Annotated in this window: 58 protein-coding genes, 1 tRNA gene and 2 pseudogenes (2 of these 61 cut by a window edge); 22 read left to right on the forward strand and 39 right to left on the reverse strand. The window is 62.1% G+C overall.

The genetic code is table 11. The annotated features are described in order from the left end of the window. Together MHK09_RS05445 and MHK09_RS05450 are read right to left on the reverse strand one after the other, a co-directional pair. A protein-coding gene (locus MHK09_RS05445) for a carbon starvation CstA family protein (protein WP_250412913.1) crosses the window boundary here: on the reverse strand, window positions 1–1013 show its 5' portion. Its footprint begins 700 nt before the window's first position; the window shows 1013 of its 1713 coding nt (coding positions 1–1013); the start codon lies at window positions 1011–1013; the stop codon falls past the left edge of the window. 226 nt (window positions 1014–1239) lie between these two features. Next, complete coding sequence (locus tag MHK09_RS05450) at window positions 1240–3342, reverse strand: PhoX family protein (protein WP_250412914.1); 2103 nt, start codon at window positions 3340–3342, stop codon at window positions 1240–1242. Between the two features lie 189 nt (window positions 3343–3531). On the opposite strand from MHK09_RS05450, the gene lysS reads away from it, so the two are divergent. Beyond that, complete coding sequence (gene lysS, locus MHK09_RS05455; protein ID WP_250412915.1) at window positions 3532–5112, forward strand: lysine--tRNA ligase; 1581 nt, start codon at window positions 3532–3534, stop codon at window positions 5110–5112. Here the strand turns inward: lysS and MHK09_RS05460 are convergent. After that, entirely contained in the window at window positions 5109–5675 is a 567-nt protein-coding gene (locus MHK09_RS05460; protein WP_049360194.1) for a TetR/AcrR family transcriptional regulator, read from the reverse strand. The genes lysS and MHK09_RS05460 overlap by 4 nt on opposite strands. A 105-nt stretch (window positions 5676–5780) precedes the next feature. Between MHK09_RS05460 and MHK09_RS05465 the strand changes: the two genes are divergently transcribed. After that, window positions 5781–6461: a GAP family protein gene (locus MHK09_RS05465; RefSeq protein WP_250412916.1), complete on the forward strand. Its 681-nt coding sequence runs from the start codon at window positions 5781–5783 to the stop codon at window positions 6459–6461. 204 nt (window positions 6462–6665) lie between these two features. Here MHK09_RS05465 and MHK09_RS11795 read toward each other — a convergent pair. Then, window positions 6666–6737 (reverse strand): annotated as a pseudogene (locus MHK09_RS11795) (hypothetical protein); the annotation flags it as partial. On the opposite strand from MHK09_RS11795, the pseudogene MHK09_RS05470 reads away from it, so the two are divergent. After that, window positions 6715–7229: pseudogene (locus MHK09_RS05470) on the forward strand (amino acid--tRNA ligase-related protein); the annotation flags it as partial. The pseudogenes MHK09_RS11795 and MHK09_RS05470 overlap by 23 nt on opposite strands. 53 nt (window positions 7230–7282) lie before the next feature. Here the strand turns inward: MHK09_RS05470 and crtI are convergent. The 3 genes from crtI to MHK09_RS05485 are packed head-to-tail and all read right to left on the reverse strand — an operon-like array spanning window position 7283 to window position 11169. Continuing rightward, window positions 7283–8821 (reverse strand): phytoene desaturase family protein, encoded by a 1539-nt coding sequence (gene crtI, locus MHK09_RS05475; RefSeq protein ID WP_250412917.1) that lies wholly within the window; start codon window positions 8819–8821, stop codon window positions 7283–7285. A gap of 10 nt (window positions 8822–8831) precedes the next feature. Continuing rightward, on the reverse strand, window positions 8832–9707 hold the full coding sequence (locus MHK09_RS05480) for a phytoene/squalene synthase family protein (protein ID WP_250412918.1): 876 nt from the start codon (window positions 9705–9707) through the stop codon (window positions 8832–8834). Between the two features lie 25 nt (window positions 9708–9732). Then, window positions 9733–11169 (reverse strand): GuaB1 family IMP dehydrogenase-related protein, encoded by a 1437-nt coding sequence (locus tag MHK09_RS05485; RefSeq protein ID WP_250412919.1) that lies wholly within the window; start codon window positions 11167–11169, stop codon window positions 9733–9735. A gap of 112 nt (window positions 11170–11281) precedes the next feature. Between MHK09_RS05485 and MHK09_RS05490 the strand changes: the two genes are divergently transcribed. After that, a complete protein-coding gene (locus MHK09_RS05490) occupies window positions 11282–12703 on the forward strand; it encodes an MDR family MFS transporter (RefSeq protein WP_250412920.1) in 1422 nt (473 codons plus the stop codon). Window positions 12704–12716: 13 nt separating this feature from the next. Here MHK09_RS05490 and MHK09_RS05495 read toward each other — a convergent pair whose 3' ends face one another. Further along, on the reverse strand, window positions 12717–13916 hold the full coding sequence (locus tag MHK09_RS05495) for a serine/threonine protein kinase (RefSeq protein ID WP_250412921.1): 1200 nt from the start codon (window positions 13914–13916) through the stop codon (window positions 12717–12719). A 219-nt stretch (window positions 13917–14135) separates the two neighbouring features. Between MHK09_RS05495 and MHK09_RS05500 the strand changes: the two genes are divergently transcribed. Then, entirely contained in the window at window positions 14136–16904 is a 2769-nt protein-coding gene (locus MHK09_RS05500) for an ATP-dependent Clp protease ATP-binding subunit (protein ID WP_005329940.1), read from the forward strand. 90 nt (window positions 16905–16994) lie between these two features. Here the strand turns inward: MHK09_RS05500 and MHK09_RS05505 are convergent, their stop codons facing one another. Beyond that, a complete protein-coding gene (locus tag MHK09_RS05505) occupies window positions 16995–18191 on the reverse strand; it encodes a lipase family protein (protein WP_250412922.1) in 1197 nt (398 codons plus the stop codon). 73 nt (window positions 18192–18264) lie between these two features. Between MHK09_RS05505 and MHK09_RS05510 the strand changes: the two genes are divergently transcribed. Beyond that, on the forward strand, window positions 18265–18435 hold the full coding sequence (locus MHK09_RS05510) for a DUF4236 domain-containing protein (RefSeq protein WP_080970400.1): 171 nt from the start codon (window positions 18265–18267) through the stop codon (window positions 18433–18435). Window positions 18436–18491: 56 nt separating this feature from the next. Here MHK09_RS05510 and MHK09_RS05515 read toward each other — a convergent pair whose 3' ends face one another. After that, on the reverse strand, window positions 18492–19352 hold the full coding sequence (locus MHK09_RS05515; protein WP_250412923.1) for an HhH-GPD family protein: 861 nt from the start codon (window positions 19350–19352) through the stop codon (window positions 18492–18494). Window positions 19353–19387: 35 nt separating this feature from the next. Here MHK09_RS05515 and MHK09_RS05520 point away from each other — a divergent pair, with 35 nt between their 5' ends. Beyond that, a complete protein-coding gene (locus tag MHK09_RS05520; protein WP_250412924.1) occupies window positions 19388–20002 on the forward strand; it encodes a carbonic anhydrase in 615 nt (204 codons plus the stop codon). A gap of 64 nt (window positions 20003–20066) precedes the next feature. Further along, a complete protein-coding gene (locus MHK09_RS05525) occupies window positions 20067–20771 on the forward strand; it encodes a hypothetical protein (RefSeq protein ID WP_250412925.1) in 705 nt (234 codons plus the stop codon). Between the two features lie 3 nt (window positions 20772–20774). Here MHK09_RS05525 and radA read toward each other — a convergent pair whose 3' ends face one another. Both radA and MHK09_RS05535 read right to left on the reverse strand, forming a co-directional pair. Then, the gene (radA, locus tag MHK09_RS05530; protein ID WP_250412926.1) at window positions 20775–22145 is read right to left on the reverse strand and encodes a DNA repair protein RadA; all 1371 of its coding nucleotides are present in this window, start codon (window positions 22143–22145) and stop codon (window positions 20775–20777) included. Between the two features lie 74 nt (window positions 22146–22219). Beyond that, on the reverse strand, window positions 22220–22807 hold the full coding sequence (locus MHK09_RS05535; protein WP_250412927.1) for a hypothetical protein: 588 nt from the start codon (window positions 22805–22807) through the stop codon (window positions 22220–22222). A 192-nt stretch (window positions 22808–22999) separates the two neighbouring features. Between MHK09_RS05535 and MHK09_RS05540 the strand changes: the two genes are divergently transcribed. From MHK09_RS05540 to rlmB, 5 genes are read left to right on the forward strand one after another with little or no spacing between them, the layout of a single operon-like run. Further along, a complete protein-coding gene (locus tag MHK09_RS05540) occupies window positions 23000–23584 on the forward strand; it encodes a CarD family transcriptional regulator (RefSeq protein ID WP_005325718.1) in 585 nt (194 codons plus the stop codon). Next, complete coding sequence (gene ispD / locus MHK09_RS05545) at window positions 23556–24287, forward strand: 2-C-methyl-D-erythritol 4-phosphate cytidylyltransferase (protein WP_250412928.1); 732 nt, start codon at window positions 23556–23558, stop codon at window positions 24285–24287. Before MHK09_RS05540 ends, ispD begins: the two co-directional genes overlap by 29 nt. After that, window positions 24280–24762: a 2-C-methyl-D-erythritol 2,4-cyclodiphosphate synthase gene (gene ispF / locus MHK09_RS05550; RefSeq protein WP_250412929.1), complete on the forward strand. Its 483-nt coding sequence runs from the start codon at window positions 24280–24282 to the stop codon at window positions 24760–24762. The genes ispD and ispF overlap by 8 nt, the downstream gene beginning before the upstream one ends. A gap of 44 nt (window positions 24763–24806) precedes the next feature. Continuing rightward, the gene (gene cysS / locus MHK09_RS05555) at window positions 24807–26195 is read left to right on the forward strand and encodes a cysteine--tRNA ligase (protein ID WP_250412930.1); all 1389 of its coding nucleotides are present in this window, start codon (window positions 24807–24809) and stop codon (window positions 26193–26195) included. A 22-nt stretch (window positions 26196–26217) separates the two neighbouring features. Continuing rightward, entirely contained in the window at window positions 26218–27165 is a 948-nt protein-coding gene (gene rlmB / locus MHK09_RS05560; protein ID WP_005325725.1) for a 23S rRNA (guanosine(2251)-2'-O)-methyltransferase RlmB, read from the forward strand. A 15-nt stretch (window positions 27166–27180) separates the two neighbouring features. On the opposite strand, the gene MHK09_RS05565 is transcribed toward rlmB, so the two are convergent. The 5 genes from MHK09_RS05565 to MHK09_RS05585 form a co-directional block, all read right to left on the reverse strand. Then, window positions 27181–28191: an HNH endonuclease signature motif containing protein gene (locus tag MHK09_RS05565; protein WP_250412931.1), complete on the reverse strand. Its 1011-nt coding sequence runs from the start codon at window positions 28189–28191 to the stop codon at window positions 27181–27183. 63 nt (window positions 28192–28254) lie between these two features. Then, window positions 28255–29091 carry a CE1 family esterase gene (locus MHK09_RS05570; RefSeq protein WP_250412932.1) on the reverse strand — a complete coding sequence of 279 codons (837 nt, stop codon included), beginning with the start codon at window positions 29089–29091 and terminating at the stop codon, window positions 28255–28257. Between the two features lie 11 nt (window positions 29092–29102). Further along, window positions 29103–30017 (reverse strand): metal ABC transporter permease, encoded by a 915-nt coding sequence (locus MHK09_RS05575; protein WP_250412933.1) that lies wholly within the window; start codon window positions 30015–30017, stop codon window positions 29103–29105. Beyond that, on the reverse strand, window positions 29995–30696 hold the full coding sequence (locus MHK09_RS05580) for a metal ABC transporter ATP-binding protein (RefSeq protein WP_150850867.1): 702 nt from the start codon (window positions 30694–30696) through the stop codon (window positions 29995–29997). The genes MHK09_RS05575 and MHK09_RS05580 overlap by 23 nt, the downstream gene beginning before the upstream one ends. Then, a complete protein-coding gene (locus MHK09_RS05585) occupies window positions 30696–31661 on the reverse strand; it encodes a metal ABC transporter solute-binding protein, Zn/Mn family (protein WP_236587115.1) in 966 nt (321 codons plus the stop codon). The genes MHK09_RS05580 and MHK09_RS05585 overlap by 1 nt, the downstream gene beginning before the upstream one ends. A gap of 80 nt (window positions 31662–31741) precedes the next feature. On the opposite strand from MHK09_RS05585, the gene MHK09_RS05590 reads away from it, so the two are divergent. Then, the gene (locus MHK09_RS05590; RefSeq protein WP_250412934.1) at window positions 31742–32839 is read left to right on the forward strand and encodes a LacI family DNA-binding transcriptional regulator; all 1098 of its coding nucleotides are present in this window, start codon (window positions 31742–31744) and stop codon (window positions 32837–32839) included. Window positions 32840–32879: 40 nt separating this feature from the next. Here the strand turns inward: MHK09_RS05590 and otsB are convergent, their stop codons facing one another. The 5 genes from otsB to thrE all read right to left on the reverse strand — a co-directional run bounded on the left by otsB (window position 32880) and on the right by thrE (window position 37838). Next, on the reverse strand, window positions 32880–33662 hold the full coding sequence (gene otsB / locus MHK09_RS05595; RefSeq protein WP_250412935.1) for a trehalose-phosphatase: 783 nt from the start codon (window positions 33660–33662) through the stop codon (window positions 32880–32882). Window positions 33663–33680: 18 nt separating this feature from the next. Continuing rightward, window positions 33681–34202, reverse strand: a complete 522-nt coding sequence (locus tag MHK09_RS05600; protein ID WP_250412936.1) for an META domain-containing protein — start codon at window positions 34200–34202, stop codon at window positions 33681–33683. Then, the gene (locus MHK09_RS05605) at window positions 34199–35641 is read right to left on the reverse strand and encodes an alpha,alpha-trehalose-phosphate synthase (UDP-forming) (protein ID WP_250412937.1); all 1443 of its coding nucleotides are present in this window, start codon (window positions 35639–35641) and stop codon (window positions 34199–34201) included. Before MHK09_RS05605 ends, MHK09_RS05600 begins: the two co-directional genes overlap by 4 nt. 14 nt (window positions 35642–35655) lie before the next feature. Beyond that, window positions 35656–36015: a hypothetical protein gene (locus MHK09_RS05610; protein WP_250412938.1), complete on the reverse strand. Its 360-nt coding sequence runs from the start codon at window positions 36013–36015 to the stop codon at window positions 35656–35658. Window positions 36016–36134: 119 nt separating this feature from the next. After that, a complete protein-coding gene (gene thrE / locus MHK09_RS05615) occupies window positions 36135–37838 on the reverse strand; it encodes a threonine/serine exporter ThrE (RefSeq protein ID WP_250412939.1) in 1704 nt (567 codons plus the stop codon). Between the two features lie 151 nt (window positions 37839–37989). On the opposite strand from thrE, the gene MHK09_RS05620 reads away from it, so the two are divergent. Beyond that, window positions 37990–38062, forward strand: a tRNA-Thr gene (locus MHK09_RS05620). A gap of 123 nt (window positions 38063–38185) precedes the next feature. Further along, window positions 38186–38962: a DUF3800 domain-containing protein gene (locus tag MHK09_RS05625; protein ID WP_250412940.1), complete on the forward strand. Its 777-nt coding sequence runs from the start codon at window positions 38186–38188 to the stop codon at window positions 38960–38962. Between the two features lie 810 nt (window positions 38963–39772). On the opposite strand, the gene MHK09_RS05630 is transcribed toward MHK09_RS05625, so the two are convergent. The 14 genes from MHK09_RS05630 to MHK09_RS05695 all read right to left on the reverse strand — a co-directional run bounded on the left by MHK09_RS05630 (window position 39773) and on the right by MHK09_RS05695 (window position 45961). Continuing rightward, on the reverse strand, window positions 39773–40012 hold the full coding sequence (locus MHK09_RS05630) for a hypothetical protein (RefSeq protein ID WP_250412941.1): 240 nt from the start codon (window positions 40010–40012) through the stop codon (window positions 39773–39775). Window positions 40013–40024: 12 nt separating this feature from the next. Beyond that, the gene (locus tag MHK09_RS05635) at window positions 40025–40405 is read right to left on the reverse strand and encodes a DUF2190 domain-containing protein (RefSeq protein WP_250412942.1); all 381 of its coding nucleotides are present in this window, start codon (window positions 40403–40405) and stop codon (window positions 40025–40027) included. A gap of 3 nt (window positions 40406–40408) precedes the next feature. Then, window positions 40409–41311 carry a major capsid protein gene (locus tag MHK09_RS05640; protein WP_250412943.1) on the reverse strand — a complete coding sequence of 301 codons (903 nt, stop codon included), beginning with the start codon at window positions 41309–41311 and terminating at the stop codon, window positions 40409–40411. Next, window positions 41312–41584 (reverse strand): hypothetical protein, encoded by a 273-nt coding sequence (locus tag MHK09_RS05645; protein WP_250412944.1) that lies wholly within the window; start codon window positions 41582–41584, stop codon window positions 41312–41314. A gap of 96 nt (window positions 41585–41680) precedes the next feature. Next, window positions 41681–41878 (reverse strand): hypothetical protein, encoded by a 198-nt coding sequence (locus tag MHK09_RS05650; RefSeq protein ID WP_250412945.1) that lies wholly within the window; start codon window positions 41876–41878, stop codon window positions 41681–41683. Further along, a complete protein-coding gene (locus MHK09_RS05655; RefSeq protein WP_250412946.1) occupies window positions 41875–42078 on the reverse strand; it encodes a hypothetical protein in 204 nt (67 codons plus the stop codon). Before MHK09_RS05655 ends, MHK09_RS05650 begins: the two co-directional genes overlap by 4 nt. A gap of 243 nt (window positions 42079–42321) precedes the next feature. Then, window positions 42322–43977: an AAA family ATPase gene (locus MHK09_RS05660; protein WP_250412947.1), complete on the reverse strand. Its 1656-nt coding sequence runs from the start codon at window positions 43975–43977 to the stop codon at window positions 42322–42324. Between the two features lie 217 nt (window positions 43978–44194). After that, window positions 44195–44446 (reverse strand): hypothetical protein, encoded by a 252-nt coding sequence (locus MHK09_RS05665; RefSeq protein WP_250412948.1) that lies wholly within the window; start codon window positions 44444–44446, stop codon window positions 44195–44197. A gap of 90 nt (window positions 44447–44536) precedes the next feature. Continuing rightward, a complete protein-coding gene (locus MHK09_RS05670) occupies window positions 44537–44869 on the reverse strand; it encodes a hypothetical protein (protein ID WP_250412949.1) in 333 nt (110 codons plus the stop codon). A 13-nt stretch (window positions 44870–44882) separates the two neighbouring features. Beyond that, window positions 44883–45251, reverse strand: a complete 369-nt coding sequence (locus MHK09_RS05675) for a hypothetical protein (RefSeq protein WP_250412950.1) — start codon at window positions 45249–45251, stop codon at window positions 44883–44885. Beyond that, window positions 45248–45421 carry a hypothetical protein gene (locus MHK09_RS05680; RefSeq protein ID WP_250412951.1) on the reverse strand — a complete coding sequence of 58 codons (174 nt, stop codon included), beginning with the start codon at window positions 45419–45421 and terminating at the stop codon, window positions 45248–45250. Before MHK09_RS05680 ends, MHK09_RS05675 begins: the two co-directional genes overlap by 4 nt. After that, a complete protein-coding gene (locus MHK09_RS05685; RefSeq protein ID WP_250412952.1) occupies window positions 45421–45573 on the reverse strand; it encodes a hypothetical protein in 153 nt (50 codons plus the stop codon). The genes MHK09_RS05680 and MHK09_RS05685 overlap by 1 nt, the downstream gene beginning before the upstream one ends. Window positions 45574–45599: 26 nt before the next feature. Further along, a complete protein-coding gene (locus tag MHK09_RS05690) occupies window positions 45600–45752 on the reverse strand; it encodes a hypothetical protein (protein ID WP_250412953.1) in 153 nt (50 codons plus the stop codon). After that, a complete protein-coding gene (locus MHK09_RS05695; protein ID WP_250412954.1) occupies window positions 45752–45961 on the reverse strand; it encodes a helix-turn-helix transcriptional regulator in 210 nt (69 codons plus the stop codon). Before MHK09_RS05695 ends, MHK09_RS05690 begins: the two co-directional genes overlap by 1 nt. 133 nt (window positions 45962–46094) lie before the next feature. On the opposite strand from MHK09_RS05695, the gene MHK09_RS05700 reads away from it, so the two are divergent. Then, entirely contained in the window at window positions 46095–46658 is a 564-nt protein-coding gene (locus MHK09_RS05700) for a hypothetical protein (protein WP_250412955.1), read from the forward strand. A gap of 259 nt (window positions 46659–46917) precedes the next feature. Then, on the forward strand, window positions 46918–47781 hold the full coding sequence (locus MHK09_RS05705) for a tyrosine-type recombinase/integrase (RefSeq protein ID WP_250412956.1): 864 nt from the start codon (window positions 46918–46920) through the stop codon (window positions 47779–47781). A gap of 196 nt (window positions 47782–47977) precedes the next feature. Here the strand turns inward: MHK09_RS05705 and MHK09_RS05710 are convergent, their stop codons facing one another. Next, window positions 47978–48532, reverse strand: coding sequence for a TetR/AcrR family transcriptional regulator (locus tag MHK09_RS05710; RefSeq protein ID WP_086588176.1), 555 nt, complete (start codon window positions 48530–48532; stop codon window positions 47978–47980). After that, window positions 48498–50009: an MFS transporter gene (locus MHK09_RS05715; protein WP_250412957.1), complete on the reverse strand. Its 1512-nt coding sequence runs from the start codon at window positions 50007–50009 to the stop codon at window positions 48498–48500. The genes MHK09_RS05710 and MHK09_RS05715 overlap by 35 nt, the downstream gene beginning before the upstream one ends. A 172-nt stretch (window positions 50010–50181) precedes the next feature. On the opposite strand from MHK09_RS05715, the gene MHK09_RS05720 reads away from it, so the two are divergent. The 3 genes from MHK09_RS05720 (at window position 50182) to MHK09_RS05730 (ending at window position 54336) form a co-directional block, all read left to right on the forward strand. After that, on the forward strand, window positions 50182–51927 hold the full coding sequence (locus MHK09_RS05720) for a pyruvate dehydrogenase (RefSeq protein WP_239235996.1): 1746 nt from the start codon (window positions 50182–50184) through the stop codon (window positions 51925–51927). 186 nt (window positions 51928–52113) lie between these two features. Continuing rightward, the gene (locus MHK09_RS05725; protein WP_150850895.1) at window positions 52114–52818 is read left to right on the forward strand and encodes a response regulator transcription factor; all 705 of its coding nucleotides are present in this window, start codon (window positions 52114–52116) and stop codon (window positions 52816–52818) included. 12 nt (window positions 52819–52830) lie between these two features. After that, entirely contained in the window at window positions 52831–54336 is a 1506-nt protein-coding gene (locus tag MHK09_RS05730) for a sensor histidine kinase (RefSeq protein ID WP_250412961.1), read from the forward strand. Here the strand turns inward: MHK09_RS05730 and MHK09_RS05735 are convergent. Then, window positions 54333–54761, reverse strand: a complete 429-nt coding sequence (locus MHK09_RS05735) for an HIT family protein (protein WP_250412958.1) — start codon at window positions 54759–54761, stop codon at window positions 54333–54335. The two genes, MHK09_RS05730 and MHK09_RS05735, sit on opposite strands and share 4 nt — an antisense overlap. Window positions 54762–54796: 35 nt before the next feature. Here MHK09_RS05735 and purD point away from each other — a divergent pair, with 35 nt between their 5' ends. Further along, a protein-coding gene (gene purD, locus MHK09_RS05740; protein WP_250412959.1) for a phosphoribosylamine--glycine ligase crosses the window boundary here: on the forward strand, window positions 54797–55333 show its 5' end (the start). It continues 738 nt past the right edge of the window; the window shows 537 of its 1275 coding nt (coding positions 1–537); the start codon lies at window positions 54797–54799; its stop codon lies off the right edge, out of view.

A 55333-nucleotide genomic window follows, 5' to 3' on the forward strand; every position in this document is an offset into this window, starting at 1 on the left:
AGTAGGCCCTCGCCCACGGCGCCGAAGTACCCCACAAAGCGCACGTCAGTTTCCTTATCCACCTGCTTGGACGAGGTGCCGGAGGCTACCACGCCGTGGAAGCCGGAGATAGCGCCGCAGGCGATGGTGACAAAGAGCAGCGGGAAGATGCCCGGGGTGCCCTCCGGCACGTTGTCGCGCAGCGCCGGTGCGGCCAGCGAAGGGCGGGTAATGAGGAAGGAGCCGTACAAGATGGCCAGGCCCACAAAGAGCTGGAGGCCGTTGATGTAGTCGCGCGGCTGCAGCAACACCCATACCGGCAGCATCGAGGCGATGAAGGCGTAGATGAATAGCAAGATGATCCACACGCCGTTGGCGGGGATGCCCAGGACGGTATCCGGTAGGACCACGGGCACGCGGTCACCGATGATCATCAACGCGTAGAGCGCGACAACGCCCACGATGGAGACCAGCGGCAGGTTCCAATTCAGGCGGTAGATGGCCTGGCCGATAAGCAGCGCGACGACGATGGCGCCCCACGTGGGGATTACGGCCGTCGGCGTGGAGACTAGCAGGTTCGAAATGACCACGGCGAAGGCCGCATTCACCATCAATAGCAGCAGGAAGATGACGATGAGGAAGAGGTTGCGCCCGCGTTTGCCAATGTAGCGACCAGACAACGTGCCGATGGACTGGCCCTTGTGGCGCTGCGACGCCCACAGTGCACCTAAATCGTGCATGCCGGCAAAGAAGATGGTGCCGAGGGTGACCCAGAGAAACGCCGGACCCCAGCCCCAGATGACGGCTACGGCCGGACCAATGATGGGCGCGGCGCCCGCCACGGATGTGAAGTGGTGGCCCCATAGGACGTATTTATTGGTGGGTACATAGTCCACGCCGTCTTCCATGGTGTGGGCCGGGGTGGAGTAGTTCGGGGATAGCCGGAAAATGCTCTTTCCTAGGACCTTGGAATAGAGCAGATAGCCGGCGCCCATCATCGCGATGCCGATGATGGCGAGGACAAGAGAGTTCATGGTGTGCGTCTCCTTATGGGCGGTCAGGTGGCGTGTCTCACACGTGCGAATAGTATGCCATAACTCACATAGGTAGTAGCCCGTGGGGGAGACCGGTGGGTGGATTTATATTTGGAAGACGCAGCCGGCGCAGTGCCTCATGCTGCCGGTAGGGAAAACGACTGCGCGGCCCCTGCTCCTGTGGAGGAACGAGGGCCGCGCGGTGGGTGCTTAGACCAGGTGGTGGCTACTTCTTATCGACGCCGATATTGCCGTCCTTCTTCCACACCACAACCACTGCAGGGCGAGGGGTGGACTTGCCGCCCTCTGGCCAGTGGGAGGTCTGCTTTTCAAAGGTGGCGTCATCGGTCTCGCCTGGGTGCTGGACGTTGACCATCACGCGCTCATCGGTGACGATGGGGCCACAGGTCTCGGCGCCCGCCGGAACCGTCAGGAAGCACTTGAGCTCACCGCGGGTATCGCCCTCAGTGGTCACGGCGTAGAGGCCATCGTTGGACTCAAGGGCGTTGCCGTCGGTAGAGATCCACAGGTTGCCGTGGCTATCGAAGGCCAGGTTATCCGGGCAGGAAATCGGGGAGACCTTTTCCTTGTCAAAGCCACCAAAGTAGGTATTTGCTTCCTTCGGGTCACCACAGACCAGGAAGAGGTTCCAGGTGAACTTCTCGCCAGCATGGTCATCTTCAATCTCCATGACCAGGCCGTTCTTGTTCTCCTTGACAGGAGCCCACTCCATCGGCTCTTCCTTGTTCTTCTTGGCATTCTCGCCGGTAGCGCCGCGGTACTTATTATTGGTCAGGGCCACGTAGACCTTCTCGGAGTCTGGGTGAACCTGCATATCCTCAGGGCGGTCCATCTTGGTGGCGCCCACCTTATCGGCGGCCTCACGGGTGTAGACGGCAACCTCTTCGGCAGACATGCCATCAACGTGGGACTCGAACTTATTGTTCTCGGTATCAGAGGTCAGCAGCTTGACCCACTCGCCCTTGCCGTCGAAGGAGCCGTCCTCTGGCAAAACGCCAGAGCCATCGATTTCATCCTCGGGGGAGTTGCCCTCCAGCTTGGCCACGTACAGGGTGCCGTGATCCAAGATGCTGAGGTTGTGCTCGATATTGCCCTCTTCGTACTTCTTGGTGGAGACGAACTTGTAGATGTACTCAAACCGGGAGTCATCGCCGGAGTAGCACACCACGGTGCCATCGGAGGCGATGTGGACGTTGCCGGCCTCGTGCTTGAATCGGCCCAGAGCGGTGTGCTTGACCGGGGTGGACTTCGGGTCCAGCGGGTTGATTTCTACGAGCCAGCCAAAGCGGTTAGGCTCGTTCGGCTCCTTGGAGACGTCGAAACGCTTATCAAAGCGCTCCCATTTGCGCTGGGTCTCGCCATCTTCCAAGCCGAAGCGCTCCAGGGACTCCTGTGCCTTCTTGTCATCCAGCTTGGCGTGTGCAAAGTACTGGTCAAAGTTCTCTTCGCCAGAGAGCATGGTGTTCCACGGGGTGATACCGCCGGAGCAGTTAGCCAGGGTGCCCTTGACCTTCTTGCCCGTCTTATCGGCGGAAGTCTTTACAAACTCGGAACCGGCAGCCGGACCTACCAAGGTGAATTCGGTAGTAGCGGTAATGCGGCGGTTGAGTGGACCAAACTCGCGCTTGAGTTCACCGGTATCGCCTACCTTGGACACCTCCACGATGGAGTGGCCGTGGCCAGCCCAGCCAATCTTGGCCTGCTCTTCGGTGGGGTTATCCGCATCGTAGTTAGGGAACATCTGCGGTTCGGTGGTGTACTCGTGGGAGCAGACGTAGATAAGGCGGTTGTCATCGTCCGGGTGCTCGATGAGGCCGGCGAAGTCATTGTTGAAGCCGAATTGCTTCTCGGCTGCCTCGGCGGTCTGGTTCTTGTCATCGAATTCCGGCGCGTCCTCAAACAGCGGGTCGCCCCAGGCAATGAGGACGGACTGCTCGTAGCCATCCGGGATGACCACTTCGTCCTTCTCGTTTGGCTGTACTGGGTCGAACTTCATGCCTTCTGCGGAGGTGAGCTCAACGTTCGCCTCAGAGGTTTTGCCGCCCTTGCCCTCGGAGGAAGAAGCCTCATTAGACGCATCATCCGGGTTGGAGCAGGCCGCCAAAGCAGCGCCGCCACCAACGGTTACGACCGATAGGCTGCCCGCACGCAGCGCGGTACGGCGGGAGAACTGGTCAGCAAAGTACGGGTTATTGGACTTGTTCTCGCACTCGCCAAAGCAAGCATTACCGCACTTGTAGGTGCAGGTCAGGCTGGAACGAGAGGAGGCAAAGAGACTAGAGAGAAGGTTGCGGCCTTTAAGCGCCATTATTACTGCTCCAAATGGGTTGAAAATATTGTTTAGACACGGGGACAGCCATTTATATAAGGGGATCTCAGTAACTGTGCGTTGGCGCGGAGGTGACGGTTAAGTGAATTATGCGTAAATCTTTTCCGGGGTGAGGGTGGCGTGGGCTAAATCGCGTGCTGCGGTGGGGATCGACTACCCTAGGCTAACGTGAGCGAGCAGAAGAATAATGAAGTAAACGATGTCCCTGAGCAGCTGCGCATCCGCCGCGAGAAGCGCGATCGCCTGCTGGAATCCGGCGTAGAGGCCTACCCGGTCACCGTTGAGCGCACCATCTCTTTGAAGGATTTGCGCCACGATTTCCGCGTAGTGGCCGAGGGCGAAGAGCCGGGCACGGAAGAAGGCGTGACCTACCTGGCCGCAGGCGAGGAAACCGAGGTAACCCACGCCATTGCCGGCCGCCTTATCTTTATGCGCAATACCGGCAAGCTGTGCTTTGCCACCCTGCAAGATGGCGATGGCACCCAGGTGCAGGCCATGCTTTCTTTGGCCGAGGTAGGCAAGGAGCGCCTCGACGCGTGGAAGGCCGATGTTGACTTGGGCGATTTCATCTCCGTGCGCGGCCGCGTAATTTCCTCCCGCCGCGGCGAGCTGTCCATCATGGTCTCCGAGTGGACCATGGCCGCTAAGTCCCTGCGCCCGCTGCCGGTGTCCTTTGCCGATATGGCAGAAGATACCCGTGTGCGCCAGCGCTATAACGACCTCATTATCCGCGAAGAGGCCCGCAAGAACGCCATGATCCGCGTGAAGGTCATGCGCGCGCTGCGTAACTACCTGGAAAGCCAGGACTTCGTTGAAATCGAGACCCCGATGCTGCAGACCCTGCACGGTGGCGCGGCCGCTCGCCCGTTTATCACCCACTCCAATGCGCTGGATATTGACCTCTACCTGCGCATCGCGCCGGAGCTGTACTTGAAGCGTGCCGTCGTCGGCGGCATTGACCGCGTCTTCGAAATCAACCGTAACTTCCGCAATGAGGGCGTGGACCGCTCCCACTCGCCGGAGTTCGCCATGCTCGAGACCTACGCTGCATGGGGCGACTACGACGATTGTGCCCGCATGACGCGCGAGTCCATCCAGGCCGTAGCGCGCGACGTCTTTGGCTCGACCACCGTCACCCTGGCGGATGGCACCGAGTTCGATTTCGGCGGCGAAGAGTGGCCCGAAATCGAGATGTACCCCTCCCTCAATGAGGCCCTACAGTGCAAGTTCCCGGGCCAGCCGGAGGTCACCATCAATACCGACGTCGAAACGCTCAAGGGCATTGCCGACGTCATCGGCCTTGACGTCCCCAAAGACGGCGGCTGGGGCCACGGCAAGCTGGTGGAGGAAATCTGGGAGGTCCTGTGCGAGGACCAGCTGGAAGGCCCCATCTTTGTCAAGAACTTCCCGGTTGAGACCTCCCCGCTGACCCGTCAGCACCGTTCCAAGCCGGGCGTGACCGAGAAGTGGGATCTCTACGTCCGCGGCTTCGAGCTGGCAACCGGCTACTCCGAGCTGGTGGACCCGGTTATCCAGCGGGAGCGTTTTGAGGACCAAGCTCGCCTGGCCGCCGGCGGTGATGATGAGGCCATGGTGCTAGATGAGGACTTCCTTGCCGCTATGGAGCAGGGCATGCCGCCTACAGCCGGTACGGGTATGGGTATGGACCGCCTGCTCATGGCCCTGACCGGCCTGGGCATCCGCGAGACCGTGCTCTTCCCGCTGGTTAAGCCAGAGCGTGACAACTAGCTCCGGATGATTAGGCGCAGACCACTTTCGAGGTCTGCGTCTATTTTTTGGGGTGCGGGGGCATTGAGGTAGTCCACCGTGAGACCGTTGACTAATGCTGTGGTCAATCGTGCTGCCTGGGTGGCGTCGAGATTATCGGCGAGGCGGCCGGCGCGCGCTACCTGTTCATAGAAGGCGGTGAGGCGGTCCTGGAAGGTGCGCAGCTCGTCCATATACATGTCGGTCAGGGAGGGGCGAGTGGAGGATGCGGCGCCGAAGATGATCCACGCTGCGGCGTCGATGCGTTGATCAGGGCCGATGGGGAGCAGTTCGCGGAGCCGGCTTGCCAGGGCGGGGAGGAGGTCTTGCTTGTTGGTTAGTGCTGCGACGCGCCTAACTTGGCGGTCGATGGAGTGACGGAAGGCTTTCGCCAGCAATTCATCACGAGTGCCCATGTGATATTGCACGGTCCGCGGGGCGACGTTGATCGCTTTGGCGACGGTGCGGATGCTGACTGCGTCGAGGCCCTGGCTGACGATGATCCGCAAGGTTGCGTCTGCGATCTGTTCGGGCGAGATTGCCACAGCAGGCTCCTTTCAACTTTTCTTACAGCATAACGGTTGCAGCTAAACCAACCGTTGTTATACGTTTGTATAACACGTTGGTACTGCTCACGACATAGGAAACCCATGAACTCCATTCTTCCCCTGATCGGCTTGGCGCTGCTTGATAGCTTGAGTGTGGGAGCCATCGTGGTGCCCATTGGCCTATTGCTGACCTGGGGATCCATGCGCAAGGGGGCTTACGCCACCTACCTGGCCACCGTCGCCACGGTCTATTTCGCGCTGGGGCTGATGCTGCTCGGAGGGACGCAACTATTCTTCGGATTTTTCGCGGAACTGAACCAACAAAAATGGTTCAGCGTGGCGAAGATAGGGGCCGGTTCGCTGTTGGCCGCCTATGGAATCTTGAGCCCCACGCCGAAAAAGAAAACCGCAGAGGACGATGCCCGCGTTTCGCGGAAGCGAGGATTCGGGCCACTCGCGATGGTTGGATTGGGTTTGGCCGTTAGCTTTGCCGAAGCGGCCACGATGGTTCCCTATTTGGCGGCGATCTCGATTGTGCAAGCGATGCAGCTGCCGGGAGCGGGGCAGGCCGGTGTGCTTGCGGGCTACTGCGTGGTCATGATCATTCCGGCAATAGTGGTGGGAGTGCTGGCGGGGGCGTACGGCGAGAAGCTCTTTCCCCGTCTGCAAAGGATCGCCCATCGCTTGGAGTATGAAACGAAGGTCACACTGCTCTGGGTTGCCGCCATTGTGGGTATTTATCTGATTGTTCAGGGGTGGGGTGAGCTTGGGCACGACTTCTAGCGCTAAAGCCTTGGTGGCTTTAGCGCTAGTTGTCGTTGGTGGTTTTAGAGGACAATGCCCCAGGGTGGGGAGCAGGCGGTTTTGCTGCCTACTCTGTCTATTCGGCCGCGCCTGCTGGGTTTGGTCGAGTCGTCGTTGTTGGCCCCGGTGTGATACCGACAGAGGGGTGACCAGGTTTTCCGGATTCGTGAATCCTCCGTGTTTCCAGGCGTGGATGTGGTGGATCTCTGATTCCTCGGCGGATTTGTTGCACCCCGGCCAGCTGGAAGTGACCATCGACTCCACCGTTGAAGAGCTCCAGGAGATCGCCAAGGTCATTGGCCTGGACGTTCCCGCCCGGGGCGGCTGGGGCCACGGCAAGCTGGTCGAAGAGATCTGGGAGGTCCTGTGCGAGGACCAGCTGGAAGGCCCCTCTTTGTCAAGAACTTCTCAGTGGAGTCCTCCCCGCTCACCCGCCAGCATCGTTCCGAGCCGGGAGTGACCGAAAAGTGGGATTTGTACGTGCGCGGTTTCGAGCTGGCTACCGGCTATTCCGAGCTTGTCGATCCAGTTGTCCAGCGCGAGCGCTTTGAGGATCAAGCGCCCCTGGCCGCCGGCGGCGCCGAGGAAGCCATGGTTTTGGACGAGGACTTCCTCGCCGCGATGGAGCAGGACATGCCACCTACGACCGGCACCGGCATGGGCATGGACCGCCTGCTCATGGCCCTGACCGGCCTGGGCATCCGCGTGACCGTGCTCTTCCCGCTGGTAAAACCGGAACAGAAATAACCGGCTGGTGCGCTCCTACCACGAGGGGAGCGCCTTTTGCGTGCGCTGTCGGCCTAGTCGGCGCCGGTAGGAAGCGGCGCGGCGGAGGTATCGCTGCGCAGGCGCTTAATAATGTTTTCGGCCGAAATCAGACACATCGGCACGCCCACGCCCGGCACGGTGGTCGCACCGGCGTAGAAGAGTCCATCGACCTTGCGCGAGGCATTACGCCCGCGCAAAAACGCCGATTGCCGCAGCGTGTGCGCGGGCCCAATAGAACCGGCCGACCAAGCATGGTAGCGCTCGGCAAAATCGGCAGGGCCAAGCGTGCGCTTGACGACGACCCTGTCTACCAAATCCGGCACCCCAGCCGTGGCGGCGATGTGGTTAAGGGCGGCGTCGGCAATCGCGGCAACGCGCTCGGATTCCTCTGCGTGGTAGGCATTGCCGAACCCGGGTGCCTCCGCGGCCGGCACCGGTACCAAAATGAAGAGATTTTCGTGGCCCTCGGGGGCGACGCCTGGGTCGGTAGCGGAGGTCTTGGACACGTAGATGGACTCGGAGGCCCCCAATGGCCGGGAGGGCTCTGGGCCGGAATAGACGGCGCGGAAATCCGGATCCCAGTCCTTGCTAAAGAGCAACGTATGGTGTGCCAGCTCGGGCAGCTCGCCCTTCACCCCCGCCAAAATGAGCACGGTACCCAGGCCCGGATTGCGCCGACCCCAGTAGCGCTCCGGGTAGGTGCGCAGCTGTGGAGGCAATAACTGGGTCTCGGTATGGTGCAAGTCCGCCGCCGAGACCACAATATCGGCGTGGATGGCGCCCTTATTCGTGCGCACGCCCGTGACCTGCCGGTTGGCAACCTTAATGGAAGTCACCTCCTCGCCCAAGCGGAAGGTGGCGCCAAACTTCCGTGCCTGCCGGTAGATGGCCTGGACCACGGCGGCGAAGCCACCCTGCGGGTAGCGCACGCCCTCCACCAGGTCGGTGTGGCTCATCAAGGAATACAGTGCCGGTGCGGCGGCCGGCTCGGAGGACAAAAAGACCGCCGGGTAGCTTAAGATTTGGCGCAGGCGGGCATCAGAAAAAGTCCGGCTCACATGCTGCTTTAGGTTTATCGTCAGCAGAGCCACGAGGCGGGAAAGCCGGCTGCGGATATCGCGGTGCACCAGGTTCAGCGGTGCGGAGAAGGTGGTGTAAAGGAAGTGCTTAAGCGCCATCTCATAGGTATCGCTGGCCTGCGCTAAGTACGCGCGGACTTTCTCCCCCGCGCCGGGTTCTAGCGACTCGAAAAGCGCGGTGACTTCCTCGATCCCGGAGCGCACGTCCACCGGTGCATCGCCATGAAAGACTCGGTAGGCGGGGGAGAGATCAACTAGATCCAGCTCCGCCTCGGTGGAGGTGCCACACAGCGCAAAGAAGTGATCGAAAGCCTCGGGCATGAGGTACCACGACGGGCCGGTATCCCAGCGAAAGCCGGCCTCCGCAAAGCTGCCGGCGCGCCCGCCTACCTCATCCAGCGAGTCCACGACGGTGACCTCGTAGCCCTCGCGGCCGAGCAAAGCGGCGGTGGCGAGGCCGGCGATGCCGGCTCCAATGACGACGGCGTGCATGTTGTTCTCCTTAATCTCCGGCTAGGGGCGGGGTTTGGTTGTTGTAGCCGCGACGGCGCACCGCGCGGGCCGCGAGCCAAGCCTTGGTGTGGTTCGGCACGGATACTCGTGTGGTGGCAAGTGCCGTAGCCGGAGTGGCGGCGAGGCGATTGGTGAGCTCGGCAAAGATATCCGCCGCCGCGCTCACACCGACCCGCGCGGAAGCCGGGAGCACGTCGATGGTGAGCGCGGCGGTGGCGAGCTCCTGGCGGATCTCTGCGATGAGCGCGGACTTGGTGGCCTCATCAATCCGTCCCGATGGAGCCTGCTGAAAATAGGTTCGCCCCAAAGTGGAGCTATCCTCACCCAGGTCACGCAGGAAATTAACCTTCTGGAAAGCCGATCCCAGCGCGCGGGCGCCGCGCTCCATGGCGGCGCGGTTGGCGGGGGAGACGTCCTCTTCGGCCAAGAAAATTTGCAGGCACAATAACCCAATGACTTCTGCTGAGCCGTAGATATAGTCCTGCAGTTCCGATGGGGAGTACTCGCGCTGGGTGAGATCCGCACGCATGGAGTTAAAGAAGGCAGCAAGGTACTTGCGGTGGAAGCCGCAGCGGCGAGCGGTGATGGCATAAGCGTGCACTATCGGGTCGGTGTGCAGTCGCCGTTGCGGTGCGGCCAAGATGGTCTGCTCGTAGGCGTCCAGTGCGGCCGCGGGGTCGGTGTGGGCTTGGGCTGCGGCGCCGTCGACAAGCTCGTCTGCAATGCGCACCACCGCGTATAGGTGGCGGATATCGGCGCGCACCCGCCCGCGCAAAAGCCGCGTGGCCAGGGAGAAGCTGGTGGAGTACTGCCCCATAACCTGCGCGGCCGCGCGGGAGGCCGCTTGGTCATAGCGAGTCAACATATCTGTCAACGTAGCATGCAGCCTGTCAGCGGTTCGTGGCCCGTGGCTGCCCCTCGGCAAAGCCAGCGGCGGACTGCACGCCCACGGTGGCGCGCTCGCGGAAGGCGGCCAGGGAATCGGCGCCGGCGTAGGTGCACGAGGAGCGCACGCCCGAGATAATCCGGTCCACCAGGTGCTCCACGCCGCCGTGCTCGGGGTCGAGGTAGATGCGGGAGGTAGAAATGCCCTCTTCGAACATTTCTCGGCGGGCGCGCTCAAAGGCCTCGGTATCGGAGTTGCGGCCGCGCACCGCCCGGCGCGACGCCATACCGAAGGACTCCTTATAGAAGGCGCCGTCGGCATCCTTGTGCAGGTCACCTGGGGACTCGAAGGTGCCGGCGAACCAAGAGCCAATCATGACATTGGAAGCTCCCGCGGCCAGTGCGAGGGCGACGTCGCGCGGGTCGCGCACGCCGCCGTCGGCCCAAACATGGGCGCCTACCTCGCGGGCGGCCGCAGCGCACTCCAGGACGGCCGAGAACTGCGGGCGGCCCACACCAGTTTGCATGCGGGTGGTGCACATCGCGCCCGGGCCCACACCGACCTTGATAATGTCCGCGCCGGCCGCGGCCAGCTCGCGCACACCCTCGGCCGTGACAATATTGCCGGCGGCAATGGGAAGCCCCAGATCCAGCGCCTTCACCTTGCGCAGCGCGGTGAGCATGCTTTCCTGATGTCCGTGTGCAGTATCGATGACGAGGACATCAGCACCGGCCTCCGCTAGGGCACGGGCGCGACCTTCCACGTCACCGTTGATGCCCACCGCAGCACCGATGTGCAAGCGGCCTTGCTTGTCGACGCCCGGCCTGTACATCTTCGCCCTCACCGCACCCTTCCTCGTGAGGATTCCAGCCAAGGTGCCATCCGGGTTGACCACCGGGGCTAGCTTGCGGGAGGTCTTGCGCAGCTTGGTAAAGGCCTCCTGCGGATCAATGCCCACCGGCAGCGTGACCAAGTCGGTGGTCATCAGCTGGCCAACGGTGGTGAAGTTATCCTGCCCACGCAGGTCCTTCGGGGTGATGATGCCGATGGGCATGTCCCCGTCGACCACGATGGCGGCACCATGAGCGCGCTTGTGCAAAAGGTTGCTGGTATAGCCCACGGTGTGGTGCGGCTTCACGGTAATCGGGGTGTCATAGACCAAGTCCGCCGCCTTCACAGAGGCGATGGTTTCTGCGGCCGCTTCTAAGGAGAGGTCCTGTGGCAGGATGGTCAGGCCGCCGCGCCGGGCGATGGTCTCGGCCATGCGGCGCCCGGCCACGGCGGTCATATTGGCCACGACGAGCGGGATGGTATTTCCGGTGCCGTCCTCAGTGGTGAGGTCTACCAACTGGCGCGAGCCCACCTCGGAGTGGCTCGGGACCATAAATACGTCGGAGTAGGTCAATTCGTACGGTGGGTGGGAATCATTGAGAAAACGCACTGGGGTGTACCTCGCTTTAGGCTCGGGTGGCGCGGTCTCACCGCGCGGATGAAGACACTAAAACTATACTCCTCGACTTTCCCCGCCCCCGCGGCCTCAGTATCCTGTCTGGGTGTCTCAGAAACCAGATCCCCACATTTCCGCAGAGGTAAAAATCAACCTCACCATCCTCGTCCTCGGCGCGATGGTGATGATCCTGAACGAGACCGCCCTGTCGGTGGCGCTGCCCACCATTATGGCGGACTTCGGCATTCCCGCGACCTCCGCCCAGTGGCTGCTTACCGGTTTCCTCCTCACCATGGGCGTGGTCATCCCGACCACCGGCTTTCTCATGGATAAGTTCACCACCCGGCAGATCTTCTTGGCATCGTCGGGCGCATTCCTTGCCGGCACGGTGCTGGCGGCACTCGCCCCGGCCTTCGGCGTGCTGCTGGTGGGGCGCGTATTCCAGGCGGCCGGCACCGCCTTGATGATCCCTACACTGATGACGGTGGCGATGACCCTCGTCCCGCCGCAGCGCCGCGGCAGCGTGATGGGCATTATCTCCGTGGTGATCTCAGTAGCCCCGGCGCTCGGGCCCACTGTAGGTGGCTTCGTGTTGAGCATGTCTAGCTGGCACGTCATCTTCTGGACCATGGTGCCGCTGCTCGGCCTCATCTGCGCCGCCGGCTATTTCCGCCTAGTCAACGTGGGAGATAAGCGCGATACCCCGCTGGATTTCCCGTCCGTCGTCCTGTCCGTCATCGCCTTTGGCGGGTTGGTCTACGCCGTATCGTCCCTGGAAAACATGCTGGAGGGCGATGGCCTGGTAGACATCATCGTCCTCATCGTTGGTCTCGTGGCTTTGGCGCTTTTCACCCGCCGCCAGCTGCGCCTGGCCAAGGACAATCGCGCTCTTTTGGACATGCGCCCGTTTACGGTTCCCAACTTCACCGTGGCGGTACTGGGCATGCTGCTCATGTTTGGGCTATTGCTCGGCGTGGTCAATATTCTACCCATCTACCTGCAGACCTCCCTGGCGGTAAGTTCGCTGGTCACCGGGCTCGTCGTCATGCCTGGCGGCTTGCTCCAAGGCGGCATCTCGCCGATGGTCGGCCGCCTCTATGACATCCACGGGCCCCGCCCGCTCATGATCCCCGGTGCCCTGCTTCTAGCCGCGGGCACGTGGCTGATGACCCTGCTCAACGAGGACAGCGCGGTATGGATGGTCATTGGCATGCATATCCTTTTTGCCCTGGGCATTGCGCTCATGATGACGCCGCTGATGACGACCTCCCTGGCCTCCCTGCCAGACGAGCTCTACTCGCACGGCTCCGCCATCCTCAATACCCTGCAACAGCTGGCGGGCGCGGCCGGCACCGCCTTCCTGATGACCTTCCTGACCCGTGGCACCAAGTCCGGCGCGGCCCAAGGCATGAACGAGGCCGCCGCCACGGCTCATGGCGCGCACTGGGCTTTCCTTTTTGCCGGCGCGCTTTCGCTGGTGGTCGTCGTACTCGCTCCGTTCCTCAAGCGCGTACCCTCCGCGGAATAGGAACAAGGACAAATTAAGAGGCGCACAGCGGCAGGTTCAGCCGCTCCTCTTCAGCCTTATCGCCCCACACCAGGAATGCGGACTGGGTGCCTTCCACGGCCATTACGTAGGTCGGAACATCCGCGGTGGTCTCAAAGCTTTGGATGGTGCATTGGTCATTGGAAAGCTCGACCGGTTCGGCGTCGGGAAGCATGGCATCGCGCTCCTCCACGCTGGGGTAGTAGGTCACGATGTAGTTGAACCCATCGCCCACGCAGGAAATCTTGGCCTCTTGGCCAGGCTCCGGTTCGCGCGAGGAGCACTTAGCCCCGTCGAAGCCGTCCTGGCCGCTGCGGGAGCCCACCAGGTCCGGATACGCATCCGCCAAGTTCTGCTCTTTGTCATTCCAGCTGGGGTAGGACAGGAAGAACCACAGCGCGGCCGCAGCGGCAATCGCGGCCACCGCCAGCACCGTAATCAGCGCAATGAGCCCGCCCTTGCCCTTCTTCTTCGGCGCGGGTGCCATGGGTTGCTGTGGCTGCGCCATAGGCTGGGCCATCGGTTGCGGCTGTTGCGGCGGGGCAAACTGCTGCTGAGGGCGCGGTTCTGGCTCCTGCACGCGGGGAATCTGCGCGGTATCGAAATCGCGCTGCGGGCGCAGGTCGGCCACCACGTCCTTGGCACTACCCGCATTGCCGGTGGGCTTATACTCCGGGCATTTGCGGGCAACAAGCTCCTCAAACGCCGCCACCGCATCGCCGTGCTCTTCGCCGGACGGCCCGGCCGCAGCCAGCACCGAAACCTGGCGTTGCTTATCGACGCCCACCCGGGCCTCCCTCAGCCCAAGCACCGCAAAGTCTGCCCGCCCGCGGGAAACTAGGAAGTCCACCGCACCCGCCAGCGGACCGAAGACGTCGGCGGCCTCCTCGCGGCTGAGATCATTGGGAAGCTCAGAAAGTTGGGTTCCGGAAACCCCTTCGCGCACGATGAATTCCTGCCCATCCGCGGTAGTGCCCGTGCCTACCAGCGGCGCGATGGCTGGGTGGTGCAACCCATGCAGTGCCGTGGACTTGTCCACCACGCCGGTAATTTCCGGTGCGAAGATTTCCACGCTCAGCTGCTGGTGCGTGTTTCCATCTTCGACCGCAAAGAGGGTAGACGATGGAGCCTCATCCAACACGGCCAATTCGTGCAGATTGTGCTGGGTGGCAAAGAACTCAGGAAGCTGGGGCACGGTCGCGACGTCCTTAAATAGTAGGGAGGGGCAGGGAACGATAAAACGATTCTAGATTACATGCCCATGCCCCTGTTCGCTACCGGCGTACACCCGTGTGAGCTGCGCATATGGTGGATTCTGACGGTATTGCGGGCATCTGGGGACAAAACGGGAAATTATCGGCGGACTGCCGCGTTAGAGTGGGTATCACATTAGAAGCGAAAGTATAGGGGAATCATGTTCGAGAGGTTTACCGATCGTGCTCGCCGCGTCATCGTGTTGGCGCAGGAAGAAGCACGCATGCTTAACCACAATTACATCGGCACCGAGCACATCCTGCTCGGCCTTATCCATGAGGGCGAAGGCGTGGCTGCCAAGGCGCTGGAATCCATGGGTATCTCCCTGGAGGATGTCCGCCGCGAGGTCGAGGAAATCATCGGCCAGGGCAGCCAGCCGCACACCGGCCACATCCCCTTTACCCCACGCGCCAAGAAGGTGCTGGAGCTTTCCCTGCGCGAAGGCCTGCAGATGGGACACAAGTACATCGGTACTGAGTTCTTGCTGTTGGGTCTCATTCGCGAGGGCGACGGCGTCGCCGCCCAGGTGCTGACCAAGCTCGGCGCCGACCTGCCGCGCGTGCGCCAGCAGGTTATCCAGCTGCTGTCCGGTTATGAGGGCGGCCAGCAGGAGGGCGGTTCCTCCAACGGCCAGGGCTCCGGTCCGGTCGGCGCGGGTGCTGGTGCGGGTGCCGGCGCGGGCGGCCGTGGTGGCTCCGGCGGTTCCGGCGAGCGTTCCAATTCCCTGGTGCTCGACCAGTTCGGCCGCAATCTCACCCAGGCCGCTAAAGACGGCAAGCTCGATCCGGTCGTTGGCCGTGAGTCTGAGGTAGAGCGCATCATGCAGGTGCTGTCTCGCCGTACGAAGAATAACCCGGTTCTCATCGGTGAGCCGGGCGTTGGTAAGACCGCCGTCGTCGAGGGCTTGGCGCTCGACATCGTCAACGGCAAGGTTCCGGAGACCCTCAAGGACAAGCAGCTTTACTCGCTGGACCTGGGCTCCCTGGTTGCCGGCTCCCGTTACCGCGGTGACTTTGAGGAACGCCTGAAGAAGGTGCTCAAGGAGATCAACCAGCGCGGCGACATCATCTTGTTCATCGATGAGATCCACACCCTGGTTGGTGCTGGTGCTGCTGAAGGCGCCATCGACGCAGCCTCGCTACTGAAGCCGAAGCTGGCTCGTGGCGAGCTGCAGACCATCGGTGCTACGACCCTTGAGGAATACCGCAAGCACATCGAGAAGGATGCCGCCCTGGAGCGCCGCTTCCAGCCAGTCAAGGTGGAGGAGCCTTCCCTGGATGACACCTTCTTGATCCTGAAGGGCCTGCGCGATAAGTACGAGGCGCACCACCGCGTGTCCTACACCGATGAGGCGCTGCATGCTGCAGCTTCCCTCTCGGACCGCTACATCAATGACCGTTTCTTGCCGGATAAGGCCGTTGACCTCCTCGATGAGGCTGGTGCTCGTATGCGCATCAAGCGCATGACCGCGCCGAAGGGCTTGCGCGAGGTCGATGACCGCATCGCTGAGGTCCGCAAGGAAAAGGAAGCGGCCATCGATGCCCAGGACTTTGAGAAGGCAGCCGGCCTGCGCGATAAGGAGCGCAAGCTGGGCGAGGAGCGCGCAGAGAAGGAAAAGCAGTGGCGCTCTGGCGACCTGGAGGAAATCGCCGAGGTAGGCGAGGACCAGATCGCCGAGGTTCTGGCGCACTGGACCGGCATCCCGGTGCTGAAGCTGACGGAGAAGGAATCCAACCGTCTGCTCAACATGGAAGAGGAGCTGCACAAGCGCATCATCGGCCAGGACGAGGCGGTCAAGTCCGTCTCCCGCGCCATCCGCCGCACCCGTGCGGGCCTCAAGGATCCGCGCCGCCCGTCCGGTTCCTTCATCTTCGCCGGCCCGTCCGGTGTGGGTAAGACTGAGCTGTCGAAGTCCCTGGCTAACTTCCTCTTCGGTTCGGATGATGACCTCATCCAGATCGACATGGGTGAGTTCCACGATCGCTTCACCGCTTCCCGCCTCTTCGGTGCCCCTCCGGGATACGTCGGCTACGAAGAGGGTGGCCAGCTGACCGAGAAGGTTCGCCGCAAGCCGTTCTCCGTCGTGCTTTTCGACGAGATCGAGAAGGCTCACAAGGAGATTTACAACACCCTCCTGCAGGTGCTGGAAGATGGCCGCCTTACTGACGGCCAGGGTCGCGTCGTCGACTTCAAGAACACCGTTCTCATCTTCACCTCGAACCTGGGCACCCAGGACATCTCGAAGCCGGTGGGCTTGGGCTTTACCGGTTCCTCCGAAAACGATTCGGATGCCCAGTACGACCGGATGAAGCAGAAGGTCAACGACGAGCTGAAGAAGCACTTCCGCCCAGAGTTCTTGAACCGTATCGATGACATCGTCGTCTTCCACCAGCTCACCCAGGAGCAGATTGTGGAGATGGTCGAGCTGCTCATCGGCCGCGTGGCCAAGCAGCTGGACGAGCGCGATATGGGCATCGAGCTCACGCAGAAGGCAAAGGACCTGCTGGCTAAGCGCGGCTTCGACCCAGTATTGGGCGCTCGCCCGCTGCGCCGCACCATTCAGCGCGAGATCGAGGATCAGCTCTCTGAGAAGATCCTCTTCGGCGAAATCGGCGCCGGCGAAATCATCACCGTCGACGTCGAGGGCTGGGACGGCGAGTCCAAGGACAACACGGGCGCGAAGTTCACCTTCAGCCCGCGCCCGAAGCCTCTGCCGGAGGACACCGAGGAGCCGCAGCTTGACGACGCCGAGGTGCGCGAAAACGACGCCGACTCCACCGACGCCGGCGAGCCCGACACCATCACCCCGGACGTCCCAGGCGATGGCGGCTCCACCGCCGCCGGAACCGACCTAGAGTCCGGCTCCGGTTCCGACTCCGATGACGACGGCCACAACCCGCCGCCAGCAGGCGCCGGCCAGCCGATGTAAGCCGGAAAATAGATAAAACCACCCAGCTTCTCGCTTTCTGCGAGGCTGGGTGGTTTTTCGTTGCGTGCAGTTTTCTTATGCTCAGGATCTCTAGCCAGCACAATTGGACGGCGCCGGTTTCCCGTCAAAGCGGTCAAAGAGGTACTTCAAGCCCACCGGGATGTTGATGTAGAGCGGTAAAGCGTGGTCGGCGCCTGCACCTGGAATTGTCGCGGTGCCGGGCGCGGCTATGAAGTCCACGGTTCCACCCATCTGGCAATATGCCCCGGCGGCTGCGCGGACCTGCTCGTGTGGAATGAGGTCATCATGTGGCGAGCTAGCGATCATCGCCGGGCCCTTCAGCGGGTGCTTGCCTTGGTTCTGCCGCAGCAAAGTTTCTTTGAAGATGGGCTTGCGCTCTACCAGCTCGGATAGCGATTCCCCGGTGCGAGTGAGTTGGCGGGTGTTGGTAAAGCCCCACATGAGGATGGAGTCACCCGTGCAGCTAGTGGCCGCGGAGCGCAGGAAGTCGATGCCGCGGGGATTGAACTCTTCAAGGACCGCATCGCGGAATTTAGGGTCGCGCTCAGCAAAGCCGTTGATGGCGTAGCCCAGCACGTGGACGATGGAAGAGCCGTCGATGGCTTTCATGACCTTGGGCAGGTCAGCCGGCGGGGCGCCGGAGTAGGTTCCGGCTACGTTCAATTCGGGTGCATAAGAGTCGGCGAATTCCGCAGCGGCCAGCGAAGCGCCGCCGCCCTGCGAGTAGCCCGCAAACCCAATAGGGGAGTCCTGCGGAGCGTGCGCCAGTTCCAGGCCGGAGCGGGCGGCATCAAGCATGGCGTGTGCTTCTTCAATGTGATTGACGTAGGTGTGGTGCCCTGGCATGCCGAGGCCGATAAGGTCCGCGACGATGACGCGAGCGCCATGCTGGACTGCGCCCATATAGAAGCCGTATTCGTAGTTCGCATTGATGGTAGGGGAGCCGACCTTGCTTAGTCCCACTGAGCCCAGTCCCATGCCGGCGTGCGATGGCGCACACTGGTCTCCTGCGCCGCGAGTGCCGGGCGCAAAGATGATGGTGGGCCGCTCGCCCTTGCCACGCCACGGTGCGGTGGGCTCGTACAAGGTGGCCGAGGCCTGAACTGGCTTGCCGCCATCCGTGGTGGTGTCGTAGGTGAACACCTGGCCGCGGCCGACGCCATCGAGCACGTGCGGCGAAGGCCGAGTCGAGGTTACCGCCGCATTTGCGGCCGGCGGCAGCAGGAGGGAGCCGAGGATTAATGAACAAACTGTGAGGAGTCTCATACAAATCTTTTCCATGCCCAAAACCTACTGCGCAGTAGGAACGGTGGAAGTGGAATTGCTAAAATATATGCTTATGGGACTTCAGTATCGTTCAAGAAAAAAGACCGGCAAGAATAGCTGGATCAACGTCTCCGGATCCGGCGCGTCGATGTCTACCAAGGTAGGGCCGGTCACCTTTAACTCCCGCGGCGGCATGTGGGTGAACCTGCCCGGCGGTTTCAATTTCCGCGGCCGCTGGCGTTAACCAGATCACATGCCCTGGATCGCGACCTGCGATTATAGCTGGCCATTATTAACCCCCTAAATAGGGAGGTGGAACAGGCCAGCGTCGTTTTGCTCGGCGAGGCCGTCGGCAAGCAGCGAAGCCAACGCCCGGGAGCGCTGTGCCGCATCGGGCCAGACCATGTCAATCTCGGACTGCGGTACCGGCCGCTCCGCCGCGCGCAGCACGTCCAGAATCTTGCCGCGCACCTGTCGGTCCGTGCCGACGAATTTTTGCACGCGCTTTTTCGCCCGCGCCTGCTCCTCTGCACTGGGCTGCGGCCGGCCAGCGAGCTGCCACGCACAGCTCGCGCGCAGCGGGCACTGCTCGCAGGAAGGATTCTTCGCCGTGCATACTAGCGCGCCCAACTCCATGAGCGCGGCCGAAAAACGCGGCCCATTTTCGGCCGGCAACAGCTCCGCCACGGCCGCTAATTCCCGCTTCGACGGTTGCGGCGCCAAGAACCTACCGTCCTCCGCGCGCGCATACACCCGCCGCACATTGGTATCGACCACCGGCACGTTTATCCCAAAGTGGAAGCACGCCACGGCCCGCGCGGTGTAGTCACCGATGCCCGGCAGGCGCAGCAGCTTATCGACGTCCGCCGGCACTTCACCCTCGCCAATGGCCGCCGCGCACTCCCACAGGCGCAGCGCACGCCGCGGATAGCCCAGCTTGCCCCAGGCGCGCAGTACCTCCGCCCGGGTGGCCTGGGCAAAGTCCGCCGGGGTGGGCCAGCGCCGCATCCATTCCTCCCACACCGGAGCCACGCGCGCGACCGGGGTTTGCTGGCTCATGACCTCGCTGAGCAGCACACCCCACGCGCTCGTGCCAGGCCGGCGCCACGGCAGGTCGCGTTCATTGGCATCGAACCAGGAAAGAAGAGCTTGCGAATCCATCGTGGGAGATAGTCTAGGGCATTAGAATGTGGCCTATGCCTTTACGTAGTGTTGCCCACGAACCGCAGGCCGTATGGAAGGCCCTCAAAGCGGGAAATCAGCGTGTATTAGACGGCGAGACCGTCGACGTGCGCGAGATTTATAACCGCGAGGGCCTAACTCACGGCCAGGACCCCCGCGTGGTGGTCATTTCCTGTTCCGATTCCCGCGCCCCTATCGAGCACGTCTTCAATATCGGCTTCGGCGATGCCTTTGTCATCCGCACCGCGGGCCACATTCTTGACGACGCCGTCCTAGCCTCCCTCGACTACGCCCTCGCCGCCCTCAAACCCAACCTGCTGGTGGTCCTTGGCCATCAATCTTGTGGCGCGGTGGGCGCGGCTACCGGTTTCGTGGCTGGCGGCGAGCTGCCCACCGGCCTGCAGCGACCCATTATTGAGAAGGTCGCCGCCTCCGCCTTGGTGGCGGGCCCGAATGCCACGACTGACGACGTCGAGCGGGAACACACCCGCCAGACCGTCGCCCAGCTGGTGGCCAGCGTTCCCAACGTGCGCCGCCTGCTGGATGAGGGTGCCTTGGGCGTTATCGGCGCGCGCTACCTGCTGGAAGACTCCAGCGTGGAAACCCTGCAGACCCTCGGCGTGAAGTAGTACAGCCTGACACGCGGCGCGGGCTTAGCGCACCGGCCCGCGCCCACCGCTTAAAATTGACAGCGTGACGCAGAAAAAGCCCCTACCTGAAGAGATCTACAAGCGCCGCCGCGTGGCGGCGCTCATCATCGTGCTCGTGCTGGCCGTGGTGCTGATCTGGGCGGCCGTGGCCGCCTTCGGGGGCAGCAGCGATGAGTCGGCCGATACCGCCGCCCCCGCGCCCACGCCGGAGCAGACCTCGTCTTCTGCCGCCCCGGAGACCTCCGAGGCTGCCTCGGAGACGGCTGCAGAGGCCGCGTCCGAGGGGGCATCGGAAAGCAAGGCGGCCGAAAGTGAGCCGTCGAGCGTTGCGCCTGCAAGCTCTGAGGCAGCCAAGGAGACCTGCGATCTCGCGGACCTCCAGGTGCGCACCTCCATGCTGAACTACTCCGTGCCGGAGGGCGAGCTGCCGAAGTTCTTCATGACGGTCACCAACCCCACGGCCGCGGACTGCAAGATCGACCTGGACAAGAACCTGCTGCGCTTCGAGGTCTACAAGATGGCCGATAACCAGCGTGTATGGTCCGATACGGATTGCTACGCCTCCGTGCAGACCGGCTCGCAGACCTTCCCGGCCGGCAAGGACGTGAAATTCGAGGCCGAGTGGTCCCGCCAGGCCTCCAAGCCGGGCGAGTGCACCGACCGCCCCGCGGCCGAACCTGGGGCCTACTTCGCCCACACCGTCATCGGCGATAACTCCTCGCCGCCGCAGGACTTCACGCTGCGCTAGGCGCTACTTCGACACCGCGGCGATGGCCTGCCCCAGCGTCCCGGCCTGGTGCACACGCATGCCCTCTACCGGCTCGATATCCCCGCGTGGGACAATCGCGTGCTTGTAGCCCAGCCGCGCGGCCTCCATCAAGCGCCGCTCCACATTGGGCACCGGCCGCAACTCGCCGGCCAGGCCGACCTCGCCAATGACCACCGTCTTGGCCGGCAGCGGCTGCTCGTGCAGCGAGGACCACGTTGCCAGCGCCACCGCCAGATCCGTGGCGGTTTCCGTAATCCGCATGCCGCCCACCGTGGCGACATAAGCATCCTTGTCGTTGGTGCGTTGGCCGGCGCGCGCCTGCAGCACCGCAAGCACCATCGGCACGCGGTTGGAATCTAGCCCGGTCACCACACGCCGCGGGTTCTTTGCCACCGGGTCCACCGTCAGCGCCTGCACCTCCGCGAGTATCGGCCGCACGCCGTCCATCGCGACCGTCACGGCCGAGCCATCCGGCGTCGTGCCGCGGTGCGAGAGAAACAGCCCGGAAGGGTCCGCGACTTCCCGAATTCCGCCGGCCGTCTGCTCGAAGCACCCCACCTCGTCGGTGGCGCCAAAGCGATTCTTGATGCCGCGCAGCATACGCAGGCTGGATTGGCGGTCGCCCTCGAAGTTTAAGACGACGTCGACAAGATGCTCCAGCACGCGCGGGCCGGCCACGTTGCCGTCCTTGGTCACGTGGCCCACCAGCAGCACCGGAATGCCGGTGGACTTCGCCAGCGAAGTCAGCGCGGCCGTCACCGCGCGCGATTGCGCCACGCCGCCCGATACGCCCTCCACGCCCACGGCGTGCATGGTCTGCACCGAATCGACGATGATGAGGCTCGGCTTGAGCTTATCCACGTGCCCAAAGACCGCATCCAGGTTGGACTCGGCCGCCAAGTACAGCGATTCCTGCAGGGCGCCGGTGCGTTCGGCGCGGGAGCGGACCTGGCCGGCGGACTCCTCGGCCGTCGCATAGAGCACGGTGCGGCCGAGCTGGGCCCACCGCGAGGCTACTTCCAGCAGCAGCGTGGATTTGCCCACGCCCGGTTCGCCGGCCATGAGCACCACTGAGCCGGGCACGATGCCGGTGCCTAGCACGCGGTCGAGCTCGCCGATGCCGGTGCGCACCGTCTTGGTCGCCTGCGCCCCAATCTTGGTAATCGGCTGCGCCGGACTCGACGGCGCTACGCCCTTGCTTGCCGACGCCCCCGCTGTCCCAGGCCTCGCCACCACCGGCGCCCGTTCCTCCAATGTGCCCCAGGACCCGCAGTCGGGGCAGCGCCCCAGCCATTTCGGCGAGACATAGCCGCATTCGGAACAGGTATGGATGGGGCGAGATTTCTTGGCCATGGCCTCTAGCCTAAAACACGCAAACGCCTCCGGCCCGAAACGGGCTGGAGGCGGGGCTTTTGGGGCGGCGCGGCTTAGTTCTTTGGAGCCTCGGAGGAGTAGCCCTCGGAGGACTCGACGTCGCGGTCGAACTCGCCGGATTGCATCTGGGTGGCGGCAATGGTGGCGTCCACGTCGATGGAACCATTGGAGAATTCGAAGGTAACCGGGCGGCTGCCGGCGTAGCCGAAGTCATCGTTCTTCAGGGTGGTGGCGATGTACTGGACGTTCTCGGAATCCTGCTGGGTGGTGGCGTCCAGGTTCTTCTGGGAATCCGCGATGATGGACTGGTCGCGGTGCAGCGGCTGAGCCTTGTCCATCTCTACACGCTGGCCGTCGACCTTGACGGACTCCAGGGAGATGACATCGGTGTCGTAGCCCTGGTTTACGGCGGTGAACTTCAGGGCAGCGGAGCCGTCCGGTTCTACCAGGATGGTGACATCGCGAACCGCAACCTTGTTGTCTTCCGTGCTTGCAGAAGCGCCATCGACCGCAGCCACCTTTTCGGCGGTTTGGGCGACGTGACCCGCCGAGCAAGAAGCCAGCGCCAGAGCGGAGACGGCGGTTACGGAAATAATGGCACCGCGGCGGGCGGCGGACTTCAGGGACTGCACGTTGAGCATCCTCCATCAATTGCGATCACAGGGCTTGTCAACGCTTTAGCCTAGTCCCTTTGGCAATAAAGTACACAGTTAGTCCCAAACCGGGCGGGTAGACCATGGGGGTATACGGGGGTATCCGCAGGCGGGGCGGCCGCTCGTGATAAAATGGCGGCCTTAGTCAACCGGGATAAAACGGGAAAACAAGGAGTGGCAATGGAGTATAAGGTCGGCGAGGTCGTCGTCTACCCGCACCACGGTGCGGCTGTCATCGAGGATATCGAGACCCGCGAGATGGGCGGCGAGACGCTGGAATACCTGGTGCTGCACATCAACCAGTCCGACCTAGTCGTCCGCGTGCCCATCAAGAATGCCGATAACGTCGGCGTGCGCGACGTCGTGGGCAAGGAGGGCCTGGAAAAGGTCTTTTCCGTGCTGCGTGACGAGGACGTCGAAGAGGCCGGCAACTGGTCCCGCCGTTATAAGGCCAACCAGGAGCGCCTCGCTTCCGGCGATATCAATAAGGTTGCCGAGGTCGTTCGCGACCTGTGGCGTCGCGACCAGGACCGTGGCCTTTCGGCCGGCGAGAAGCGCATGCTGGGCAAGGCCCGCACCATCCTGGTGGGCGAGCTCGCGCTGGCCAAGCCGGTCGATGAGAAGAAGGCCGACACCATGATGGAAGAAATCGATGCCACCATCGAGCGCCACCGCGCGGCCGGATTGGTAGACGATAAGTCCATCACCACCGATATCGACAACGACATCGATCTCGATGACCTCTCCTTCGACGACGAAGACTAAACCGCGCGTCATCGCGCTCATCGCGGCCGCCGGCCAGGGCACCCGGCTCGGTGCTGAGGTGCCCAAGGCTTATGTCGAGCTGCGCGGGCGCACCCTCCTGGAGCGCTCCGTGCGCGCGCTGCTGGCCTCCGGCGTGGTCGATGAGGTCATCGTGCTGGTCAGCCCAGACATGGAGCCCGAGGCCGCCCGCATCATCGGCCGCATCGACACCGCAGGCGCTGCGCCCATCCGCCTCGTGCACGGCGGCAGCGAGCGCGCCGATTCCGTGTGGGCCGGCCTGCAGGCAATTCCCGACGACGACGCCGTGGTACTCATCCACGATGCAGCCCGGGCGCTGACTCCGCCGGCGATGGTGCGGGGCGTCGCCAAGCGTGTGCTCGAAGGCGCCCCCGCGGCCGTGCCAGTGGTTCCCGTGGCCGATACCATCAAGGAAGTCGCGGCCGACGCCGTGGTGAGCACACCCGACCGCTCCCGCCTGCGCGCCGTGCAAACCCCGCAGGCCTTCCGCCTGCCTGCGCTGCGCCAAGCCAACCTCGATTATTGGGCCGAGCAGCCCGAATTCACCGCCACGGATGATGCCAGCCTCATGGAATGGCACGGCGAGCGCGTGGCGACCGTGCCAGGCGATACCCTGGCGTTCAAAATCACCACGCCCATCGATCTCACCCTGGCCCACGCCCTGACCGAGGAGACCCATGACTAACCCGATTGTCCCGCGTGTTGGCATCGCCACCGACGCCCACCAGATCGAGGCCGGCAAGGACTGCTGGATCGCCGGCCTGCTCTTCGAGGGCGATGCTGGCTGCGAGGGCCACTCCGATGGCGACGTGGTAGCGCACGCGCTTGTCGACGCCCTCTTATCCGCCTCCCACCTCGGCGACCTCGGCTCCTTCGTGGGCGTCGGCAGGCCCGAATACGACGGCGTATCCGGAGCGAAACTGCTGCGCGAATGCCGCGAACTGCTCGAATCCGAAGGCTTTATCATCGGCAACGCCGCAGCGCAGCTCATCGGCCAGACCCCCAAGATGGGCCCGCGCCGCGAAGAGGCCGAAGCGGTACTGAGCGAAATCCTTGGTGCCCCCGTGTCCGTCTCCGCCACCACGACGGACCATATGGGCTTTACCGGCCGTAAGGAGGGCCGCGCGGCGGTTGCCACGGCCGTCGTCTGGCGCGCCTAGCCCACCACACTAACCCCGCGCACGCGTCAATTAGACTGGGTGGCGTGAGTACTTTGCGCATTTATGACACAGCCACCCGCAGCCAACGCGATTTCGAGCCGATTCGCCCCGGCCACGCCTCCATCTATTTGTGCGGCGCCACCCCGCAGGCCCAGCCGCACATCGGGCACTTGCGCTCCGGCGTCGCCTTCGACATCCTGCGCCGCTGGCTGCTCGCCCAAGGCTATGACGTAGCCTTGGTGCGCAACGTTACCGATATCGATGACAAGATCCTTACCAAGGCGGCCGAGAATAATCGCCCCTGGTGGGAATGGGTGTCCACCTATGAGCGCGAGTTCACCAAGGCCTATAACACCCTGGGCGTTATCCCGCCTTCTGTCGAGCCGCGCGCGACCGGCTTTGTCACCCAGATGGTCGACTATATGCAGCGGCTTATCGACGCCGGCTTTGCCTACCCCGCCGATGGCTCCGTCTACTTTGACGTTGCCGCGTGGACCAAGGCCGAAGGCTCCGATTATGGTTCGCTGTCCGGCAACAAGGTAGAGGAAATGGAGCAGGGCGAGGGCGAGGATTCCGCCAAGCGCGGCGCGCAGGACTTTGCCCTGTGGAAGGCCGCGAAGCCGGGCGAGCCCAGCTGGCCTACCCCGTGGGGCGACGGCCGCCCTGGTTGGCACCTGGAGTGCTCGGCCATGTCTACCTATTACCTGGGCTCTAATTTCGATATCCACTGCGGCGGCCTGGACCTGCAGTTCCCGCACCACGAGAACGAGATCGCGCAGTCGCATGCGGCCGGCGATAAGTTCGCTAACTACTGGATGCACAACCACTGGGTGACGATGTCGGGCGAGAAGATGTCGAAGTCCCTGGGCAACGTGTTGTCCATTCCGAATATGCTGGAGCTGGTGCGCCCGGTGGAGCTGCGCTACTACCTGGGCTCGGCACACTACCGTTCCGTGCTGGAGTATTCCGAGGCTGCGCTGACCGAGGCCGCCGCTGGCTACCGCCGCATCGAGGACTTCCTCGGCCACTTTGACGATCTGGAGCTTGGCGAGTGGACGCAGGGCTTTGCAGACGCGATGAATGATGACATCGCGGTGCCCAAGGCTTTGGCGGAAATCCACACCACCGTCCGCGCTGGCAATAAGGCACTCGCGGCCGGTGACGAGGCCCAGGCACGCACGCTGGCTGGCCAGGTCCGCGCGATGGCGCACGTACTTGGTTTTGACCCGCTGGAGTGGGAAGATGGAGCGCAAGCTAGCGGGGCGGATGCCGCGCTGGATGCGCTGGTACAAGCTGAGCTGGAGCGGCGCACCCAGGCGCGCGCGGATAAGGACTTCGCTACTGCCGACGCCGTCCGAGACCGCCTCGCGGCCGCCGGCATCACCATCACCGATACCCCAGACGGCCCGACCTGGTCGCTGGCGCAGCGTTAAGCACTCCGAAAGGACATAAATTATGGCACGTACCCACGGCCGCGGTGGCGCGGGAATCCGCAAGACCAATAAGAAGGGCGCAACCAAGGGCTCCGGCGGTCAGCGCCGCAAGGGCTTGGCCGGTAAGGGCCCGACGCCCAAGGCAGAGGACCGCATCTACCACGCCAAGCACAAGGCCAAGCTGGAGCGCGACCGCCGCAACTCCGGCCGCCACCAGAAAGAGACCGCCGAGATGGTCGTGGGCCGCAACCCGGTCATCGAGTGCCTGCACGCCAAGGTGCCGGCCACCACGCTCTACATTGTGGCCGGCACCCGTAATGACAAGCGCCTGTCCGAGGCCGTGGCCATGTGCAATACCCGCAATATCCCCATCATCGAGGTGCAACGCCACGAAATGGACCGCATGACCGGTAACGGCATGCACCAGGGCATCGGGCTGCAGATCCCGCCGTATAAGTACGCCGACGTCGACGAGCTCATCGCCCGTGCGGCCGAGAACGCACGCCCAGGCATGTTCGTCATCTTGGATAACATCACCGACCCGCGCAACCTCGGCGCGGTCATTCGCTCCGTGGCGGCCTTTGGCGGCGACGGCGTCATTATCCCCGAGCGCCGCTCGGCGTCCGTAACCGCCGTGGCGTGGCGCACCTCGGCCGGCACGGCGGCGCGCCTGCCGGTTGCCCGCGCGACGAATATCACCCGCACCGTGCAGCAATTCCAAAAGAGCGGTTACCAGGTCGTCGGCCTCGACGCCGGCGGCGAGCACACGCTGGACACCTATAACGGCGCGACGGATCCCGTGGTCATCGTCATCGGTTCCGAAGGCAAGGGCATCTCCCGCCTCGTGCGCGAGAACTGCGACGTCATCATGTCCATCCCGATGACGGACTGGGTCGAGTCCCTCAATGCTTCCGTCGCGGCCGGTTCCGTGCTCTCCGAATTCGCACGCCAGCGCCGCGCGGCCCAGTAACCTCCGGCGAGGTTTCTAGCCGCTTTCCGCCCAGGGTGGCAGCCACTTAATGGTTCCATCCACCCTGGCCAGGCGGCCGCGCAGCGGCGGGGCGTTGGGGTCATCGTCGTTTACGCCGTTGTGATATGGGCAGGCGATGGTGAGGTTTTCGGGGTTGGTCTCGCCGCCGTGGCGCCACGCGGTGAGGTGGTGGACTTGGCATTCATCGGCGGGGTAATTGCACTGCGGCCACGGGCAGGTGGGATTTTCCGCGGCGGCCATGGTGCGCTGCTTCGGCGAGGCGAGCCGCTCGGTGCGGTACAGGTTCACCGGGCCCTTCACGGGGTGGATCAGAGTCACATATCCGTGCGCGGTAAAGGCGCGGCGCACTAGGTCCGCGCCGGTCATTCGGGCACCATTGGTCAGTTGCACGGTGATGTCATCGCCGGCGGCGTCGACGACGCGGTCGAGCTCGTCCAAGCGCAGCACCACATTGGTGGTCACGGCCGCGCGGGAAGCCGCGGCGGTGCCTTGAAAAATCTTGCGCACCGAATCGAGTGGGGCGTCCTTATCGAGCGCGGCGTGCATATCCGCGATGTCCGCAGACTTGCCGGTAATCGTCATGGTCCACGGCCCATCGGCGCGGCGGTAGAGCTTGACTCCGGGCTTGCGCTGCGGCGGACCTTTAATCTCGCGCACGCGCTTGCGCCCCTGCTTGTCGACGTCCGACGCATCCCCCTTCATCCCACACAGCTCCCGCCGCAGCGCCCAGGCCTGGCGCTTATTCTTCAGCTTGGTGGCGTGGCGCTCGATGGCCAGCAGCGCGGTGAGGCTGTGCTCGTTGGTGCGGGCCGCGGCGATGGATCCGCGCTGGAGGCGGCTAAACGCGGTGGGGCCGAAGTAGGTATCGGCGAGGGTAAGGAGGCGGGCGGCGGTGGTGTCGGGGCAGCCGGCGTCGATAAGCGCGCGCTTAGTAAGGCCGTGGCAGTCGGCGATGATGTCCATGCCGGCGGCCAGGCCTGTCAAGAAATTCTGTAGCGCGTTCACGGCTCCACACGTTAAGTGCGGGTGCACGCCGGCGCGCGGTGCGTGGCACGCAGCTGTGGATAACTAGGCCTGGGCGTCGTCGAGGACGAAGAACTCGCGGACCTTATCCACAGCGCGGAAGGAATCCGTATTTGGGCCTATGCGTGGGTCGGTTTTCATGCTAGAGGGAATCACGTGGCCGAGGCCCTCCATGGTCCACAGCTCGACGGGGAAATCGCCGTCGTATGCGGTGGCGGTGACATCCGCGGTGGGATGGTAGTCGCGGGGTGGCTGGCAGCCATTGGCCAGCGCGAAGTGTTCGGCGGTGGCCGGCGCGGAAAGCACGCGGCCGCGGGTGCGCTCGGCATCCAGCCCGGCGACCCCGCCCTCATACGGCGCATACGGGTCGGCGGTGCCGTGGAAAAACAGCAATGGAGTGGGCCGGTAACCGGCCGGGTTGCTGGGCGCGTGGTTGTCGCCCTCGCCCAGGGTGGAGGCGAAGATGCAGGCGCGGGTGAGGCTAAAGGGGGCGTCGAAAAGCAAGCGGAGCACCATCTGCCCGCCGTTGGAGTAGCCGCAGGCAAAGGTACGGGCGGTGCCGAATTCGCGCCGCATCTCCTCGACGAGGAAGGCGGTAAAGACGACGTCGTCCACGTTCTCCGCGCGGGCGGTGACGGGCAGGATGCTGCGGCAATCGTTGAAATGGCGGTCGACGCCGTCGGGGTAGACGAGGACGGTATTGGTGGCGTCGGCAAGCTCGTCGAAGGTGCCGTTAGTAAAGCGGCGCATCACGTTGCCGGACTGCAGCGAGCCGTGGAAGAAGAGCAAGAGGTTCGGGCGCGGGCCGGGGTTATCCGGCGCGATGACGAGAAAGCGGCGGGTGCGGCCATCCACATCCGCGGTGCGGCGGTGTACGTGCATAGCCGCCCAGTCTAGTCGGCGTGGTGCTCTTCGGCGGTGCTGTGGCAGTCGGCGTGGAAGCGCCTAGCGGCGACCTCGTCGCGCACCGCCCTCTTATTTCGCTGCCAGCCAATGAGGCGGCACACCAGGTAAATGACAAAAGAAATGGTGGTAACAAAAACCGAGACCGGAAGGCCGGGCGCGAGCGACAGTACAAAGCCGCCCACGGCCGAGACCTCGGCGAAGATGGTGGCCCACATGACCGCGCGCAGGGGCGAGGAAGTGATCTGCACGGCCGCCGCACCGGGGGTGATGAGCAGCGCCATGACGAGCAGCGAGCCGACGATTTGTACCGACTGCGCGGCCGCCAAGCCTACGAGCACGGCGAAGGCGACGGAAATGAAGCGGGTGGGTACGCCGGCGGCCTGGGCCATGACCGGGTCGGCCGAGGCGAAGAGCATGGGCCGCCACAGGATGGCTACGGCGGCGAGGATGACCACGGTGGTCGCGGCCAAAAGCCACACCGAGGCGGAAGAGACGCCGACGATCTGGCCGGTCAGCAGCGTCATCGCGGTATTCGCGTTGCCGGGGTAGAGGTGCAAAAACAGCACCGAGAGGCCCAGGCCAAAGCTCATGACCACGCCGATGGCGCTATCTTGTTGGCCTTTGAAGCCCAGTACGGCGAGGATGATGGCGGCCACGATGGCGCCGGCCACGGCGCCGAAGCCGAGGTTGAGGCCGAAGAGCAGCGCGGCCGAGGCACCCATGAGCGCAAGCTCGGAGGTGGCGTGGACGGAAAAAGACATCTGGCGCAGCACGATGAGCGAGGTCATCACGCCGGACAGGATGCCCAGCAGCGCGGAGGCGATAAGCGAGGACTGCACAAAGTCCACGCTGAGCAGGTACTGGGTGTCTTCAATAAAGCTAGACAACGATGAGCCTCCCATCGACGTTTAAGACGTTGACCTTGGAACCGTAGAGCTCGGAAAGGACATCGGAGCGCATGACCTCATCCACGGTGCCGAAAGTATGGCCGCCGGGGGCGAGGTAGAGCACCTTATCGGTCACCCCGAGCACCGGGTTGATTCCGTGGGTGACAAACATGATGGAGGTGCCGCGCTCGCGGCGCAGCGCATCCAGCTTGTCCACGGTGTCCTGCTGGCGCGCCGGGTCGAGCGAGAGCAGCGGCTCGTCGGCGAGGATGAGCTCGGGGTCATTGGCCAGCGCTTGGGCTTGGCGGATAAGCTGCTGCTGGCCGCCGGAAAGCTGGCCGACGCGGCGGTCGCGCAGGCCGGTGGCGCCGACCTCGGCGAGCAGCTCGTCGACGCGGTGGCGGGGTGGGCGGCGGCGTCGGAAAGCGCCGTGTGCCAGGGAGAGCGAGACTAAGTCGCGGGCGCGCAGGGGCAGGTCGGCCGGGAACATGCGTTGTTGCGGGATGAAGCCGACGCGGCAGTTAACGTCGACGCTGCCGGCCGTGAGCTTGCGGGTGCCCAAGATGGTGCCGAGCAGGGTGGATTTGCCCACGCCATTGGGGCCCAAAACGGCGATAAACTCGCCGCGGTCAACGGCGAGGTTAAGGCTGGACCACAGCGGGGCAACCGCTGCGTCATGAAAGTGGATGAGCACTAGAGCTTCCCCAGGGAATCGGTGACCTCGTCATAGTAGGTCCAGAATTCTTTGCCATCCGGTGGGGTCTCGCCGATTTCGACGATAGAGACGTCCGCATCCTCCGCGGCGGACTTGATGCGGCCGGCGGTATCGGTTTCGGTCTGTGGGTTAAAGATAAGCAGGTCTACCTTGTCTTCCTTGATGGCCTTGGTGAAGGCAGCGAGGTCGGCCGCGGTGGGCTCGCCCTCAGAAATGGTGGCCTTGCGGTAGCCCTCTGGGGTGACGTCCTTGCCGGAGGTGTACTTCATGATGTAGTCCGCAATCGGCTCGGTCTGTGCGTAGGAGAGGTCGCCCGGCAGTTCCTTGAGCTTGTCGCGCAGGCGGTCGACGTGGGAGTCCACGCGCTCGGTGCTGGCGTTGGCATCGGTATTGAGCTCGTTGATCTGGTCAGCGATATTTCCTGCGACCTCGTCGAGCGCGGCCGGGTCGTACCAAATGTGCTCGTTGCCCTCGATATTGGTGACCTTCTTCGGGTCCTTCTTGGCGGTGGCCTTGGCGGCGTCGATGGTCATGACATTGGGGTCATCGGCCAGCTTGCCGTGGTCGGTGAGCGGCAGGGCGGAGACGATATTGTCCTGGTCGGAGACGGCCTGGTAAATCCAGGAATCGTAGCCGCCGCCGTTGACTACGAGCAGGTCCGCGTCCTCGGCCTTGGCGATATCGGCCGCGGAAGGCTCGAAGTGGTGCGGGTCAACGCCGTTGCCCTCGACGATGGGCTTGACCTCGATGTCCACGCCGGAGGCGGTATCGGCCACGGCCTGGGCGACGTCGGCCCAGATGGAGGTGGACGCGACGATGGAGATCTTCTTCTGGGCGCCCGGCTCGGCGGCCGAGTCCTCGGTGTCGGAGGAGCAGGCGGTGGCGGTAAGCAGGAGGCCACCGGCCGCGAGGAGGGCTGCGGATGCGCGAAGTGAGGTATGCATAGCTTCCAGTGTGCGTTTGATGGGAACCATTGTCAATTGAATATGTATTGAAAATACGGCCGCGGGGTATGCTTGCGGTCATGGTGAAACGCAGCCCCACCCGCAAAACGCTGGCCTCGCTGGCCGCCGAGCTGGGTGTTTCGCGCACGACGGTATCCAATGCCTATAGCCGGCCGGATCAGCTTTCGGCCGCAACGCGCGAGCGCATCCTGGCGGCGGCGAAGGCGCGGGGGTATCCAGGGCCGGACCCCACGGCCCGCAGCCTGCGCACCCGCCGCGCGGGCTCGGTGGGCGTGCTGCTGACCGAGCACCTGTCCTACGCCTTCGAGGACATGGCCTCGGTGGATTTCCTGGCCGGCATGGCAGAAGCCTCGGCCGGCGCGCAGACTACGCTCACCCTCATCCCGGCCGGTCCGGAGGGCGAGGCGGAGGCGGCGAGCCTGGTGGGCTCGGCCGCAGTGGATGGCTTTGTGGTCTACTCCGTCGCGGCCGGGGATGCCTACCTCGAGGCGGCGCGCGGCCGCGGGCTGCCGGTGGTGGTCTGCGATCAGCCGACGGATTCGGGCCTGCCGTTCGTGGGCATCGATGACCGCGCGGCGATTGCCCCGGCCGCCCGCGCGCTGGTGGAGGCCGGCCACCGCAAGATTGGCGTATTGGCGATTCGCCTCAAGCGCGAGCGCCACGATGGCCCCATTTCGTGGGGTGAGCTGCAGGGCGCCGATATGCACGTGCAGCGCGCCCGGGTCATGGGTGCCATGGACGTCTTTGCGCAGGCGGGCATCGCGCCCGAGACCGTGCCCGTGGTTACCCAGCACATCAACGATGCGCAGACCACGCGGGCGGCCGCGCAGTTGCTTCTCGACGCCCACCCTGACCTCACCGCCGTCCTGTGCACCACCGACTCCATGGCCTTGGGCGTGATGACCTATGCGCGCGAGCGGGGCATCGACGTTCCCGGTGAGCTGTCCGTTACCGGCTTCGACGGCATTGATGCGGCGCAGCGCCTTGGCTTGACGACGATCGTCCAGCCCAATAAGGCCAAGGGCGCGGCCGCCGGCCATATGCTCGCCAAGCTCATCGCCGGCGCAGAGGGTTCGGACGCGGGCGAAGCTGCGGTGCTACGGCGCGTGCTGCAGACCAGCTTTGCGGCCGGGCGGACGGTGGCGCCGCCGCGTTAGGAGCGCTGTACTCCACAGCGCTGTGCTAGTCTGCGCCGCACTAGGCTGCGCCGCCGGCGTCGGGGCGGCCGACATGGGCCGCGCGGGCGGCGGCGAGTTCGGTGAGGAAGTGGGCGACGGCGTCGACGTCGGCAAGCTGCACTACGGCCGCCGTATCGCCCTCGCCGACCTTGACGCCGACGTCTGGCGGCTGGTGCAGGGCGCGGAAACCGTCCTCATCGGTGACATCATCGCCTAAGAAAACCACGGCGGTGGCTCCGGTGCGCTCGCGCAGGTTTTCAATCCACGTGCCCTTGGTGGCCTGGGTGGCGGAAAACTCCACCACGGACTTGCCGGCCGTGCGCGGGAAGCCGCCCGGATCGAGCGCGAGGCCGGCCTCATAAGCTTGGGCGGCAGCCTCTGGATCGGAATCCTCGAGCGCGCGCAGGTGCAACACGCGCTGGAAGGGCTTGACCTCGATATCCGCGCCGGGGAAGCGCTCCATGATCTCGCGAATCTCGGCTTCCTTGGTGGCGAGGTGATCGCGCATCGCGGGGGTCAGATCTGTCTCCTCCCACGAGGATTCGGCGCCGTGGGAGCCGCCGAAGACAACGGGCTCGCGCAGTGGGCACACGCGCTTGAGGCCTTCGAGGTGGCGGCCGGAGAGAACGGCCGCGGTGGTATTCGGCAGGTGGGCCAGTTTATCCAGGGCGCTCAGTGATTCCTGGTTCATTTCGACCTCATAGATAGCCGTGGCGAAGGGGGAGAGCGTGCCGTCGAAATCCGAGACCACCGCGAGGTGCTCGGCGGCGGCAAGGGCCTTGATGGCAGTTGAAAGCGTCATGGCTTATAGCCTACGCAACTAACCGCCGAGGGAAACCAACTTGATAGACGGCGAGTCCACTTCATCGGTGACCAGTTCCAAGACCAGTTGGTTATTGGAATTGACGGTGTAGTGGAAATCGTGGTCCGCTGAAATCAGGTTGCGCAGTAGGTTATCGGCCCACACGGACGCGCCGTGGCAATCTTCGGCGGTCTCGTCAAACTCCACCTCATCGAAGTGGAGGCGGTTGCCTTCGCGGATGTTTTGGCGCTCATCATCGGTGGAATAGGTCACCTTGCCCACCATTTGGGCGCACCCGGTGGTGCCCACCATCGTGGATTGACCAAAGCTCAACGTGGGTGCCTGCGGGATGGATTCCGGGATGGTGGAGGCGGCATCCGGGGTGGTGTTGATGGAGACTACCTGCCACTGCTTATCCAAGATCTGCTCATCGCCAGGGGCTTGGGGTTCCTCGTCGCCGGAGCCGCAGCCGGCCAGTAGCGCGGCGGCGCAGGTCGCGGCAATGGGCACTGCGGCCAGGCGGGGAAAGCGAGACATCATGCGCCCGCCCCCTGTTCTTCTGCTTGGCGCAGGCAGCCCAGGAAGGACTGGGACCATAGCTGCACGTCGTGCTCGGTGACCTGCTGGTGCATGGTGAGCATGCGCTGGGTCATGGTGGAGGGGGCGTCGTCAAGCGCCTTGAGCGCATTGAGCAAGGCGGCCTTGACGGACTCGATATCGAAGGGATTGCACAGGTAGGCCTGGTTGAGCTCATCGGCCGCGCCGGCGAACTCGGAGAGCACCAGCGCGCCCGAGCCATCGTCGTGGCAGGCCACGTATTCCTTGGCTACCAGGTTCATGCCGTCCTTGAAGGGGGTCACCAGCATGACATCGGCCATGCGGTAGTAGCAGCGCAGGAGACTCTTGGCCACGCCGCGGTGCTGGTAGTGCACCACCGGGTGACCTACGCGGGCGAAGCGCCCGTTGATGCGGCCAACGGCTTCTTCCACCTTGGAGCGGGTGGCCTTGTAATGGTCGAGGCGCTCGCGCGACGGCGTGGCGAGCTGCACCAGCGTCACCTCCTCCGGGTCGAGCGCGCCGGTGTCCAGCAGCTCCTCAAAGGCGGTCAGCCGCTGCAGGATGCCTTTGGTGTAATCGAGGCGATCCACGCCCAAGATAATGCGCCTGGGCGAGCCCAGCTCTTCGCGCAGCTTGGCGACGTCCCCCTTCTCCTCCCCAGTGAATGCGGCAAAGTCCTTCGCGGCGATGGAAATGGGGAAGGCGCCCACGCCGATGGTGCGCCCCTGCGGCAGGCGAATATGCGCGGTGACCTCGCGGGTGCTGGCCTCGCCTTGTACGTCGAGGCCCTGGCGGCGGGCAAGCTCCAAGAAGTTGCGGGCATTGGCCTCCAGGTGGAAGCCGATGAGATCCGCGCCAAGCAGCCCGCGCACGAGCTCCTCGCGCCAGGGCAGCTGGCGGAAGAGATCGGCGGAAGGGAAGGGGATGTGCAGGAAAAATCCGATGGTGAGATCCGGGCGCTTCTGGCGCAGGATGCCAGGCAAAAGCTGCAGCTGGTAGTCCTGTACCCACACGGTGGCGCCTTCGGCGGCGACCTCGGCTACCTCGTCTGCAAAACGCAGGTTGACCTCGCGATAGGCGTGCCACCAATCGCGGTCATAGGTAGGGGTGACGATGAGATCGTGGTAGAGCGGCCACAAGGTGGCATTAGAAAAACCCTCATAAAAGCCCTCGAAATCGGACTCGGTGAGCTTGACTGGGTGCAGCAGCACGCCGGTATCGGTGCGGAAGGGCTCGGGCGCGGCATCGGCCACGCCGGGCCACCCTACCCAGCAGCCCTGATGGGACTCTAGGACCGGGGACAAGGCGGTGACCAGCCCGCCTGGCGAGGGTGTCCACGTATGGCTGCCATCGGGCCGGGTTTCTAGATCAACCGGCAGGCGGTTGGCCACCACCACGAAGTCATTGCCATGCTCACTCATGGTGCAAGAATAACTTAAGACTTCTTAGCAGACTTCTTTGTTGCCTTCTTAGAGGCCTTCTTCGTCGCTTTCTTCGTGGCCTTCTTGGTCGACTTCTTTGTCGATTTCTTGGTGGACTTTTTGGTCGACTTCTTCGTGGACTTCTTGCTGGATTTCTTGGTCGACTTCTTCGTGGCGGCATCGGCCTGCTCCGCCAGAACCTTCTTGTGTACCAAGCCCTTGGGCTCCACGCCCAGCATGGACATCAGGGTCACGCCGTCGAGGAAGTCCTGGGCGTAGGTGGCCACGATGCGGCGGGCTGCGCGGGAGGTCTCCTCCTCAAGGGCGTGATTCTGGTCAGCCTGTGGGTGGGTGTCTTGGACCTTGGGTGGCACGACGTGTCCTCCTGAACGTTGTGGAAACTACTTAAGCGCTTGCAAGAAAAGCTATCAGAGCAAATATTGTACGCTACCGGCGGCGTTTAGGGCCGCTCGGGTCCGGATTCGGTGCCCGGCTACTCCGGTTTCTGGGCACGAAACGTTTCGGTGCCCGGCACGGTATAGGTGGTCTTCTCGTGCTGCTGCGGCTGCGCCGGCCACTGAGAATCCTCCGGCCACAGGTCCGCGGCGGAGCGGGTATGCGGCCCGTGGTTTTGGGCCTCGTGGCGCGGGTGCTGCTGCGGCGGCTTCGGCCCGAGCTTGGGTGGTAACTCCGGGCGATTGACGCGCGGGGCAAATGGGGACATCGGCACACGCGGGATTCGCGGGGCCTTGCGGGCCAAGTGCGTGGCCTTGTGGAAGGAGAAGCGGCCGATGCGCTTGAAAGCGGAGTAGGGGCGGAAGTACTGCGGGCGGCGCAGGCGGCGGGCCACGCGCTCGCCTAACACCACTCCGGCGGCCAGCGCGCCGGAAATGGCTAGCGCCATTGCCATGTTGGTAAAGCCGGTAATCATCTGCTCATTGAGCGAGGCGTACATGCCGCGGTAGAGCATGAGGCCGGGGAGCATCGGCGTATAGCCCACGATCATGGTGATAAGCGGCGGGATGCCCCAACGGCGCGACATCAAGCCGCCGGCCAGGCCGACGACCACAGCGGACAGGCCCGAGGCAATCACCGGGCCGATGCCAAACGGCACCACCACGAAGTAATAGAAGATCATGCCGGCCGCGGCGGTAAGCCCCGACATGGTGATCTCGATCCAGGCAGCCCCGCAGGCTAGCGCAAAGGCGGCGGAGCCGGTGCCACCGAGCACCACCAGCAGCGGAATCTCGTGGTAGACCGGCGGGGCCAGCGTGGCCAGCGGCGGCAGGTTAAAGCCCAGCGAATCAGCCAGCTGGATGCCCACGCCCACGCCAGCGATGATGGCGCCGGTAGATAGCAGCGCCTCAAAGAAGCGGGCGGAGGAGGTTACGGGGGCGCGCGTGATGCCGTCGACCAGCGATTGCACCAAGGTTAGACCCGCTACCAGCACGATGATGCCGGAGGCGATGATCTGTGCCGGCGAGAAATTAATGCCGAACGAGGCCGCCACGTTGTACAAGATGGCGGCCGGGAAGACAGCGAAGAAGCCGCCGACCACATTCTGATAGAAGGGCGGCAAGCGATAGTTGGCCAACCAAGCGTTCAATCCCATGATGAAGGCGGAAACCACAAAGGCCACCACGCCGACGAGCAGGTCTCCGCCGAGCATCATGGAAATCAGGCCACCCATCGCGCCCCAGCCGAGCATGACCGTGGCCGGCTTATAAGGCGCGGGCATGCGGTCAATCTCGTCGAGGCGCTGCTCCGCCATGGCCGGTGGCATCTGGCCGGAGTGGATAGAGCGAATGAGCTTATCGACGGCCGAGAGCTTGGAAAAATCCACGCCAATGCTCGGCACCACACGGAAGACGTGCAGGTTTTGGCGCTGCTCGCCGGTGCCGATGGTGGTGTGGATGGTGATGGTATTCATCAAGATGTCCACGTGGCAGTAGTGCAAGCCATAGGAGGATGCCGCCAGGTGCACCTGGGCGCGGGCATCCGAGTTAGCCGTACCGGCGCCGATGAGGATTTCACCAATGCGGGCGGCGATCTCCATGACGCCGGTGACTTGAGCGGCGTCATGGAGATCGACCGGGGCGAGTGGCGATGGCGGCGGTGCGGCTTTAGCCGCGTCGATGATGGCTACTTGGCCCGAGGAAGCGCGCAGGCGCTCCCGCATAGCGGACAAAAATGACACGGAAATAACCCTCGAAAAAGCGCTGGGAATGTGGGATAGATTCTGCCTGAACTTTAGTCCCTGCACCTTGCGAATGCATAGATGGGGGACCGGCTTTCCCTTTAGCGTTGGTGCTCGGGTACTATGCAACGAGCGGGATTTCTCCCGCGGTGCTGGAGTGGCGCAATTGGTAGCGCAACGCACTTGTAATGCGTAGGTTGCGAGTTCAAGTCTCGTCTCCAGCTCAAAACCTGCTGCTAGGAACGGGTAACTTAAGTGGGCGATTTGGCTAGTTTTGCTCAGTCGTCTAAAAAATGGCTATTTTTATTTAGGACTCAATCGGGTGGTGGCGCCAGTTGTCGCGGAAAATGATTCACGCTTATGTTGATGAGACTGGCGACAGGGGATTGCTTAAGGGGGGATCGAGCTTAGTCTTCGGCATGTCGGCGGTGTTGGTTGAAGATGGATTCCCCCGTGAGCGATTAAATGACGTGGTCAAACAGTTACATCGTGACTTCAACGTTCCAGCTGACAAGGTTATGTCTTGGAAAGCATACCTAAAAACCTACGAACGGCGACGGCATGCGGCTGAAGTTCTTGCACAGCTTGAAGGTGTTCAAGTTCTCTATGTTTACGCAGACAAACGACTCCTGAAAGAGGACAGTTACGCTGAGGACCGTGAAAGGTTCTATAACTACGTAGCAGGAAAAATGCTGAAGTCGATTGTCTGGGCTGCCACTTATTGGCCCGGCGGAAGCCGGGAAGTAAGTATCAAATTCGGACATGTACGAGGACATGACCACAATAAGACAAGCGAATATTTTAAAGGGCCTCTCCGTGCAAAAAAGGGCGAAAAAGTTCAATGGAATCTTATTAAAAAAATTGTCTGGGTGTCGGCCGATAAATATCTAGGCAGTGAGGCAGCAGACATTTACTGCGGGTTCTTAAAGTCTGCAACCTGGCCTAGTAAAACCAGTTGGGGGGAAGTGATGTATTTTCCGGAATTTCTTCAAACGATCTGGCACCAGGTAAGAAAAGGGAGTGAAGGTTGCGCAATTCCGTTGGGGATGTTTCCTATGCCCAATTACGATGCCATTTCGTATTCTCCTGGCGTGGCATGCGTGAACTGTAAAAAGGGTCTCTAGGAACCCCCAGAGGCCGATCTACTAAAAGAGGGCGGTGGCAGCACCGCTGGCGATTCTCTGGCAGGTTCCTAAAGACCCTTCGAACAAAATCATAGCGCAACTCTCGTAGTTTTAAAAGGAGTCTAGCCCCAGGGGCCCCCATGCATTTGCTCGCGAATAAGGCCGATGCTGCTTCACCTAATGATCCATAAACATCTCTACTCGCGTCTTGGCGTTACCGTTCGCGACCTGCGATTATGCGCACCCGTTTAAGCGGTTGAAGGGTACTGGCATACACGCGTGAAAGTTCGTCGCCTTAGATGCGAAAATTGAACAGGGAAAACGCGGTCGTTTGCCCAGCGTGCCGAAACTTTTTGGCCGCGTGTAAAAAATCTTCGTACTCGGTGACTTGAGGGTGGGGAGTCCGAAGGGATACCCGCCTAAGAATCTGGCCACCCCGTCCTGGCGCCGCCCGTTGAATTTGGAAACGACTTCGGAGAGAGAAGGCCGTGCCCAGCGTCATGAAGGTAGGGGCCCGAGGGCGTGCCGGTCTATGAATTCGGGCGCCCGGTCTTTCTTCCACACGAAAACGACGGTGTCGTAATGGTGCCTATATGCGCGCCTGCGGGCCCGGTAACACGCTAGGCGCTGGTTTTCCTGCACGAGGAGGTAACAGGCTTCGGTGACTGTTCTAACGCCGGTTTGGTCATGTTTTACGAAAACGAAGAAAGTGGGCCACGACATTGTGACGGACGTCGTGACCCACTACCCACTACTGGGAAGGGGATGCTGCGGGAGCATCAGTATCAGTGCCCTTTCGGGCACCCTCGATTATACCTGTTTACGCTGCTCACGCCTAGTTGACAGGGCGATCAGCTGCGCGGCGCTTACGGTCGCGAGTTGCGGCATGTCGTCCGAAGCGTAGAGCGCGTCACGAGCGGCATTGAACTTCGCGAGTAGTTCCTTCGTCTCATTGGTCTTATTGCGCGACGCGGCTGGCCGCTTACGTGCCTTGGCCGCGTTATGTCGCTTCAACCAACCTCGAGAGACAGTGACTTTAACCTTGGCCATCGTTGCACCTTCTTAGACGTTGAGGGCAACGAGGACAGTGCCTTCAACGTCGCCTGCGGCATAGACGGTGCCGACTGCAACGCCGGCGCTGTGTGCGATGGCGATGCCGTCAGTGCCGACTTCAACCGTGGTGCCTGCGGCGAGCTTCTCGGCGGTGGCGACGGTGATTACACGGTTGCCACGCTTGAGACCGACGAGGTTGTCCTTGGCGGCGTCGTAGGCTGCAACGCCTGCGGGGTAGGTGCCTGCGGTGGCGGGCACGACCTGGGCGTGGCCATTGGTCTCTTCTCCGGTGAAGGTGACGAAGTGCCGGCCCTTGACGGCTGCGGCGGCATGGACAGTCATGTCGTCGGCGGGGGCGAAACGGTCATAGGTTCGGTTCTTGTAGGACATGGTTTACGCTCCTCGGGGCATGTTGAAGGTGATCTTGTTGATGGCGCTGGGAGTCGTGATAGCTGCAGCCGGGGTGGCCCATGCTTGCACGACCTGTACGTGGCGGAGCTTCTCGTCGATGACTTCGGTAGTGAGTGGGTCTTCCCACAGCACTTCGCCTGCGCGGTTCGTGTCAATGAGGTAGGCGGATTTCTCGGTGAGGGAACGGGACGTGCGAAGTTCAACTCCGAAGTCGTCGAGTAGAGACAGTCCGGTCACGCGCTCTTCGACACGGAGCTTGGCCGCGTCGGTGGGGCGCATGATCAGCATGTTGTAGTTGAGGGCGAGGTTGCCTTCCTGGCCTAGTGCAATGTGCTCGATGAGGTGTCCTAGTGACGTTGCCGATGGTGCGGTGTCGCGGCTCGTGGTGCCGTCGAGGACGGGCACGGCGCTCTTCGGGGTGAGTCCTGCGGCGTCGGCCTTCGTGAAGATGTCGAGGACGTAGTCGTCGAGCTTACGAACGATTGTGAGCGTGAGGAAGTCGAGAAGTCGATTCAGTGCGTCCTTGTCGTTGCGCTTGATTTGTTCGTTGGTGACTTCACTCTTCGCGCCGAACTGGTGGACTTCCTCGGACTTGAGGTCACGCTCCGGGGTGAAGACGAGAGCAAACTCTTCGCCTGGTTTGCGTTCTGCGGCCTGGCCGATGGAGTCGAGTTGATCCTGGGTGAGCTGGTTGTAGAACAGGGCGCCGGGAATAGTCTGCTGGGATTCACGGAAGACGTTACGAATGAGGGCGTCTTCGGAGCGCTGCGCGATTTCGGCCGAGATGATTTCTCCGTCGTCGACGCGGAGGAACTGGTCGAAGGTTACTTCGGGGACGTTGTCGAAGATGCCGTTGTAGTCGTGCGGGTAGAAGTTGGTGCTCATTTACTTACCTGCCTTCGGGTGGAGGATCTTCGAGATGGCGCTGCGGTCGAGCTGCGCGAGTCGTGCGGCTTCGGCGATGGTGCCGCCATAGACCTCGATGTATCCGCGAATTAGGTTGTCGCGTTCGCGCTGGGCCTGGCGGGCCTTGGCGCGGTAGACGTCGATGTCCATTGCGGTGGTAAGTAGTTTGCGGCCCATGGTTTCGCGGGCCTGTGCAAGTTCTTCGGAGGTGTAGGGGTCTCCGTTGTCATGCATGGGGAAAATGTTTGCCATTTTCTTTCCTTTTTCTTAGGGGTCAGGGAATAGGGACGACGCCCTATAACACGGAGTTTAGCAGCGTGAATGTGTTCACGTCTAGGCACGGTTTGGTTAGCATGCTTCGATGGTATCCGCAATTGCGTTCGCTAACTTGATGGCTTGTTGTTCGGTCATGAGTGCGCACTTGGGGAATTCGATGAAGATGCGGCCGGGGTGCTGGGCGTCGCGGCGCATACGCACAGCGAGAGATTCGCGGTTGCTATCGAGGGATGAGAGTCGTACACGGCGGAACGGGCGAGGGTTTTTCATGCTGTCTCCTTGAGTTTGAGGTAGCGTCCTTTGTTGTCGCGGGCTATGAGCCCGTCGTCGACGAGGGTGTTGAGGTAGTTGTCGAGGTCGCCAATTTCGGCGAGCTGGCCTTGAGTAAGTGAGCTTTTAACGACCGCCGGGGATTGTCCGAATTGGTCGTAGAGGACGTCGAGGACGGCGGCGCGGGTCTCGTTGGTCACGTGTCCTGGTCGAGGTTCTAGGCGTGAAAATCGTTCAGTTGGATCACTTTCCTGGGGGGTGATCCAATTGGAAGGTTTGTTGTGCTCCTTCGTATTCTTCACGCATCTCTATCCGAGGTTTCTTTTCCGAAGATTCCCTCGAAGATTCCGAAGATTCCCGTATCTGTGCGCGGGAACCTTCGGAATCTTCGGGAACCTTCGAGAACGGATTACCGGTCTTGATAGCCCATACCCAGCCCCCACTCATGCCGGCCTTTTTGGTCTCCACTCCGATCCTGCTGCGGGCTTTTTCACGGCGTTATCGTCGAGCCCTGCGGCGCGCGTTGCTTTGAGAACTTCCTTTGCCGGCGCACTTCCTCCCTCAGATTCGAGGTAGTCGAGAACGACGGCTGCAATTTCGCCGCGTCCACTCGTGTCTTCGTTTTGACGGTCGAGTAGCTCGGTCGCGACGGTGTCGGTGAACTCTCCCCACTCGATGGCACCTAGTTCGGTGAGTGTGCCGTCGCTAAGTTTGACGGGGCGTGAAACAAGGTGCGCTTCTCGAGAGACGATGCCGCGTGCGAGGTTTGCCTTCGTGTTCGAGACGATGAGCCTGCCGTCGTCATCCATTGCGGCAGACAACACGCTGCGAGCAATTTGAGACCACGCAATGGAACCTAGAAGTAACTTGCCGGTGTCTTTCCCCTCGGCCTTGCCGAAGTGTGCGAGACCGACGACGGTGATGCCATAGCGGTCTGCGGCAGCGGCTAGGGGCTCGAGGAATTGGCGGACGTGGTCGTCCTTGTAACCATCGAGTTTCGGATCCATCGATGATTTCGCCGCGTCGAGGACAACGAACTTCACGCCCTGGTCGTTGAGCTCGTCGAAGAGAAGGTTGGTGTCCTGCGGTAGTTTCAGATGTCCTTCGTTGCCGGTTTCGGTTTCGACGTCGATAAAGAACACGTTGCCGAGGTTCGCACCAGCAGCCTGCAAGCGTGGTTTCACGGTGTAGGAACGGGAGTCTTCAGAATTGAGGTAGGCGCACTTCACGCCTTTCTTGCTCAACTGGGAAACCCAGTCGCACGCGATGGTCGACTTGCCGATGCCTTCACGACCGGCGAGTAGTGTGAGCATTCCGGTGGGGATCCACTGGTCGATAACCCAGTCGATGGTTTCGGTCTTGATGCTCGTTGCCGGGGTGAGCTTCACGCGACGACGGGTAATTTTGGCGCCCTGGTCGACGAGCTCGTCGGCCGGGTGGCCGGCTGCGATGTGGTCGGATAAGTCCTTGCCTTCTTTCGCGGCCTTGATGATGATCGACTTCGGGCGCGGTGACATGCCGGTCAGGTAGGTGAAGACTTTGTCGGCGCGTTTGCGGCCGGGGGCGTCGTTGTCAGCGATGATGATGACGTCACGGTCTGCCAGTGGTTCCCAGTTGGCGCGTTCCGGGCCTGTGCTGGCGCCCTGGGCCTGTGTCACGGCGGCGGCGTGCCAGACATGCGCGGCGGTGTCGGCGTCTTTCTCCCCTTCGACGACGTAGACGACGCCCTCATTCTTGAGTGTTTCAAGTCCGTAAAGGTTGGTGCCCTTGGTGTTGCCTAGTTGCTTGAATATCTTGGCGGGGTCGCGGCATACGATGCGACCGTCGCCGTAGTCGTAGCGTGCCCCGGTCTCTTCGTCGAAGAGGTCGCGGACGGTGAGTCCCAGGGCGTCGAGGACGTCGTCGGTGTCTCCGTTGTGGCAGTAGATGAGTGTTTGCTTGCCGTTGTAGGTGACGGAGGTGCCACGGTCGGTGTCGCTATGGCCGGGCGTCTGGAAACTAATTTGCGTGTCACTCCGGTACGTGACGTGAAGGCCGGCGTCTTCGACGGCGTTGAGAACACGCTCGAATGATGTTCGGTCGGTGTTGTATCCTGGCATTAAGGAAACCTTCTTCCCCGTTGACCCCGTCGAGGTGCTCACTCGGCGGGGTTCCGCTTTGTGTGCGGACTGATCGTCTATGGCTATTCGGTTGGTATGAAGTTGTTTCCGCTCTTTACCTGCGTTAAGGGCACTTCATTGGTTGTGCCCTCGTGCCCGCCCGGTGCTCGAAACCGGGTGCCTGCCAGTCGGGCTAAACGGCATTGCCGTCCTGGAGCTAGAAGACCTCTTCGAGGTCGGCAATCACTTCGCGAATGTTGCTGGTTGCGTGCTCGTCAGAACAGGTACTCTCGATGCTTCGCAACTCCTCCAGCGCGTCAAACACCGCGAGTTCCTTAGTTCTGTGTTCATTAACGAGTGCTTCGCGCTCCTCTTCGTAGGCTTGTCGAATTGGATTGAGCACTTCTTCGCAGCGCGGTGCGATGACCTTGCCCAAAGTGTCGCCGGTGGTGATTTCTCTGTCAGGCATGAATCGCTCCTTCCACGAGGTCGAGGTGTTGGAGTAAGTCTTCGGAGTCAGCAACGAGGAGCGCGTCGGCCTGGTCGAGAAGGTCATTCATTACGCGACAGCCTCCTCGGAGAGAGCGAAGTCGAGTGCTTTCATGTCCAAGCACGCTTTGCACCATTCATCACGGTGGACTTTGCCGGTCACTTTGCTGGTGCGTACGCCTTCAAAATTCGGGCGTTCTGCCCACTTCTTATGGAAGGTGTATCCACACAAGCAGTGGACGACTGTGGTTTCTCCCCTTCGTAGTTCCTGCTGATTGACGATGAGATGAACCAGCGTGCGCCGTGCGGTAGCCTTAGAGGTATTCGAGCGCTTAGTAGTCTCGTTGTTCCCCTCATGAGTGTTGGTAGCGCTCGTGGGGGCTTTCTTCGTATTCGGGGTCATTGCGGTTGTCTCCTTAAGCGACAATGTTTTGGGGTGGGATGGGTGCATCGGTGGTGCCGGATGGGTGCATCGTGGTGATGGTGTCCGGGCGGTAACGCACCCCACTCGGGTCGGTGATAGCCGTGCCTTTGTAGTGGACTCGGACGGGGTAGCCGTTGCTGTAGTGAGTGGCGCGGTGCACGTTGTGGTGCATGGCTTCTTTGCGGATTGCTTCGCGAATGCTGTCGAGGATGTAGATCGCGTTCTGTAGGTTGTCGGGCAGCTCGTCGAACTCCGGGCAAGTGCCGTTGATGTCTTGAATCTCTGCGTTAGCGGCGTCGAGCGAAGCAAGCACACTATCTGCGAGGTATGCGAGCGAGTCTTGTGGCGAGTAGTCGGTCATGCGAAGTTCTCCTTGAGGTATTCGTCAACTTGGCCGTAGACGAAGTCGTTGATGACGGCTTCGAGGTCATGGGCCATGTAGTCAAGTTCGAGCTCGTCGACGTCTTCCCGGTCGAGTCGACTAGTGATCACTTTGATGGCCTGGTTGCGGGCTTCGGCGGGTGTAAGCATTAGTAGTTCTCCTCTTCGTCTCTTATGGCGAGGTCGCGGCCCTCGGCGTCGACGATGGCGTCGTAGCGGTCGAGCCCGCGTAGCTCGTCGTAGTAGGGGTCGTTCGGGTCGAACGGCAGATGATTGTCGTAGTGACCATGGGGGATAGTCATGGGGTGATCTCCTTGATTAGGCGGGGTTACTTGAGTCCGGGGTGCTTTGGCCAAATGTCCCGGTTGCGGGACTGGGCATTGGTGCGGCGCTCGGCGTCGCTGTCCCGGTCGTTGTCGTGGGCGGGTCGAGCCGGGGACTCACAGAGGTTGGTGGACTCGAGCTGTTGATAGTCAGGCACTACGCCGCGCTCCCTTCGAGGTCTGGTAGCTCGTCGAGTCCGAAAAGCTCGAGAAGCGGGGCCGTCGGTACGACATAGCGGTTGCCGATTTGGATCACGCGAACGGGAAACTTTCCCTTGCGGACTGCGGCGTACGCCGTCGACTTGCCGATGCCGAGAAGCTTGGCAGCTTCGGGCAGCGGGATTGTGGGGGTACTTGGAAGAGTCATACCTTCTCCTTTGAGTGTGTTGAGAGAACACAAACTAACGGAAATTTAGGCCGTTATGTGCCCCTAAAGCGAACATAGTATGACCGTTAAGACAGCACAACTCCATGTAGAAAACTCGTGTTATTGTGTCCCTATGACACAAAACGAAGAATGGGCGCTTGAGATGGCGCACACCGTAGCAACGGAAATAAAACGCCTCCGAAATGCGAAGACACCGAAATGGTCACTTAAGCGACTGTCCGAAGAGACCGAAAAGCTCGGCTACCCAATCGGACAAAGTGTGCTGTCCAACCTCGAATATGGGCGCCGGGGGGCTCGACTCGACGTTGCCGAGCTTCTCGTCATTGCAGCAGCCCTTGAAGTGCCCCCCGCCCGCTTACTGTGGCCAAAGTACCCAGACGGGTGGGCGAATTATCTACCGTCCCGCGTCGAGACCGCATTACGAGCGGACTGGCTCTTCACTGGCCGACTCGTTCTCAACCCAGATTTAGACGACCCTATATTCGGTAAACCAGAGCCGTTAGTCGCCCTAGTCGAAGCCCGTGAGCGGCTTTATGAGACTGATGAAGCATTAAAGGAACTTGACGGCAAGACAGATCACTCATGGCTGCTTGAGCAAGCCGGTGAAGTCGCACGTCGAGCTAACGAATTGAATAACGAAATACGCAATTCTGGCGGCGTTGTTCGTCGAGGTTAGGACTTAAAAGATGGCACGCGGTAGGCCGGCTACTCCGTTGGGGACGCATGGGGAAGTTCATGTAACGCCACTGTCGGAAAGTAACAACAAGTTCAGGGCTTCAACCTATCTGAGGTTATTGAACGGTAAAACCGTTCGCGTGCGCGCAACCGGGGCTAGTGAAACGAAAGCTAAACGAGCACTTGAAGAGCGGTGCGCGCAACGACTCCAGGGCGAAGACAACGAGGAACTAGGCACCACCTCGAGACTGTCCCGACTCATGGAGCTATGGATCGCGCAACACGACGTCTCCGAAAGCTCACGCAACACGTACCAAAAATGCATCGACCTACATATCAACCAGCAGATAGGCGACATTCGACTAAACGAGTTGTCAACCCAAAAACTACAGGCATTCCTAGAGTCTCTGAGCCCTGGCACGGCTAAGACAGCACGTGCGGCCCTGGGAAGCGCTGCGGGGCTCGCTGTGCGGTGGGGCGTGATGAACCGCAACCCCGTGCGCGATACGAAACTCAAAGCCACAAAGCGGAAAGACCCCAACGCGCTAACAGACAAAGAGATGGACGACTACCGGAACGCCGTCGAAAAATGGTGTGGCAGCAACGAGATGGGCACCAAACGCGGCGAGTCCCTGCTTGAAATCGTTGACGTGCTGCGCGGTAGTGGCATGAGGATCGGTGAAGTCCTAGGGCTCGTCTGGAGTGACATAGACCTAGACGAAGGCACCGTTGCCATTACCGGCCAAGTGGATAACAAAGGCGGGCGAAAGAATTGGCCTAAGACCGAATCGTCGAGGCGCATAATCACGGTGAAGCAATGCGCCGTCGATGCGCTGCGCAGACAGTGGGAGAAAGAATATCGCCCATATATGGGCGACACTGTGTTCCCAACGCGCAACGGAACCTTCCGCACCGTTGCCAACGTCGAGGGCGACTTAAGGAAGGCTCGAGGGGAGATGAAGATTGTCCCCCACGACTTCAGAAAGACAGTGGCAACACGCATCGAAGAGAGGTACGGCATGTTGGCGGCGTCGCGTCACCTTGGTCATTCCTCGACAAAGGTTACAGAGCAAGCCTATCTTGCACGCCCTGACGTGCTACCGAACTATACCGACGCGTTCTAAATGACTAGAAAGTGTCTAAATAGTAATCGGATTATTTGATAATAGGCCAAATTAGATGGCCAGTTTTAGCGCCCTAAGCTGCACTAACCGGAACCATTGGAAATAGCGATACGGGGCAAAACGACCAAAAACTAAGCGTAGGTTGCGAGTTCAAGTCTCGTCTCCAGCTCAAAAGGAGGCTGGGTCCTAGAGGGGCCTAGCCTTCGTGGTGTTTTGTGGGGGCATCAATAAGCCCAAAAAGCCGGTCAACCATGCGTTGGCGGTTAGCGGGGGAGAGCTTGCGCTGGTTGAGGTGATCGTGCACCCATAGCCCCGTACTAAGCAACATGATGAGCAAGTCATCCTCGTCCGTCTCGGCGGCGGAGGGATCCACCATCCACCGTGCATCCACATCTGCCCATTGGGCAGAAAAATCTGGGTGAGTCTGGGAGTGCACACACATCAGCAGCTTGACGAGCGGATCCTTTTTGCCCATGGAGAGCACCAAGGCGCGGGAGCGCTCGGCCAAACTGAGCTCGCTGGCAGGGTGGCCGCCGGCTAGTTGCTCGAGCTCTTCTTCCCAGCGCTCAGCGCAAAAACGGTGACAATCTACCAGCAGGTTGTGGCGGGTAGGAAAGTGGTAGATGAGACCGGACTTGGACATGCCGGTCGCCTGCGCCAGGGAGTCATAGGTAAGGCCGGAGACATCCTCGGCGGCGATGATGTCGAGCGCAGCTTCAAGGGCTGCGGTCTTTTTGTTGATTCGCGGCATGGGGATCTCCTGATTTGGGGTTATCGCGGAAGCACCAGGCGGTTATCGCGGCTAGGAGTAAGGCGAAGCAAGCTAGGCCGCCGATGGTGGAAAGATACCCGGCATTGTAGGCGCTGGCGGCGGTCGCGTGGGAAGCGGGGTGATGCAGCGCGTCGGTTCCTAGTTCTGCGAGGTGAGGTGGGAGTTCGCGGGTCATGAGTAGGGGCACGAGGGTTCCGGTCAGGGCAATGGAAATCAGGGTGCCAAATTCATAGGAGACCGCCTCTACGCCAGCGGCCATGCCGGTGCGGTGGAGGGGCGCGGCATTGATGATGGCGGTTGAGGATACGGACATGGCAAGGCCCGCGCCTAGGCCGGTGAGGACGAGGGTGACAACGAGTAGGGCAAGCGTCTCGCCTCGGGTTGCGAGCAGCAGGGTCATGCCGGTGGCCATAAGTAAGAATCCGCCGCTTATGAGCGGGAGGAATCCCAGGCGATGCAATGTGGCGCCGCCCAGGATGGAGGTAGGGATGGCAGATAGCGCCATGGCAGAGATGATAAGGCCGGCGTGGAGGGGTGAGAGGGCGTCGACAAGCTGCAGCTTTTGGGTGCTGAGCAGCTCCAGGCCGGACATACCGAACATGGCACCGCCGGCCGCTAAGGCCCCGCCGCTGAAGACGCGGGAGTCAAAGATGTCGAAGGTCAGAAGGGGATCTGACAAGCGGGTCTGGCGGTGGGCAAAGGCGAGCGCGCCGCAGACGAAGACGGCAGCCGCAGCGACGCTCACCGGCCACGCGTGTGGCAGGGATTTTATGGCCAATACCAGGCTGGTAAGAGTGATAAGGGAATACAGGGACGAAGGAAAGTCCCAGTGTTTCAGGGGGTTTGGGGCGTTTGGCGGAGCTAGGAGCAAGGTCAACGCGAGGGCAAGGGCCACGACGGGGACATTGAGTAGGAAGACCGAGCCCCACCAGAAGTGCTCCAAAAAGAAGCCGCCCACGGTGGGGCCGGCCGCCGCGCCGATGACGGCGACGGAACCCCAAATGCCAATGGCCGTGTTGCGCTCCACCTCATCGGGAAAGGTAAGGCGGATAAGGGCAAGGCTCGATGGCATCATGATGGCGGCGCCGCAGCCGAGGAAGGCCCGGCTTAGGACCAGCGCCCAGGCGCTGGGGGAGTAGGCGGCGAGTAGGGAGGCGCCGCCGAAAATGGCCAGACCGATGAGGAACATTCGCCGGTGGCCGGTGCGATCACCTAGCGTGCCGGTACCGAGAAGGAGACCGGAGAGTACCAACGCGTAGGCGTTGATAATCCAGAGTTGCTGGGTATCGGTGGTGTGCAATTGCTGTGATAGCTGCGGCAATGCGGTGTAGAGGATGGAATTATCCAGCCCAACCATGAGTAACCCCAGAGAGATGACGGCGCAGAAAGACCACCGCTGTGCGGCCGTGGAGGCCGGAGCGGTAAGGCTTCGTGCGCGGGGCGGGTGGATACTCATAGCAGAGTAAACAGTACCGAACGGTCGTTATAGTTTACAGTCAAAGATAGGTTAGTATTGCCTTCCTCACAGCTGGACGCAGTGTGTGAGTGTATAGGAGAATAGTGGACTTTCCTGCGGTGTAAGTAGCACAGTGGTATTAGCACCAATTAAGAGTTAAGGATGATAATTAATGGCACGTAACTATGCAGAACAGCTAGTTGACACCCTAGAAAAGCAGGGTGTCGAGCGCATTTATGGCCTCGTCGGTGACTCCCTGAACCCGATCGTGGATGCCGTTCGTCGCTCCTCCATCGAGTGGATTCACGTCCGCAACGAGGAAGCAGCAGCCTTCGCTGCCGAGGCAGATTCCCTGACCACCGGCAAGCTGGCCGTATGTGCCGCATCCTGCGGCCCGGGCAATACCCACCTGATCCAGGGCCTGTACGATGCCCACCGCAACGGCGCTAAGGTACTGGCACTGGCTTCCCACATCCCATCCCGCCAGATCGGCTCCAAGTTCTTCCAGGAGACCCACCCAGAGGCAATCTTCCAGGAGTGCTCTGGCTACTGCGAGATGGTCAACTCCGCTGAGCAGGGCGGCGTTGTCCTGCACCACGCCATCCAGTCCAGCATGGCCGGCAATGGCGTATCCGTCCTCGTTATCCCGGGTGACGTTTCCATGCAGGACGCTGAGGATGACTCCTTCGTCGAGTCCAAGATCTCTGCTGGCCGCCCGGTCGTCTTCCCGGATCCGGCCGAGGCTGCTGCCCTGACCCAGGCCATCAACGAGGCTAAGTCCGTCACCCTCTTCGTTGGCGCCGGCGTCAAGGATGCCCGCGAGCAGGTGCTCAAGCTGGCCGAGAAGATCAAGGCTCCCATCGGCCACGCCCTGGGTGGCAAGATGTACATCCAGTACGAGAACCCGTTCGACGTAGGCATGAACGGCCTGCTGGGCTACGGTGCGGCACACGAGGCCACCCACGAGGCTGACCTGCTTATCCTGCTGGGTACCGACTTCCCGTACAACGACTTCCTGCCGGATGCCAACGTGGCACAGGTGGATATCAACGGCTCCCACATCGGCCGCCGCACCAAGATTTCCTACCCGGTCACCGGTGACGTCGCCGCCACCATCGAGAACATCCTGCCGCACGTGGATGAGAAGAAGGATCGCTCCTTCCTAGACAAGATGCTTAAGAAGCACTACGGCAAGCTGGAGCACGTCGTTGAGGCTTATACCTCCAACGTGGACAAGCACACCCCGATCCACCCAGAGTACGTTGCTGACCTCATTGACAAGAATGCCGATGAGGACGCCATCTTCACCGTCGATACCGGCATGTGCAACGTGTGGGGCGCTCGCTACATCACCGCTAACGGCAAGCGCGAGCAGATCGGCTCCTTCCGCCACGGCACCATGGCCAACGCCCTGCCACAGGCACTGGGTGCACAGGCCGCTAACCCAGGCCGCCAGGTCATCACCTTCTCCGGTGACGGCGGACTGTCCATGCTGATGGGTGAGCTGCTCACCGTGAAGCTGCACAACCTGCCTATCAAGATGTTCGTGTTCAACAACTCTTCCCTGGGCATGGTCAAGCTGGAGATGCTGGTGCAGGGTCTGCCGGAGCACGAGACCGACCACGATTCCGTCAACTTTGCCAAGATTGCAGAGGCTTCCGGCATCAAGCACTTCCGCATCGAGGATCCGAAGGACGCACCGGAGCAGATCAAGAAGGCGCTGGCTTATAACGGCCCGGCTCTTATCGACGTCGTTACTGACCCCAACGCCCTCTCCCTGCCACCAACGCTGACTATCGAGCAGCTCATGGGCTTCTCCAAGGCTGCCACTCGCACCGTTCTGGACGGTGGCGTTGGCCAGATGATCACCATGGCAAAGTCCAACCTGCGCAACATCCCGCGCCCGCAGGACTTCTAAATAGCGCTCTGCGCTAGCTACCACGCCCTTCCTCACCTGGGGAAGGGCGTGGTTTTCTTTTGCCCCGACCAGGCCGAGCATCCACGTTCACAGGATTCAGGCAGAAACTCTTCAGTAGGCTGGAAAGCAAGCGTGCCATGATGACGTGTTAGAAAATCACAACCTTTAAGGGAGTCTGAGGAGAACATGGAAGACACTAAACTCGCCAAGGTTCTTGTCGTCGATGACGAACCCAATATTGTGGAGCTGCTCACCGTATCGCTGAAGTTCCAGAACTTCGAGGTATTTAGCGCCAATTCCGGCAACGAGGCGCTGCGCATTGCCCGCGAGGTAAACCCAGATGCTTACATCCTGGACGTCATGATGCCGGGCATGGATGGCTTCGAGCTGCTGGGCAAGCTGCGCCAAGAAGGCCTGGACGGCCCGGTGCTCTACCTCACCGCTAAGGACGGTGTGGACCAGCGCATCCACGGCCTGACCATCGGTGCGGATGATTACGTGACGAAGCCATTTAGCCTGGAAGAAGTTATCACCCGCCTGCGCGTCATTATGCGCCGCGGCGGCGCGGCGGAAGAATCCACCAACGACGCCACCATGAGCTACGCGGATCTAACGCTCAATGATGACACCCATGAGGTCACCAAGGCCGGCGAGCTCATTGAGCTTTCTCCTACCGAGTTCAACCTCCTGCGCTACCTCATGCAAAACAAGGAAGTGGTGCTGTCCAAGTCCAAGATTCTGGACAACGTGTGGCACTACGATTTCGGCGGCGATGGCAACGTGGTCGAGTCCTATATCTCCTACCTGCGCCGCAAGATCGATACCGGCGAGACGCAGCTGATCCACACCGTGCGCGGCGTGGGTTATGTACTGCGCACCCCGCGCTCCTAAAGTGCTTAAGTGATGGAAGATTCACAGGAGACCCAGGACCAGGCGCCTGCACCGGCGGCGGCGCGCCCGCAGTCCATGTGGCATGAGGGCCTGGGGCAAGGCGAAGGGGAGGGAAAGTCCCCCAAGCGGCGGATGTTTTCCCAAATTCCGCAGGCCATGCCGCTGCGGACGTGGCTGGTCATTCTCCTCGTCGTGGTCTCCGGGCTCGGCATTACGGGCTCGTCCTTTGCGGTGAATTCCATCATGCGCAACGTGCTCTTCAACAACGTCGATGATGAGCTGCGCGCCGCGTCGACCACATGGGCGCGCGATATCAGCAATGACTTTTTCATCGGCGATCACACCAAGCGCCCGCCTACCGAATACGTGGTGCTGAACTACCTGCCCGATGGCACCATCCGCTACTCGGGGCCATCCTCGACCACCCCGAATGCGGAAAATATCCCGCTCGGTGGGTATCCCACCACCGTGGGTTCCATCGAGAACAACACCAAGTGGCGCGCGCTCGCCTTCGCGGACTCCAATGGTGTCATCACGGTCATCGCTAAGGACATGACCCACGAGAAGGAAATCCTGCACGGCCTAGCCATGGTCCAAGTGACCATTGCCGCCATCGCCCTGGCCGCCATTGCGGCCGTGGGGTTCTGGTTTATCCGCAGGGCGTTGCGGCCGCTGCGGGTGGTGGAAAAGACGGCGTCGGAAATCGCGGCAGGCGACCTAGACAAGCGTGTTCCCAAATGGCCGCTGCACACCGAGGTGGGCCAGCTGGCCGCCGCACTCAATATCATGCTGGGGCAGCTGCAGCGCTCCGTCGTGCGCGCGCAAGAGAAAGAGGAACAGATGCGTCGCTTCGTCGGCGATGCCTCGCATGAGCTGCGCACGCCGCTGACCAGCCTGCGTGGCTATACCGAGCTCTATCGCTCCGGCGCCACCAAGGACGTGGATCTGGTCTTTTCCAAGATCGACGATGAGTCCAAGCGCATGTCCCTGCTGGTGGAGGACCTGTTGGCTCTTACCCGCGCCGAGGGTACGCGCCTAGACCTGCACCCCGTAGACCTGCTGGAGCTGGCCCTGTCCGTGGGCTCTTCCGCGCGTGCCGCCTTCCCCGGCCGCGAGATTAAGGTGGCCAATGACGCCAAGTCCATCCCGGTGGTCAATGGCGATGCCAGCCGCCTGCACCAGGTGCTGCTCAACCTGGTGACCAACGGCATCCGCCACGGCGGAGAGGATGCCACGGTGACGCTGCGCCTGCGCCGCGAGGCCAATGATGTGCTGATCGATGTCAGCGATGACGGCAAGGGCATGTCCCAGGAAGATGCGGCGCACATCTTCGAGCGCTTCTACCGCGCGGATACCTCGCGCACCCGCGATACGGGTGGCTCCGGCCTGGGCTTGGCCATCGTCCACTCTCTGGTGGAGCAGCACGATGGCAGCATTAGCGTCGACTCCGAGCTCGGCCGTGGCACCACCTTTACGGTGCGCCTGCCCGCGCTTGCCGACGCCCCCTCTGAGACCTAGTCCTCGCGAAAGCCTTCCTCGTTGCAGCCGAGGTGCTGACGGATGCGGGCGGCGGCCTCATCCATAGCGGCATCGTCGGTATTCTCAGCGTCGAAGGCCTTGGCAAAGTCATACTCTTCCATCTTCTCGGTGGGGAAGAGGTGAATATGGGTGTGCGGGACATCGAATCCGGCGATGATGTAGCCGGTGCGCGGGGTATCAAACGCGGTCTTGATAGCGCCGCCGATTTCCAGGGCGACCTCGTTGAGGTGGGCCCAGGTCTGTGGATCCAGGTCGGTCCACTTATCTACTTCCTCGATGGGCACGACCAAGGTGTGGCCGTAGCGCAGCGGCTCGATGGAGAGGAAAGCCACGCAGGTCTCATCGCGGTAGACAAAGCGAGCGGGTAGTTCACCATTAATGATCTTTGTAAATACAGAAGCCATGTGTGCCAGGCTACCCGCTGGTTATGATGGTGGGCATGCGCATTCTCGTAATTGGTTCGGGCGGCCGTGAACACGCCCTTGTCAAGGGCCTGTCCGCCGACCCTAAGAGCACCGAAATCCACGCCGCGCCGGGCAGCGCGGCCATGTCCACCCTCGCTACCGTCCACCCGGACTACTCCCAGGTAGATGACGCTGATCGCATGGTGGAGCTCGCCCAGAGTATCGCCGCAGACCTCGTTGTCATCGGCCCTGAGGTTCCCCTCGTCGCCGGCGTGGCCGATGCCCTGCGCGCGGCCGGCATCGCTGTCTTCGGACCTAGCAAGGAGGCAGCCCAGATCGAGGGATCCAAGGCCTTTGCCAAGGACGTCATGGAGTCCGCCGGCGTCAAGACCGCCCGCGCGGAGCAGCTGCGCCCGGGCGCCACCGAGGACGACATTGAAGCCGCCCTCGACCGCTTCGGCCCGCAGTTCGTGGTCAAAGACGATGGGCTCGCCGGCGGCAAGGGTGTCGTGGTCACCCCAGACCGCACCGCCGCCCGCGCCCACGTCGATGCCGTCCTCGCGGCCGGCAAC

The organism is Corynebacterium tuberculostearicum (genome assembly GCF_022347235.1).
Taxonomy (GTDB): domain Bacteria; phylum Actinomycetota; class Actinomycetes; order Mycobacteriales; family Mycobacteriaceae; genus Corynebacterium; species Corynebacterium tuberculostearicum_F.

Coding starts and splice junctions, on each gene's coding strand:
- MHK09_RS05450 (WP_250412914.1), bottom strand. CDS start 3,342: ATGGCGCTTAAAGGCCGCAACCTTCTCTCTAGTCTCTTTGCCTCCTCT.
- MHK09_RS05465 (WP_250412916.1), top strand. CDS start 5,781: ATGAACTCCATTCTTCCCCTGATCGGCTTGGCGCTGCTTGATAGCTTG.
- crtI (WP_250412917.1), bottom strand. CDS start 8,821: ATGCACGCCGTCGTCATTGGAGCCGGCATCGCCGGCCTCGCCACCGCC.
- MHK09_RS05480 (WP_250412918.1), bottom strand. CDS start 9,707: ATGTTGACTCGCTATGACCAAGCGGCCTCCCGCGCGGCCGCGCAGGTT.
- MHK09_RS05500 (WP_005329940.1), top strand. CDS start 14,136: ATGTTCGAGAGGTTTACCGATCGTGCTCGCCGCGTCATCGTGTTGGCG.
- MHK09_RS05505 (WP_250412922.1), bottom strand. CDS start 18,191: ATGAGACTCCTCACAGTTTGTTCATTAATCCTCGGCTCCCTCCTGCTG.
- MHK09_RS05510 (WP_080970400.1), top strand. CDS start 18,265: ATGGGACTTCAGTATCGTTCAAGAAAAAAGACCGGCAAGAATAGCTGG.
- MHK09_RS05515 (WP_250412923.1), bottom strand. CDS start 19,352: ATGGATTCGCAAGCTCTTCTTTCCTGGTTCGATGCCAATGAACGCGAC.
- MHK09_RS05520 (WP_250412924.1), top strand. CDS start 19,388: ATGCCTTTACGTAGTGTTGCCCACGAACCGCAGGCCGTATGGAAGGCC.
- radA (WP_250412926.1), bottom strand. CDS start 22,145: ATGGCCAAGAAATCTCGCCCCATCCATACCTGTTCCGAATGCGGCTAT.
- MHK09_RS05535 (WP_250412927.1), bottom strand. CDS start 22,807: ATGCTCAACGTGCAGTCCCTGAAGTCCGCCGCCCGCCGCGGTGCCATT.
- MHK09_RS05540 (WP_005325718.1), top strand. CDS start 23,000: ATGGAGTATAAGGTCGGCGAGGTCGTCGTCTACCCGCACCACGGTGCG.
- ispD (WP_250412928.1), top strand. CDS start 23,556: ATGACCTCTCCTTCGACGACGAAGACTAAACCGCGCGTCATCGCGCTC.
- ispF (WP_250412929.1), top strand. CDS start 24,280: ATGACTAACCCGATTGTCCCGCGTGTTGGCATCGCCACCGACGCCCAC.
- rlmB (WP_005325725.1), top strand. CDS start 26,218: ATGGCACGTACCCACGGCCGCGGTGGCGCGGGAATCCGCAAGACCAAT.
- MHK09_RS05570 (WP_250412932.1), bottom strand. CDS start 29,091: ATGCACGTACACCGCCGCACCGCGGATGTGGATGGCCGCACCCGCCGC.
- MHK09_RS05575 (WP_250412933.1), bottom strand. CDS start 30,017: ATGGGAGGCTCATCGTTGTCTAGCTTTATTGAAGACACCCAGTACCTG.
- MHK09_RS05585 (WP_236587115.1), bottom strand. CDS start 31,661: ATGCATACCTCACTTCGCGCATCCGCAGCCCTCCTCGCGGCCGGTGGC.
- MHK09_RS05590 (WP_250412934.1), top strand. CDS start 31,742: ATGGTGAAACGCAGCCCCACCCGCAAAACGCTGGCCTCGCTGGCCGCC.
- otsB (WP_250412935.1), bottom strand. CDS start 33,662: ATGACGCTTTCAACTGCCATCAAGGCCCTTGCCGCCGCCGAGCACCTC.
- MHK09_RS05600 (WP_250412936.1), bottom strand. CDS start 34,202: ATGATGTCTCGCTTTCCCCGCCTGGCCGCAGTGCCCATTGCCGCGACC.
- MHK09_RS05605 (WP_250412937.1), bottom strand. CDS start 35,641: ATGAGTGAGCATGGCAATGACTTCGTGGTGGTGGCCAACCGCCTGCCG.
- MHK09_RS05625 (WP_250412940.1), top strand. CDS start 38,186: ATGATTCACGCTTATGTTGATGAGACTGGCGACAGGGGATTGCTTAAG.
- MHK09_RS05630 (WP_250412941.1), bottom strand. CDS start 40,012: ATGGCCAAGGTTAAAGTCACTGTCTCTCGAGGTTGGTTGAAGCGACAT.
- MHK09_RS05635 (WP_250412942.1), bottom strand. CDS start 40,405: ATGTCCTACAAGAACCGAACCTATGACCGTTTCGCCCCCGCCGACGAC.
- MHK09_RS05640 (WP_250412943.1), bottom strand. CDS start 41,311: ATGAGCACCAACTTCTACCCGCACGACTACAACGGCATCTTCGACAAC.
- MHK09_RS05645 (WP_250412944.1), bottom strand. CDS start 41,584: ATGGCAAACATTTTCCCCATGCATGACAACGGAGACCCCTACACCTCC.
- MHK09_RS05650 (WP_250412945.1), bottom strand. CDS start 41,878: ATGAAAAACCCTCGCCCGTTCCGCCGTGTACGACTCTCATCCCTCGAT.
- MHK09_RS05660 (WP_250412947.1), bottom strand. CDS start 43,977: ATGCCAGGATACAACACCGACCGAACATCATTCGAGCGTGTTCTCAAC.
- MHK09_RS05665 (WP_250412948.1), bottom strand. CDS start 44,446: ATGCCTGACAGAGAAATCACCACCGGCGACACTTTGGGCAAGGTCATC.
- MHK09_RS05670 (WP_250412949.1), bottom strand. CDS start 44,869: ATGACCCCGAATACGAAGAAAGCCCCCACGAGCGCTACCAACACTCAT.
- MHK09_RS05675 (WP_250412950.1), bottom strand. CDS start 45,251: ATGACCGACTACTCGCCACAAGACTCGCTCGCATACCTCGCAGATAGT.
- MHK09_RS05680 (WP_250412951.1), bottom strand. CDS start 45,421: ATGCTTACACCCGCCGAAGCCCGCAACCAGGCCATCAAAGTGATCACT.
- MHK09_RS05685 (WP_250412952.1), bottom strand. CDS start 45,573: ATGACTATCCCCCATGGTCACTACGACAATCATCTGCCGTTCGACCCG.
- MHK09_RS05695 (WP_250412954.1), bottom strand. CDS start 45,961: ATGACTCTTCCAAGTACCCCCACAATCCCGCTGCCCGAAGCTGCCAAG.
- MHK09_RS05700 (WP_250412955.1), top strand. CDS start 46,095: ATGACACAAAACGAAGAATGGGCGCTTGAGATGGCGCACACCGTAGCA.
- MHK09_RS05705 (WP_250412956.1), top strand. CDS start 46,918: ATGGAGCTATGGATCGCGCAACACGACGTCTCCGAAAGCTCACGCAAC.
- MHK09_RS05710 (WP_086588176.1), bottom strand. CDS start 48,532: ATGCCGCGAATCAACAAAAAGACCGCAGCCCTTGAAGCTGCGCTCGAC.
- MHK09_RS05715 (WP_250412957.1), bottom strand. CDS start 50,009: ATGAGTATCCACCCGCCCCGCGCACGAAGCCTTACCGCTCCGGCCTCC.
- MHK09_RS05720 (WP_239235996.1), top strand. CDS start 50,182: ATGGCACGTAACTATGCAGAACAGCTAGTTGACACCCTAGAAAAGCAG.
- MHK09_RS05725 (WP_150850895.1), top strand. CDS start 52,114: ATGGAAGACACTAAACTCGCCAAGGTTCTTGTCGTCGATGACGAACCC.
- MHK09_RS05730 (WP_250412961.1), top strand. CDS start 52,831: ATGGAAGATTCACAGGAGACCCAGGACCAGGCGCCTGCACCGGCGGCG.
- MHK09_RS05735 (WP_250412958.1), bottom strand. CDS start 54,761: ATGGCTTCTGTATTTACAAAGATCATTAATGGTGAACTACCCGCTCGC.